Origin of the sequence: Latilactobacillus curvatus JCM 1096 = DSM 20019, from assembly GCF_004101845.1 — a bacterium.
Lineage (GTDB): Bacteria > Bacillota > Bacilli > Lactobacillales > Lactobacillaceae > Latilactobacillus > Latilactobacillus curvatus.
The window spans coordinates 1,729,316-1,786,986 of record NZ_CP026116.1 but is presented as its reverse complement, the minus strand read 5'-3'; the positions used below and the strand labels follow the sequence as shown (position 1 = coordinate 1,786,986).

Sequence of the window (57,671 nt, the reverse complement as noted above, 5' to 3'; positions counted from 1 at the left end):
GCAGGCCGTGTCAAGATATCTTCCGGTGTCCCGGTTTGAACGATTTCCCCATCCTTCATGATCATGATGTGGTCGCCGATTTTGAGCGCTTCATTTAAATCATGACTAATAAAGATAATTGTTTTGTGCATCGTTTCTTGCAAGTCGAGTAGTTGGTCTTGCATGTCAGAACGATTCAATGGATCAAGCGCAGAAAAAGCTTCGTCCATTAATAAAATCTCAGCATCATTCGCTAATGCACGCGCTAAACCAACCCGTTGTTGCATCCCACCAGATAATTGTGTCGGATACTGATCGCCATAACCATTTAAACCAACTAAATCGAGTGCTTCATTCGCTTTTTGTTCCCGTGTCGCCTTATCAATGCCTTGAATTTCAAGCCCATAGTCTGTATTTTCAAGAATCGTTCGATTTGGAAAGAGCCCAAAATTTTGGAATACCATGCTCATCTTTTTACGCCGGACTTCACGTAATGCCTTCTTATCAATCTGCATTAAATCCTCGCCATCGATTAATACACTACCTTCAGTAGGCTCAATCAACCGGTTGATCATCCGAACCAATGTTGATTTACCACTCCCAGATAGTCCCATAATGACAAAAATCTCGCCAGATTCTACTTCGAAGTTAGCCCGGTCGACACCGATTGTCGCACCTGTTTCCTTTAGAATCGCTGCTTTTGATTTTCCTTGTTTCAGTAATTCTTTGGCACGCGGCACGCGCTTACCAAATATTTTTGTTAGATTTTTGACTTGTAATTTGACAGTCATAGAATCCCCCTTTGATTTCATTTTCTGAAAACTATATCTAAAAAGTATACAGGTTTATTGTGAAAGTTGCACACCGTCCACTTTTATTCTCATTTTATTCTAATGTGATAGTTAGGTAACCAACTTTCTTTAAAAATTAAAAAATCGCTAGATGGGGCTTTATGTTAGTCTTTAAAAATCAGATTAGTTCTAAAACGGAACCAATCTGAAAATGCAACTATTTTCCTTTGTACATTAAAATTAAATGAGAATTAATCCCTTTTAAAATTCACAAGCCCTTAATTAGGCCATCAAAAAAAGCGTTGACCAAATCGGTCAACGCTTTTAAAAAATTTAGCCATGTACTACTTTTCGTTGATAGCGATGATACAAAGCAAGGGCCATAATCGTAAAGACAATCGGACCAATGACCATCCAGAAGGCATCTAAATATTGACCTTCTAACATCGGTTGAATAATCGTAAAGGCAATTCCGAAGACAAGGACTAAGTCGACCACAATCGTCACCGCCTTAACAGCAACTGGTGATTTAAAGAATTCGTAAGGCCGTTCCAAATCTTTGCGTGCCTTGAAATATGGAAAGGCAGTCACTAAAAAGAGGTATGGCAACGATGTTGAAACGTTAGACATCAAAGTCAAGACATTATAGAAGTCACCGGCAGCTTTACCACCAAATGAAATAACCGCGATTAAAATGCAGACTAATAATGCTTGCGCCCACATTGCTTTTTCAGGCATGCCATGCTTGTTAACTTCTGCAAAGCCGTTCGGCCAGAGTGCTTTAGGTGTCCCGAGTACAAATGACTTTAATGGTGAATAAATCAAGACGGCAAATGCGCCTAAGTAACTGATAAACATGATTAAACCGGTAATCCGAGCAAAGGTTGTTCCAATCGTCATCGCAACGGGTGTCGTCATCCCAAAGGCATGGCCGAATTGATAACCCAAGTTTTGCATAAGAACATAAGTAATATTGCCCATGTTAGCTTTATTCCCGCTCAAGACTTGTTGCCAGTTCGTTGAGATGCCCCACATAAAGATTGCAACCGCGTAGATTAATGTAATGAAGACTGTCGCAATCATTAACCCTTTAGGGAAAGTCTTTTCAGGCTGATCCATACTATCGGTAACACCGCCCATGGCTTCCATCCCCGCGTAAGCAAAGATTGAGAAGACAACAAATGATAACATCCCAATTGGTGTTTGATAGCTACTCATCGGACTCTTAACAAAGGTCGTCGTCCCATGAATCGGTTCTGCCAAATGAAAACCCGTTTTAAACCAAATCGCCACACTAATCACTAAGAATGCGGCGAATAAAAAGGCAACGGCCATCCCACTGAATGACGCAAACTTTTGAATCTTATCAATCCCACGACTTGATAGGAAAGTTAATAATAAAATCCAAAGAATTCCTAAGACACCGACCACTTGAGTGCCATTCATCCCTAATAAATGCCAGGTTGCTGTTTGATCTGAACCTTGGAGGAACGTTGAAAACGGCACCCACACTTTAGCAGCTGTTGACACCATCCAGACAATCCATGACGCTAACCAGATGAACGTCCCGATGAAAGCCGCCTTTTTACCAATGGATGCTTCTAACCAAGAATAGATGCCCCCGCGTGATTCTTTCAAAGAAGAACCAAATTCAGCAAACATTAATGAAGTTGGTAAGAAAAAGAAAATTGCCGCTAAGATATACCAAATAATGCTGGCATAGCCCATTAAGTAGAAAGCAATTGTGGTATTCGCAAAGCCGAAGATTGACCCAAAAATCATCAATACGAGACCTTGAACGTTAATTTTTTTTGATTTCGCCATTTCAATAAGTCCTTTATAATTGTATTAAGTAGAATAAATATACAATTCAAAGGGCATAATGTCAATTATATTTGAATAAATCAACCGTTTCCAGCCTTTTTATTCATGTATTCATAATTATATACAATTTACGCCACAAAAAAAGACGTTCACTTTTAGCGAACGTCGATTGCCTTATTTAATGTTGGCAACCTTAGCGACTTTGCCACTATTGACACTCGCGCTAATTTCCCCTTCTTGACCGTTATTGATAACAAATTGATCGGTTGCTTGACACCGTGGGCAAGTTGTTTCAATTTGAAACTTGGTAGAGCCATCTGAATTATCTTCTAGTGCTGTCTTCGTCGTGATTTCCATCGCTGGATGTTGGCACTTATAGCATTGAAAGACAATAAAACGCCGTTCTACAAATTCATCTGCTAAACTCATGTGATTCATCCTTTCAACTAGCTTATTTAAGTTCATTCTAGCAGTCTGCTATTTTTTAGGGTACCTTTTTGCTCACGTGTCGTTTTCTGAAAGCATCCCTTAGAAATGAATCAAAAGGCGAACGATTTTAAAGTTTAAAAGCATTATGGTATGTGATATACTTACAACACACCATCTAGAAGGAGAGGTTTAAAAATTTGCCAATCACACTAAAAGCAAGTTATTTTTCTGCAAATTCACCAAATTCTAGTTCATTTCACGAAGATTCACTGATAGAACTCAGTGATAATGGTCAAATCACAAACATTATTCATCAAACGGCGTCAGAATACTCTGAACGATTATCAGCTGCACGCCAACATGACCACTTAATCACACTCGCTCCCGGACACTTCTTGTTACCAGGCTTTATCGATCTACACAATCATGCGCCACAATGGCCACAAGCTGGAATTGCCCTTGATCGCCCTTTAGCTGATTGGCTCAATCATTATACCTTTCCTCTTGAAGCGCGCTACGCCGATTTAGATTTCGCCACACCTGTGTATCAAGACTTAGTGACCGAAATGCTCGCTAACGGCACAACAAACGCCCTATATTTCGGAACAATTCACGAATCTACGACTCGCAGAAATTTGTTCCCAAGCAGGGCAACGGGCTTTCATCGGAAGTGTTACGATAGATAATCCAGATCAAACACCAGACTATTATCGTGATGCTTCTCCTGAAGAAGCCATTAATAAAACACAAACTTTTGTTCAAGCAATTCAAGATACCTATCGTAATGGGTTCATTCAACCCGTCATTACCCCGCTTCATCCCTAGTTGCACAACTGAAACACTTCAGCAACTCGGTCAACTTGCACAGTCCCAACACATCACCGTTCAGACACACTGCAGCGAAAGCGACTGGGAACACGATTATGTACGCGAACGTTACGGCCATACAGACTCTGAGATGTTGCAATCATTCGGATTATTGAATCAACATTCGGTATTAGCACATGCAACACAACTGACAACTACTGACCAAAGTATCATTAAAACCGAACAAGCAGCGATTGCGCACTGCCCTATCTCAAATGCCTATTTTGGTAACGGGATTCTCCCCGCACACGAGTTACTTAATCAAGGCATTAAAATTGGGCTTGGCAGTGATATCGCCGGTAGTTATACCCCTAGCTTATATGCCAATTTGCAACAAGCCGTAACGGCCTCCCAAATTCGACAAGACGGGGTTGACGCCACCATTGCGGCTGACCAACGCGGTGTTGCGAACAGTCGGATCAGTGCTAAACAAGCTTTTTATATGGCAACCGTCGGTGGTGCAACTAGTCTTGGCATTCAAGCTGGTGCCATTGAATCGGGATTGCTTGCTGATTTCCAAATCGTTCAAGCGCCACCACGCTTTGCAAGTCTTACACCAGATGAACAACTCGAACAACTTTTATTCCGCCACACCAAACACCAAATTAAGGCCGTCTACGTTCAAGGTAAACTGGTCCACGAAAAGGAGCACAACTGGTATGAATGAACAATCTCAAAAATTAATGGTCGGTCCTGACGAGCCGATTTCGAATCAAGAAGCTGGCTTCTTAGGACTACAACACGTTTTAGCAATGGATGTCTACGTTCCCCCCGTTATCATTGCCGGTTTATTGGCGATGGGTCTTGATGCAAAAGCCGGCTTAATTCAAGCGACATTCCTTGCTGCCGGGATTGGTACGATTCTTCAAACCAAATTTTTTATGAAAATGCCTGTTTCCCAAGGTCCTTCATTTGTTCCAATTGGGGCAATCGCCGGGATTTACTTTGCTAGTGGTGCTAAAGACGGCGGGATGGCAACGGTGATTGGCGCTTCAATTGTCGGTTCAATTCTGTTAATTCTTCTCGGCGTCACCGGCCTCTTCCAAAAAATTATTAACAGCTTAGTCCCCCAAGTCGTCGGTGGCACAATCATCACCATCGTTGGTCTTTCACTGATGCCATCTGCTTTAGGTGATAACATTTTCAAAGCACAGGGCAATATCAATGAGAACTTACTCCTGGCTGTTGTGACCGTCGCCATTCTAATTCTTTGTGTTTCGCTAGGTATCTACTTCCCTAAATTACAAAAACTCTTCAAAGTTAGTTCCATCATCATCGCCTTATTAGGCGGAACTGTTTTAGCAACCATGCTTGGTAAATTTGACTGGCAAAGTGTGAACGAAGCGAGTTGGTTTAGCTTGCCAAGTTTCACCGCATTCCACTATGGTATGCACTTTTCGATGACAGCAATCATGACCTTCGTCATTATCTACGCCGTTTTAATGACCGAAACGACCGGGACTTGGTTTGCAATGAGTGCCGTTACGGATTCGCCCATCAGTAAGAAACAATGGAATCACGGGATTATCGGTGAAGGAATTAGCTGTTTAATCGCTGCACTCTTAGGCGGCTCACCAGTTACAGGGTATGCAACTAACGCCGGCATTATTTCAATCACCGGTGTTGCTAGTAAAAAAGTATTCGTTTCTGCCGGGATTTGGTTTATCATCTTCGGCTTCTTTAATAAATTAGCGGCCTTCTTATCAGCGATTCCAGCCCCAGTTATTGGTGGGATTTTCGCCATCATTTGTTCAACTATCATGCTCAACGGGTTAAATGTTATTCGCACACTACACACCCAAGAACGTGATATGTACATCATCGGAATTCCAATCATTCTATGTATCGCCATCATCATCATGCCACAATCATTGGTGAAAGCAACGCCTCAAATGATCCAATACTTACTTGAATCACCAATTTCGATTTGTGCGCTTGCCGCAATTATTCTCAACTTAATCTTACCAAGAGACAGACAAATTGCGTTTAATTAGACTGAAATAAAAAGAAGCCCCCTGATAAAAAAGTTTATCAGGGGGCTTCTTTTTTCGTAAATGTATTTCCCGATTGAGACAGCACACTTTTTTTAAACGTGCTCCAGCAGGCATATTCCTGTGCTTAACCAAACTTGTCGCATCGGCGATTGCAGACAAATCCAGTTAATACTCGAAATATAAACGCCTGCTTGCGCACTCTTTTAGACACTGACCATTCGAATCGTCATGATGTTCTTATTCATCGAGATATCTTCCACAATTTCTGCATATTGCATTTCCCGGGGAATTTCGATGCGATAGACGTTAGTGTAAATCGTATCACGTTCGTTTTGCGTTACTGAGAAGTTCACATCGCGAATTTGAATCTGATGTTGTTCAAAATAGCTCTGAATAAACTCCTTGGTTTCCAATTTATGCTTATACTTAATTTCGATTTTTTTCAACGTATTGATGTGAATAATCTTTTTCAAGAAGACAATCACGAAAATGACAAAGACCGCACTGATCACCGCAATTTGATAGTAGCCCATCCCAATTGCAAGTCCTAATCCCGCAGTAGCCCAAAGTGAGGCCGCCGTCGTCAATCCTTGAATCTTGTGGCGGGTGACAATAATCGTTCCAGCTCCTAAAAAACCAATCCCACTGACAACTTGTGCAATCAGCCGCGCTTGATCAGAACGAATAGTGGTACTAATCGCACTATGCGCTAATGCAAATTGAACGTTTTGCGCTGCGATTTCCTGCTGAATCATCGCAATCACACACGCACCAATGCAGACCAGAATGTGTGTCCGCATTCCGGCTGGGCGGTTCTTATATTCCCGATCAGATCCGATAATCCCAGCAATTAAGGTTGCCAGTAGCAGTCGAATAATGATATGCACACTCGTTACTTCAAACAATAAAATCCCTCCAAAATAATACCTTATCTCTAGTCTAGCATACCGAACAAAAAAAGCGCTCGTCAATCCATATCAATTTACGGATTAACGAGCACCTATTCATTAGCCAACTAAGCCGATTGTTTGTAGAATCAAATAGATATTTAAAAGCGTCAACACAATTGTGACAAACCATGCCGTATATTTCACCCAAGGGCGGTTAACGAATGGGCCCATGATTTTTTCATCACTCGTGAACATTGTCAATGGAATCATCGAGACTGGCAATGCAACACTCAAGAAGACTTGTGAGTAAATCAAGAGGTTTTCAACTTGTGCTTCGTTCCCATGGTAGTAAACCGTGAAAATAATAACAGGTAAGATTGATAACCCACGGGTAATCACCCGTCGTGCCCACAATGGAATCTTCATGCGAACGAAACCTTCCATGACGATTTGTCCTGAAAGTGTCCCTGTGATGGTTGAATTTTGACCAGAAGCTAATAAAGCAACGGCAAAGAGTAAACTCAACATTGGGCTAGCAATGCTCCCAACAATTTCTTTGTTTTGTAAAGCATTGAATAAGTCAACGAATCGTCCTAAATCACTGTTAGTTCCAAAGAACATTGCTGCCCCTAAAACTAAGAGTAAACAGTTAACGATAAATGCGACTGATAATTGAATGTTTGAATCAATGACTGTAAACTTGATTGCTTTCTTCTTTTCGGCGTAATCGTCACGGTCATATTGACGTGCTTGTGCGATTGACGAATGCAAGTAGAGATTATGCGGCATAACAGTTGCCCCGACAATCCCTAATGCCAAGAATAGCATCTTCTGGTTGGTAACAATCCGTGTACTTGGTACAAATCCGCGCATTACGTCGCCCATATTTGGTTGCGCTAGAATCACTTCGTATAAGAAAACGAATAAAATAACGGCCACCAAGGTTGCGACAATCGCTTCGATCTTCCGGAAACCAAGTTTCATTAATAGTAATAATAGCAAGACGTCAAATGCGGTAATTAAGACACCCCAGAGCAATGGGATGTTGAAAATCAGTTCTAACGCAATTGCGGAACCAATAATTTCGGCGATGTCGGTCGCCATAATTGCTAATTCGGTGACAATCCAGAGGAAAATCCCCATCTTTTTACCGGTTTTGGCCCGCGTCATCTGCGCTAAATCCATTCCGGTCACAATTCCTAAACGCGCTGCCATTGCTTGTAATAACATCGCAATTAAGTTTGATACTAGGATCACACTGATCAAGGTGTATGCGTATTGCGCACCACCGGCGATTGACGTGATCCAGTTCCCTGGATCCATATAACCAACGGCCACTAACGCACCAGGTCCCATAAAGGCCATCAACGTCCGCCAAAAACCAGCGTTCTTGGGAATCGCAACCGTGTTATTAATTTCTTCAAGACTCGTGCCATCAGCATAGTGTATGAATTTCTCATGCTTTTGTTGATTAAGTTCACCCTTTTGTGAATCTTCTCGCTGCTTCTTATCCATATAAGTACCTCTTTCTCTTCGATTGAGTCGTTCAACTATTAGGATTCAATGACTTTGATTTTAGGATGACCTAACTCTGATCGTCTCCAGTGTTCAAATTAATCCTTACCCATTCTATCATATCTCTTTGATGTTGTCCCTGAACAAGATTAAAAAAAAGCTGTTTCTCAGCGTTTTTTTAGGTAACCGATTACAAATAATTGCCCACCTTAAGTGCTATTAAAAATGACGTTGACTGTCTTTAACAGGTAGATTGCAAATTTAATCCGAATTTTTGGACAAATTTGTCAGCATAACCTGATACGGTGTTTGCCAGTCGAGTATTTTAAGCGGTCGCTGGTTAATTTGGAGTAACGTCGTCGTTAAATCTTGAGCACTAATGTGCTCAAAACGAGTCCCTTTAGGATAAAAATAACGTAAATTCCGATTAAAGCGTTCATTACTACCACGTTCAGCTGGAGTATAAGCATGGCAGTAATAGGTCTTAATACCATATTGTGATTCAAGTGATACTAGCCCACTAAACTCAGTGCCACGGTCCACAGTAAAGCTGTGCACCGGACCATTAAAAGTGGTTAGGAACTTAGTTAGTGCTTCATTAACAGTCGCTGTCGTCCGATCTTTTAACCGGTATGCCCAAAGGAACCGTGATTTTCGATCGATTAAAGTTAATAAAACTGCCTTACTATGCCCACGAGGACCAACGACTGTATCTAGTTCAAAATCGCCGATGCGCTTACGTTGATTAATCATCATGGGACGCTGTTCAATTGATCGCCCCAAAGATTGATTATATTTGGATCGTTGGTCAACGTTACGCCGTTGGCGTACGCCATGTTCAGGTAGATCATTCAAGGAGAAACCAATTCTCCCCTGATTTAGCCAATTATAAATAGATTTAGTAGCTAGTTTAAATTCGTGAGCAATCATTCCTGGTGACCAGCTTAGACGTAAATGGTTGAGAATTTTTTGCTTTAACTCATCGCTCAGCTTAGTTTTCCGACCACATCGTGATCGCTTGTATTCGGCATCTGTTTGTGCTAATTCAGCCTGATAAGGTTGACATCGAGATAATTCATAAGAAATTGTTGACGGTGATCGGTTCAGCCGAACGCCCATTTGGATATTGGACAGCCCTAGTTCACAAAAGGTTTCGATTTTAATTCGTTCGGAATAGGTTATACTAGACAAAAGATCAGCTCCTAAAAGATGGGTTTGTGGTAAACACCATTTTAAAGGAAGCTGATCTTTTTTGTCCGAACAGCGTTCGGATTAATTTTACAATCTACCAACAGCCAACGTCATTTAACTTTTATTTAGACGACTAAACTTAATAGTAAAACGCCAATTAACCCAACAATCGAAATCAATGTTTCCAAAACTGTCCAAGTTGCAAGGGTTTCTTTGAGACTTAAATCAAAGTATTCCTTGAACATCCAGAACCCGGCATCATTCACGTGGGAAGCCGCTAAACTGCCGGCTCCAATTGAAAGGACCATCAGTGCAGGGTTCACACCGGCTGATTGCATTAGTGGTAAGACCAAGCCTGCCGCCGTCAATGACGCAACAGTTGCTGAACCCAATGCCACCCGTAAGACAACTGCGATTAACCAACCTAATAATAGTGGTGATAAATTGGCATTTGCGAATAATTTAGTGACACTATCGCCAACCCCACCGTCGATGAGGATTTGTTTAAACGCACCACCCCCACCAATGACTAGGAGTGACATCGCGATTGATTTAACGGCTTCTTCAATCGTCTTCATAATCGCTAGGGTTTTAATCCGACGCGCCCAACCCATCGTATACATCGCAACCATCAATGAAATGGTCATTGCAATGGCTGGTGTCCCGATAAAACCGACGATTGAATCCAGCATCGTTGGATTTTTAGGTAATTTCCCGCCGTTAAAGGCCATTTGATAAATCGTGGTGACAGCCATCAAAATGACTGGGAATAATGAGGTTATGACACTAATTCCAAACCCCGGTGTTTCGTCTAATTTAAAGGTTTTCTGAGGCCCAAGTGCCGTCAGATTACCTTGGCGCGCGAACGCATCTGGTACTAAGCGTTTTGCAATCTTAGTGAATAATGGACCGGCAATAATCACTGAAGGGATCGCAATTAAGACCCCATATAACAATACGTGACCAGCATTTGCCCCTAAAGCTGAGGTAATTGCTGTTGGTGCTGGATGGGGTGGCAAGAACCCATGTGTGACAGAAAGTGCTGCAGCCATCGGAATTCCAAGGTACAAAATTGACACACTTACTTCGATTGCAATCGCGAAAACGATTGGTACTAACAAGACCATCCCAACTTCAAAGAATAAGGCAATCCCAATGATGAACGAAGCCAACATAATTGCAATTTGAAGTCTTTTTTACCGAACATATCGATTAAGGTATGCGCGATTCTAAACGCGCCACCAGCGTCGGCAACTAACCGCCCCATCATGGCACCAAAGCCAAAGACAATTGAGAGCTCACCAAGTTGACCGCCAATCCCGTTTTGAACACTGGTTGCAATGTCCGTTAATGGCATACCTAGGCCAACCCCAACGGCCATTGCCGTTATAACTAAAGCGATAAACGTATTGATCTTAAATCGAATAATAAGGGCGAGTAATAAGATAATGCCCAATAATAGGACTACTAATGCCATAATTTTCCCTATTTTCAATAATGTTTGCGCTATCATGATATTGTTAAAAGTAACTGGGCTTTCAGACCCAGTTCACTTCGTTACTCTTTAACTTGCATATGTTTGCGTTGGAAGTCAGCAATTGCGCCGTATTCCGTATTTAATTCCCGTGTTAATCGAATCCAGATTGGTAATAGTTCGCGATAAACTTCAAAGTTGGCTTCTTCTGGATGATGCACATTCGTCACACCAACCATTTCTTTGACAGCTGATAGATCATCCACTAAGCCTAAACTATACATCCCTAAGACAGCAGCACCTAAACATGAGCTTTCGAAACTTTCTGGAATCGTGACGTCTTGTTCAAAGACATCCGCCAACATTGGGCGCCATAATTCTGAACGGGAGAAGCCACCCGTTGCCTGAATACTCTTTGGTTTACCTGCCACACCTTCAATCATCAGCATCACCATGTATAAGTTATAAACGATGCCTTCAAGCGCTGCACGCACCATGTGCGCCCGTGTATGTTGCCGCGTCAAACCGAAGTATGATCCACGTGCATCTGCATCCCAGATTGGTGCCCGTTCGCCACCCAAGTAAGGATGGAATAAGAGTCCATCTGAACCAGCCGGAATTTCTGCCGCAATTTGTGTCAAAATATCGTATGTTGAAACATGCATTTGTTCAGCCTTGATTTTTTCAGGTGCAAAAAGTTGATCGCGCACCCAACGGAAGACAATTCCCCCGTTATTGACCGGTCCACCGACCACCCATTTATCCTTGGTTAAGGCGTAACAGAATAATTTACCGTTTGGATCAACCACTGGATGATCAACAACCACTCGCACGGCACCGCTTGTCCCGATAGTAACGGCGACTACGCCTGGATCAATTGCATTTACCCCAAGGTTTGATAAAACCCCATCGCTGGCGCCAAAGATAAATGGTACTTCAGCACCAATGCCGGTTAATTCACCATAGATCGGATCAATCCCTTTAACATAATCCGTTGGTTCGACTAATTCAGGTAGTTGTTGGCGTGTGACACCAGCCACTTCAAGGGCTTGTTGATCCCAATCTAAATTAAAAATGTTGAACAAGCCGGTTGCTGAAGCGATTGAATAATCCATTTGATACGTATGGAAAAGTTTTTGGAAGACATACGTTTTAATATCGATGAATTGACTAGCTTGGTTGAACAATTCAGGTTGCGCTTCTTTCAGCCAAATCAGTTTTGAAAGTGGCGCCATCGGATGGATTGGTGTGCCAGTGTGTTGATAAATGGCTTGGCCCAACCCATTTTCTTTCAATTGTTGACTTGCTTTAGCAGCTCTATTATCCGCCCAAGTAATTGCCCGAGTTAGCGGTTGATCATTTGCATCCATCAGAATCAAGCTGTGCATCGCAGCCGAGAAACTAACGCCCTGTAATTCGCCGGCTTGAACGTTGCCCTTGCGCATCACCTGTCGTAATACTTCTGACACTGCATTAAAAATTTCATCCGGATCTTCTTCTGCCATATCGGGTACGGTTTGATATAAAGGATAACCAACGTTTGCGTAAGCTTTAACATTCCCTTTTAAATCATATAAAACCGCTTTCGTACTTGTTGTTCCAATATCCGCACCAATCATATATTTCATCATAATTACCTCGTTTATGTGGTGTTTACTGACTACTTACTAGGATACCACTTATTTCTTATCAACTGCATGGCCGCCGAATTCATTTCGTAAAGCAGCGACAACTTTACCAGTGAATGTATCATCTTCAAGTGAACGATACCGCATCATCAATGATAAACCAATGACCGGTGTTGGGACTTGTAATTTCAAGGCTTCATCTAATGTCCATTTTCCTTCACCTGATGAGTGCATGATACCTTTTAAGCCTTCTAAGTTAGGGTCTTTTGCAAAAGCAGATTCCGCTAATTCCATCAACCAGCCGCGAATCACAGAACCATTACTCCAAACCTTAGCAACCGCTTCGTTATCATATTCAAACTCACCATGTGATAACACATCGAATCCTTCAGCGATAGATTGCATCATGCCGTATTCAATTCCATTATGCACCATTTTGAGATAATGACCACTACCAGCCTTCCCGGTATAGAGATAGCCATCTTTTTGAGCAATATCTTTAAAAATCGGTTCAATCTGTTTGAAGACTTCCGCGCTGTCGCCGCCGATCATGAAGTTTCCGTCTGCGTTAGCACCGCTCATCCCGCCAGAAGTTCCGACATCGAAGAAATGAATCCCTTTTGCGGCAAGCAATGCATTGTGTTGTTTAGAATCTTCGAAAAATGAATTACCACCGTCAATGACAATGTCACCGGCTGTCAATTTGGTACTTAACGTTTCGATTGTGGCTTGTGTTGGCTTACCAGCAGGTAACATGCTCCACACAATTTTAGGTTGTGGCAATTGTGCCACCACATCATCAATATCCTTTGCAGGTAATGCACCTAAGCGGGTTGCTTCTTGAACCGCTGCTTCATTTAAGTCAAAGGCGACAACCTCGTGCCCATTACGTCGTAAGTTAGCGACCAAGTTAATCCCCATTTTGCCTAAACCAATCATTGCTAATTTCATCTTTGCCAGTCCCCTTATCCACAATTTCATGTCACTTTTATTAATGTCTTTATTATATGTAAATTATTTTCTTTAATCAACCCTTTTTGAGAAAATAATTTTCTTTGTTGTTTTTTATGCTATACTATCGATAACAGGGGGGCACTTCAATGACACAAAACATCGATTCCTTACTCCGTGCGTACTACACGAATTTAAGTGAAAAATACAAACAAATCGCAGATTACATCTTAAAAACTGAACATTTCAATCAAAGTTTAACGATTCAAGAATTTGCGGCTGACTGTGGTGTTTCAACAGCCACTATTTCCCGTTTCGCCAAAATGTTGACCTTCGCAAACTTCCAGGCACTCAAAATGGCGTTACTTGCTAAACAAGCAACCCCAACAGATAATCCACTCTTCCATGAAATTAGTAATAATGATGACTATCTGACCATGGCCGATAAAATTTTCGCATCCAATACTAATGCGCTCAAAGCAACTCGTTCACTACTGACTGAAGCGCAATTACGGCAAGCCGTTGATTATATCAACCAGGCCAAGCGCTTAAGTTTATTTGGCTTGGGCGCTTCTGGAATCGTCGCTCAAGATGGCTACCACAAATTTTTACGAACTGCGATTCCAACTGTTTACAGCCAAGACTACCATCTACAATTGATGCAGGCCACCCAACTCACCGAACAAGACTGTGCGCTGATTATTTCACATAGTGGTCAAAATAAAGATGCTTTAGAAATTGCACGCATCTTAAAAGAACGTCACGTTCCACTGATTGTCATCACCAGTTTTGGCAATTCAACCCTCGCTAAATTGGGTGATGTGACACTGTTGTCCATTTCCGAAGAAACCAATTACCGCGCCGAAGCACTACACGCGTTAATTGCACAAATCAGCATCGTCGATAGTCTGTTTATGATGGTCGCCGTTAATAATGGCCCACAAACAGAACAAAGTTTCAAAGCCATTCGGACTGAAATTGATCGGACTAGACAAAAATAAAAAAGCTGAGGTTGAAGAAATACTTCAACCTCAGCTTTTTTGCTGTTCTATTTTGAACATCTAAACGTGCTTTTTGGTTGCACCAACTTCCGCTTAATAAAAAATTGGTAGTCATCCTGAATTCTGGATAACTACCAATTTTTTATTAATGCTCAGTTGCTGAACGCAACCAAACGCACTCTATTCTTAAACGTGCTTTTTTAAACAGCTTCCTGCGCTTAACCAAATTTGCCAAATCGCCGATTGCATCGGTAATTCGTCAAATCCTGTTAATGCTCAGAAGCTACCCGTTTCAAACGTACTTTATTTAATTTCTGCTAATGTCTTTTCAAGGTGGGCTAGGACACGGTCTTTACCTAACAATTCGATTGAATCAGGTAATGATGGACCATGCATTTCGCGAGTCGTTGCAATCCGAATTGGCATGTACAATTGACGGCCTTTAATCTTCGTATCTTTTTGGATGCCTTTAATGATTTGCATAATCCGTGGTGCTGTGAATAATGTTAAATCTTTCAAGCGTTCGCTGAATTCCTTCAAAACAACGGATGCTGTTTCGTTATTTAATTCTTCAAGCGCTTCGGCGTCTAATTGTTCAGGTTCTTCAAAGAAGACATCTGACATTTCAACGATTTGAGCTGTGTAGCTCATTTGATCTTGGTATAACGCAATCAAATGACGGGCCCATTCGATCATTTTGCTATCAGGATTTTCAGCGATTTTACCCGCTTTAATCAAGCTTTCTAACGAAAGATCCATGATTTTGTTTGGATCTGATTGTTTAACGTATTGGTTATTCACCCATTCGAGTTTCTTTTGATCGAAACTAGCTGGTGATTTGCTCAAACGTTTTGGATCAAATTGTTTGATGAATTCTTGGCGATTGAACAATTCGCTTTCGCCAACTGGTGACCAACCTAATAGGGCGATAAAGTTAAACATCGCTTCTGGTAAGTAACCCAATTCGCGGTATTGTTCGATAAATTGAAGCACTGATTCATCACGTTTACTTAACTTCTTACCTGTTTCAGTATTGATGATCAATGTCATGTGGCCAAAGACTGGTGGTTCCCAACCAAAGGCTTCGTAGACAGCCAATTGTTTTGGCGTGTTGGCGATATGATCGTCCCCACGCAAGACATGGGTGATTTCCATCAAGTGATCATCAACGACAACGGCAAAGTTATATGTTGGCATCCCATCGCGTTTCATGATGACAAAGTCGCCACCTAAACGATCTGATTCAAAGCTGATTTCACCTTTAACAATGTCATCAAACTTGTAAACGTGATCCTTAGGAAGACGTAAACGAACAACTGGTTGTAAGCCTTTTGCTTTAGCAGCTTCTTGGCTAGCCTTAATTTCATCATCACTCATACCTTCGTATTCGTAGATGTAACGTGGTGCTTCGCCAGCTGCTTTTTGGGCTTCCCGTTCTTCAGTTAATTCATCTTCTGTTTTGTATGATTCGTAAGCTAATCCCTTAGCCACTAACTCTTCAATTAAAGGCGTGTAAATTTCGCGACGTTCTGATTGACGATAAGGACCAAAGTCACCAGGCTTATCTGGACCTTCATCCCAATCCATACCTAGCCACTTCAAATTATCTAACTGACTGTTTTCACCGTCAGCAATGTTTCTTTTCGTGTCAGTATCTTCAATCCGAATCACGAAAGTCCCTTTGTTGTGACGTGCAAATAAATAGTTAAACAATGCTGTACGAGCATTCCCGATGTGCAAATGACCTGTTGGACTTGGCGCATACCGCACTCGGATTTTATTTTTTGCCATAAAAAAAACGCCTCTTTCTAAAATTATACTTGTCTACTAGTTTACCGTTATTATGCCTAAAAATAAAGGCTCAGAGACCACTAATCCACAAAAAAGAATCTAGGACAAAAGTATGTTTGTCCCAGACCCTTCTTCTGATAGTAGAATTCTATCATTTAAACGTGCTTTTTGAACCATCTTCCTACGCTTAACCAAATTTGCCAAATCGACGATTACATCGTCAATTCGTCAAATCCAGTTAATGCTCAGAAGATAACCAGTTCAAACGCACTCTTCCACTTAAACGTGCTTACACTAACTGCCTCCTGCGCCTTGCTACATCAGTCACATCACCGGCTTTACCGGCAATCCGCCTGATTAGGCAAATGCTTAAAAGCAAACCGTTAGTGACGCACTCTCACCGCATTAACGGAGTGGTGTCCATTGCCATTCTTCAACTTCTGGTAAATCAGTACCTTCATTGCGAATGTATTGATTGTGTTTAGCAACCATGTCATCCATTGATTGTGCGAATTGACCAGCTTGATCACCAAGTACGTCACCTGCAACTTCTTTAGATAGACTGAAACGATCCATTTGATTCAAGACACGCATGTCGAATGGTGTTGTAATATCACCATTTTCACGGTAGCCATGAACATGAAGGTTATGGTTGTGACGGTCAAAGAAGATATCACGTACTAAGCCTTCGAAACCATGGAATGCGAAGACCACTGGTTTGTCTTTTGTAAAGTACATGTCGAATTCTTCATCTGTTAAACCACGAGGGTCCACTTTAGGTGAACGAAGTTTCAATAAATCAACAACGTTAATGAAACGAATCTTCATGTCAGGATATTGTTTGTGCAAGATTGAGATTGCAGCCAAACTTTCAAGTGTTGGTTCTGTCCCAGCAGCTGCAATCACAACATCTGGTTCAGCATCTTGGTCTGTACTTGCCCAGTCAATAATCTTCAAACCATTCTTAACTAAGACTGTTGCTTCGTCAATTGAGAACCATTGTTGACGTGGGTGTTTTGAAGCAACCACTAAATTGATCTTTTCTTGGCTCTTGAAGACAGTATCCATTGTTGCTAACAACGTGTTAGCATCAGCAGGTAAGTATTCACGAATGAATTCAGGTTTCTTTTCAGCTAAGTGTGTTAAGATACCTGGATCTTGATGTGTGTAACCATTGTGATCTTGTTGGAAAACAGTTGATGTGGCAATCACGTTCAATGAAGGATACTTGTTACGCCATGCTTGTTCATCAGCCTTACGTAACCACTTGAAGTGTTGTGTTAACATTGAATCCACAACGCGCAAGAATGATTCGTAACTTGCAAAGAAACCATGACGACCAGTTAGGACATAACCTTCTAACCAACCTTCAGCTTGATGTTCTGATAATTGTGAATCAAGAACACGGCCTTCTGTTGCCATGTATTGATCGTTTGGTTCTTTGATTGATTCCATCCATTGACGGTTTGTTGCTTCAAAAATATGGTTCAAACGGTTTGACATTGTTTCATCAGGGCCGAAGATTCTGAAGTTTTTATTTTGATCGTTGTCTTTGATGATATCACGAACATATTCGCCTAAAACAATCATGTCTTGCGCAACGACTTTACCGTGTTCTGAATTATCCACAGCATAATCACGGTAATCTGGTAAGCGTAATGGTTTAGGATCAATCCCACCATTGGTGATTGGGTTAGCAGCCATCCGTTGATCGCCTTTAGGTGCAATTTCTGCGATTTCAGGTTTTAATTGACCTGCTTCTGTAAACAATTCTTCTGGACGGTATGATTTCATCCAATCTACTAATGCATCAACATGTTGCATGTCAGCACTGTCAATTGGCACTGGAATTTGGTGCGCACGGAATGAATTTTCGATTGGTACGCCATCCCATGTCTTAGGACCAGTCCAACCCTTAGGTGCGCGGAAGACGATCATTGGCCATACTGGACGAGATGAATCGCCGTTTTCACGCGCATTCTTTTGAATTGCTTGGATTTTTTCGATGGCTTCATCCATTGCAGCAGCAGTTGCTGGGTGCATCTTTTCAGGGTCGTCGCCTTCAACAAAGATTGGTTCCCAACCATTGCCTTCGAAGTATTTCGTTAATTCTTCATCACTCTTGCGTGAAAGAATTGTTGGGTTAGAAATCTTGAAACCGTTTAAGTTCAAGATTGGTAAGACAGCACCATCATTCTTAGGATTGATGAATGTGCTTGATAACCATGATGCAGCTAATGGGCCAGTTTCAGCTTCCCCATCACCCACAACAACAGCAGCAATCACGTCTGGGTTATCTAAAATCGCACCAACACCGTGTGATAATGAATAACCAAGTTCGCCACCTTCATGGATTGAACCAGGTGTTTCAGGAGCCGCATGAGAAGCAACGCCGCCTGGGAATGAGAATTGTTTGAATAATTTCTTCATCCCTTCAACATCTTGAGAAATTTCTGGATAGATTTCTGAATAGCTACCATCTAAATATGAGTTTGAGACCATCACTTGACCACCGTGACCTGGGCCTTCAACGTAGAACATGTTTAAGTTATATTTATTAATTGCGCGGTTTAAATGAGCATATAGGAAGTTTTGGCCTGAGATTGTCCCCCAGTGACCAATTGGTTTTGCCTTAACATCTTTTGCTTCCAAAGGACGTTTCAATAGTGGGTTATCTTTTAAGTATAATTGACCAACTGAGATATAATTTGCAGCCCGCCAAAATGCGTCAACTTTAGCAAGGTATTCTTTGCTTGAATAATCTGTCATTTTAATAGCACCCCTTTTTAATTTTAAAAAAGTTCCTAATAGCTTTACTTTAAGTTCCAGTCGCAGCTTTTGCAACTTTGTTGTTTCTGACTACTCTCTTATCATACTAAACTTTTTAAAAAAGTCAACCATTTTTAATATTGGGGCGTACCAATTTTTTAAATCTAAAAATAGCGGCCCTATTCGCGACCGCTAACCGTAACGAATGTATTATATTTCATGTATTGGTAGTGCAGGCGCATCGTTGAAAATTCAAACGGTGTCCCATCGTCTAAGAAGAAAATCCCTTCCATGATGCCAACTGGTTCCGTCGGTTTCAACTTTAAGTGCGCTTGATCATCATCAGTTGATGGTTCCGCGAAAATTGACAGGAAAGCGCGTGTGACTTCTTGATTTTTCTCGGTTTCCAAGTAGTTAAAGATTGAACTCGACACAATTTTTTCGGTCAATTCGGGCATTACCTTAATCGGAATGAAGCCCGTTTCAATCATGAATGGTTCATCATCAAACAACCGGAGACGCTTGATTTCGTAAACAAAATCATCTGGTTTCAGGAACAAGTCTCGTTGCAATTCCGCGCTCGGCTTGATGACTTGGAAATCTAATAATTTAATCCCCGGTGTCCGATTACCGGCTTTAAAACTGTCGGTAACCCCTAGGTTAGAGCCATTGTAATTAAAAAACGAGCCGCCCTTTAAATAAAGTGGATTAATAAAGGTTCCTGAACCCCGTTTTTTGAAAATGATCCCTTGATTAGCCATAATGTTTAACGCACGTTTGACCGAGCTACGACTCACTTGATAGTGTTCAGTCAACGTCCGTTCATCGGGTAATTTCATGCTGGGAAATGATTCTGCGTTAATCGCTTTTTTTAAGTCCGCGATAATATTCTGATAAACTAAGTCGGCCATGCTAAACTCCTTTATAAATCATTTTATCTCAAGCTTATTATACATGATTCCTAAAAGTCGTCTACAAACAGACTCGATAAATGTTCAATTATTAATGCAGGCCAATAAAAAAAGAGGTGCTGAGACAATGTTTATTGCCTCAGCACCTCGCGCGCTCCAGATCAGACTATCTTGCAAAAAATGCCTCACAGCGCCTACTTTTTATTTAATGTGCTTGAAATTGGGTATAGTATTCTGCTAGTAATTGGGCAATCCGGTTCCCAGTAATGGCATAATTTTCAGCGGGTTGGTTAGCTAATGAAATCCGCAAGTAGCCATCATCAGTCCCCATTCCTGCCCCATCCATCACAACAACGCCGTATTTAGCTGCAAGTTTATCTTCGAAATCAAGATAGCTCACATGCTTTTCGAAATAGTCGTGGAATTCATGCCCATACTTTCTTTCAGCAAAATCATAGATGTTAAATACCGCATAATATTCAGCGTTTTCTTTAGAGTGATCACATTCCATGCCCATCGATTCCCAAAAAGCGTTGTATCGCGCATCAACCATTTTCTTGGAAGCTTCGATGTATGGATCCTTTTCACCTTCGTGAATTAAGCTGGTCAAACTAAATAGTGCCATCAAAATTTGTTGTGGTGTTGATAATCCCGCGGTGTGGTACAACGCGATTTCACGACTGTCAGCCACTGTTCGATCAATGAATTTCATCGCAAGCGGATTAGGCGCCACAACTGAGTACCGTTTTTCAAAAGCTGCCTTAATTGCTGGTTCTTCAGCCGTTCGCTTAGCAATAATTTCATCAAAAACATTATCTTGGTGCACTGCTAGTAAGCCTAAACGATGCCCAGTTGCCCCATAAAGTTTTGAATACGAATAAACTAACATCGTATTTCGGGGGGCAATTGAGTAAATTGTTTGGAAATCATTCACAAAAGTCCCATAAACATCATCCGTAATGATGATAATTTCTGGGTTTGCTTCAACGACCTCTTTAATCTTAGCTAACGCGTGTTTGCTGAAAGCCCGCGAAGTGGGGTTCGTTGGATTAACCACAAAAAAGGCTTTGATTGTCGGGTCCTTCAATTCTTCAAACTTGGCGTCCATCATTTGCCAGTTGTCATCTTCAACGGAACTCACATCGAATTGCTTTAATTTATATTCACTTAATTCTGGGATTTGCAAATAAGGGGTAAAGATTGGGGTATTGATGGCAATCGTGTCGCCAGGCCGTAAGATATGGCTGATCTTCAATTCCTTGAACAAATAAACCATTGCGGCTGTTCCGCCCTCTGTTGGGAAGACATCCGTTTGATTAGCTAATTTTTCACCATTATATAGTGACACTTCAAGGTATTTATTTAGGATTTTTTCCACATTGATTAAACTTCTCGAAGGTACTGGATAGTGATTGCCAATCGCACCGTCGACAAATTCGTGAACCAAATCATCCTGATTGAGGCCCATGTGCTTTTCGGTATAATCTAAAAAGGCTAATATAAATCGATCTGTTTTATGACTGGCATCAAGGTAGGCATGCAGCCGTTGTGCAATCCCTGCTTTATCAACGTAGCCCGCCATATCTCCATCAGCCTCGTTAATTTTCTTAGCAGATTCTTCGACGCCAAATTCGACAAGCTTATTAAAAGCTAATCGCGCCCGCGTATTAATCCAGTTAGGGTCCCCACGACCAACATTAATTGGCGCATTATGCATTGTATTTTTTTCTGAATTTTCTAAGAACAAAGCGGCAACTTCAAAGTTTGACATCTCTTTTAATCGCTCAATATCTAATGAGTGCATCGTTTTTCCACCTTTTTCAATTACTTGCTACATTCATAATCGCATCTAAAAGCACTTTAACGCTAATTGACAGTCAAAATAACGGCTAGCATTGTAAATTTATTGTTTGATTTATTATATCGTTTTTGTCTCAAAAATAAAGCACTCATTCAAAAATCAAACCATAAATGCCACAGCGATTCTCCAACTTCATATTGCATCATTTACCACAAACCTGCAACCCTGCGGCGGGATTTTTTCTAATGCTGCTAAAAAAGCACATCATCGTTCAACGATGATGTGCTTTTTAAAGTTTTAAGCGACGTTATTCCTTATTTTCTTTGAAGAACTTCGCGAAATTTTTGCGGTAATTGTGCAACATCCATTTAATCAATAGCCAACGTTTGAGATTCATATCTTTGCTATATTCAAAAGTGGTGCCGTAACGTTTTTGTTTGATGAGTGCCAATGCCTTGTCTTTTTCGGCATTATTGCGGGCATATTTCTTAAAGACATCCACTGAAACGCCCAACCAAAGTGCGGGACTGTCTTCATCTTTATTCGCCCAAACAACAGGTTCATCTTGCAAGTCATTTGTCACGTAATCGCGCACCACCCATTGGGCTAAGTTATAGCCGTTCAAGGTAACAAAGAAACTACTGCGGCCCATCCGTAAATTGATGTCGAATAACTTGTAGGTGTTATCGCGTTCATCATATTTCATATCGAGGTTGGCATAACCCGTAAACTCGATATCTTCAAGGAATTTTTGGACTTGTTGATAAATTTGTGCGTTGTATTCCGGCAAAATCGCCACGTAATTCCCAATAGCTGCGGGTGCTGGATCTTCCAATAATGGATGGCCCAGACACATCATCTTCACGTGATGTTGTTGGTCAACATAGATGTTCATCACGTGCATCCGACTGTCATCCCCAGGAATGAAGTCTTGTAAAATCATGTCTGATTGGTAGCCATTTTCATATACTTTTCGCATGATGTCTTGGAATTCAGCTTCACTTTTAATCGTGAAAGCTTTTTTGCGCCCTTCAAAATGCACATCAAGCCATTCCACAGAATCCGCCGGTTTTAACGCCACTGGATATTGGAAAGGTTGTTCCACCTGATTATCTTCAACCATTTGCTTGGTAATGATGTGCGTCTTGGGATAAGGTAAGTCATATTTGTCACAGATTTCATAGAAGGTTTCCTTATAAGTCAACTTTTCTAGTAAATCGTGATCAATATATGGACAAACAAAGACATCTTCCAATTCCGCTTTATGTTGTGAAATTAAGCTCGCATAGCCATCACCACAGCCAATCAAAATGACTGGGCCATCGCTATCGCGATAGATTTCCTTTAATTTTAGCATTTCAGTAATGAATCCAGGATCTTCACTGAAGCCTGGAATCAATTCTAAATCGACGATTTTTGTAAACCGAGTTGGTGCTAATTCCTGACTTGCGTAGGCCTTAACAGGTTCATGATACATCTCATAAAACGAACGGGCCATCCCGTAAACGTTAAAATCGCTCCCCAATAAAATGGGGGTGAAGTTTTTACCGTTTGCTTGCATGCTGTCACCTTCTATATCAATATTTATCGTAGTATACCAGACTGCCGTTCAATATACGTCAGCTCAGGATGCTCTTTGTTAAAACTTAATTAGTAATTGCTACTTGTTGTATAGCCCGTCGACAATATTTTGGCCGACCACTGTCATCGGATCAATCACTTTGTCGGGATACAATGGAAATTCCGACTGTGCAACACTCAATTCGGTACAGCCCAAAATAACCGCGTCACAATCATAGTCATTTAACATTGTATCGACAATTTTTTGATACTTGTCATGGCTGAATGTCCCAGTCGCCTTAATGTCATCATAAATCAAACTCATCGTGGCATCTTGCAATGTTTGGTCGGGAACAACACTTTCAAGACCAAAAGCAGCAATTGCTTTTTGATAAATACCGGCTTGTCGGGTTCCGGTTGTGCTGAGAACACCGATTTTCTTCAAGCCGGGAATTGTTTGTTGCATGTGTTTGACCGTTTCCCGTGGCATGTGGATAATGTCGAAATCTGCGGCAGCTTGTAATTCGTCGTAGAAGTAATGGGCTGTGTTACAGGTCATTACCATGAACTTCGGCGCTAACAAATTCATTTGGCGAATATCTTTTAACATCACGGGCAACGGATTTTCTTGGCTGTTGTCGAGGATGTAGGCTGTGCGATCTGGAATTTCAGCGTGGTTGAACACGACGTAATTCAGATAATCTTGATCCTTCTTAGCCGGTGTTAATTCATCGATTAGATGTACGAAAGTTTCGGTTGCCGCCGTCCCCATGCCGCCTAAAATCGTAAACATTTCTTCCATGGCAATTCTCCTTTACTTAATTGACTTCATTTGATGCTGGTTAGTCCTTCTTTTGAGGACTCACTTCGATACCTAATTCTTCTAATTGTTCCGGTGTCACTTCACTAGGCGCATTGGTCATTGGTTCTGTGGCCCGGGAATTTTTAGGGAAGGCAATCACGTCACGAATATTGTCGCGACTAGCGAGCAACATTGCGAAACGATCCAAACCAATCGCTAAGCCGCCTGATGGTGGGAAACCGAATTTCATGGCATTTAATAAGTGGCCGAAACGTTCTTGAGCCACTTCAGGGGCAACCCCTAAAACAGATAACATTTTTTCTTGGACTTCTGGATCAAAAATACGGAGTGAACCGCCACCTAATTCATAACCATTCAAGATGATATCGTATGAAATTGCATGTGCCTTATGTGGATCAGTATCCAACAATGGAATATCTTCATCACGTGGACGCGTGAATGGATGGTGGGCTGCAATCCATTTGCCAAAGCCTTCATCATATTCAAATAATGGCCAATCAACAACCCATGTAAATGCAAATTGGCTCTTATCAATCATATCCATTTCTTTAGCGAAGTGTGTTCGTAAGTAACCTAAGCTATCACAAACCACTTGGAAGTTACCGGCAACGATTAAAATTAAATCATCATCCATTAAGTTCAAACGTTCAACAAGCGCTTCTTGGTAAGGTAATAAGCCTTTAGCAGAAGCCCCTGATAATTTATCACCAGCGTATTTCGCCCACAACAATGACTTAGCGCCGTAACGTTCAATGTATTGTTGTTGTTCGTCTAACGCTTTCCGTGAATATTTAGGGGCGGCATTATTAACGACGATTGCGCGCACATATTGGCCTGCTTCAACAGCTTCAGAGAATGGCTTGAAGTCAGAATCTTGCACGATTTCTGTAATATCTTGAATTTGCATATCAAAACGAACATCCGGTTTATCTGAACCATACTTATCCATTGCATCTTGCCATTTCAAACGTGGGAATGGTGTTTGCACATCGATGCCCTTGACGTCTTTCATAACTTTTTTCAATAAACCTTCTGTTTCGGTTTGAATTTCAACGTCTGATAAGAACGTTGTTTCAACATCGATTTGTGTAAATTCTGGTTGGCGATCCCCACGTAAATCTTCGTCTCTAAAACAACGGGCAATTTGATAGTACTTATCAAAGCCGGCTGACATCAATAATTGTTTGAAGAGTTGTGGTGATTGCGGTAATGCGTAGAAACTACCTGGATAAACCCGTGAAGGCACCAAATAATCGCGTGCGCCTTCAGGTGTTGAACTCGTCAAGTTCGGTGTTTCGATATTTAAATAACCATTGTTATCATAATAGCTGTGAACTGCACGAGTAATCGCAGCCCGTGTTTTAATGGCATTTTGCATTTCTGGTCTTCTAAGATCCAAATAACGATACTTCAATTTCAAATCTTCAGAAGCCGTATTGTTATCTGAAATTTCAAATGGGAGGGTTTCAGCTTTGTTCAAGACCACTAAGTCTTTAACAATCACTTCGATTTTCCCCGTCTTCATGTCTGGATTAATGGCCGCTTCATCACGCGCCATCACTGTTCCTTGGACTTCAACGACATATTCACTCTTTAATTTACTTGCTACTTGGAAAATATCTGCATCTGTGTCTTGATTAAACACCAATTGAACGATGCCTTCGCGATCTCTTAAATCAACGAAAATTAAGTTCCCAAAATTCCGTTGGCTTTGAACCCAACCATGTAATACGACTTCTTGGTTGAGAAATTCTTCCCCAACTAATCCACAATATGTTGTTCTTGTTCTCATATTTGCCAATCCTCTCTGAATCTACATTTTATAAAAAATAAAAAAAAGCACCCTCGTCTTTCGACAAGGGTGCTTTGCGCACGGTACCACCTTTAATTTCAGCTGTTGATAACGCTATCTGCTAGCGGGATATTCATCCAAGCCTCAAAAGCTGTCAACTGGAATCAATAAGTAACTTTCAACGGGGTTACTCTCTCTGTGATTGATCGCTAAAACCAAGTACTTTATCGATGGCTACATTTTATTATAATGTCCAAAATATATCACAAAGCCCTTTAACCGTCAAGTTTTGCAGTTGGATTGAGCTAGCTGGATTCGAACCAGCGCATGACAGGATCAAAACCTGTTGCCTTACCGCTTGGCCATAGCCCAATAATGCGGCACCAAGATTAAGTTGGCGCCGTAAATTGATTGAATTGAAACGTGCTTTCATTAACTGCTTTCTGCGTTTTGCTACGTATTGCAAACAATCAGCTGTGCTGATTATTCACAACACTAGACAAGTGTTCAAAAGCAACCCGTTAATGACACACTCTAAACGTGCTTTTGATGACAACAATTTCCGCTTAATCTAAAATTCCCAATAATCCTAAAAACCCGGATTATTGGGAATTTTGTATTAATGCTCAGTTGTTAACCGTCATCAAACGCACTCTAAACGTGCTTTGGCAGCCATCTTCTTCCGGTTAGCTACATCAGTCAAATCACCGACTTTGTCGGTAATCTGCCTGATTAGGCTAATCCTCAGAAGATAACCGACTGCCTGCGCACTCTTTAAATTACCATACAAATAGTCCGACTGTTGCTGCTGAAAGAAGTGATACTAAGATTCCTGATAGCAACATGTAGCCGACGTTTTTGGCAATCATGTCGTTCTTTTCACGGTCCACAAGGCCTTTGAAGGCGCCGATGATCATGCCGACTGTTGAGAAGTTGGCAAATGATGTCACGAAGACCGTTAAGACAGCTTGGTAATGTGGTGCGAAGCTCCCGATTGAATGTTGGACTTTACCCATGACAACGAATTCGTTGGTCACCAACTTCGTCCCCATGAATTGTGCAAATTCAAAAGCGTGGTGCACATCAAGTCCCATTAACCATGCGAATGGGAACATCACGATTCCAAGTAAATGTTCAAGGGTAATCCAAGGGTTCACTAATTGAAGCACCTTGTCGATCAAGGCAGCCAACGCAACAAAGGCGATGACGTTTGCCGTGATAATTAAAACTAATTTACCAGCATTTAAGATTGAATCACCTAAGAATGAGAAGAATGGTTCACGTTCCACTTTGCCTTCAACCATTTCGGTTGCTTCAACAGCTGCGGAACCACTCCCACCCATTTTAGCAATCGTATCTTCTTCGGGTGTGACTTTCACTGGGTTTAAAATATTGGTGACAATAATAGCGTTAATAATGTTGACCGGAATCGCCGTTAAAATAAATTGGCCCGGCATCATTTGTGTATATGCGCCGATGATGGAAGCTGTCACACAGCTCATTGACATCATCGCAAGTGTTAATGTTCGTTCTCCTTTCATTTGTTTCAATTGTAAGCTTGAAACAGCTAATGCTTCGGTATTGCCTAAAAACATCATTTCAACTGCAAAGAATGATTCAAACTTTGGTTGTCCCGTAATCTTAGCTAACCCACGGCCTAACCATTTAATCACCCAAGGCAAGACCCCGATATACGTTAAGATATCGAATAATGGGATAATCATCAAGATTGGTAATAACACGCTAGCAACGAAATCCATTTGTTTCACATTGACCCAACTTGGTAGTGCAAAAGCAATCCCAGTATAGGCAACTTGCACTAACCAGTTAAAGCCGTTTGCTGCACCTAAAACAATATCCCGCCCGATTGAAAAACTCGTTAAAAACCAAGCAAGCACTAAGTTAATCACTAACATGATTAAGACGGAGCGCCAATCGATTTCTTTCTTTTTCTTTGAGAACAGAAAGCCGACTCCAATAAAAATCAGTAATCCAACAACATTTACAAGCAAATACACGACACGCCACATCCTTCATTTGTCTTTTTCGTACCGCTTTAAATAATACCGTTCCCCCTTGTAAATGTAAACTATTGTTCACCCCCTAATTGCATAAATAATCACTTGTTAAACGCAACTAAATTAGTCCACAAAAAAAGCGGTCCCCTTTTGCAAAGGACCGCTTTTCCATTCATTTTTAATAGCCCGCATTCCACAGATTTGTAGACTGTTGCATTTGCCAAGTATTGGTCGTGTTACTGTAATCGTTGTTACCACTATAAGTTGCACTGTTCGAGTAGCCATAGTTACTTTGCGTCGTCGTTGCAGCACTCTTTCCACCATTCATGACACTTTCAGAATAAACCGTAAACTCTTGATGATTTTCTTCACCTGTAAAATACGTGTTCAAATCATTTTGTTTGGTTTCTGCGTTGTTAATCGTTGTTTTTTCTAATCCCAGTGACGTTCTCAAGACATCTGAAACGCGTTGGATTTCTTCATTGGTTGGAATCTGATACGAGCTACCATCAATATCAGCATTACGTCCAGTTAAAACATCAGACTCAATTGATTTAGCTGCCTTTCGATAATTTGCTTGAATCGCTACCATGTCATCAAAACTGAGGTTAGTGGCAACACTATCTGACAAGGAGTCTAAGATAGATTCAAAGTTGGTCAAAGATTTAAGCGAGACTGCAGAATTAATCATCGACGTGATAACTTGTTTTTGCCGTTTTTGACGGCCATAATCGCCTTCTGGATCATCGTAACGCATTCGTGAGTAGTCTAAAGCGGCTTTTCCTTTCAGATGCATCTTGCCCTTAGTAAACTCGCTCCCGTTCCATTCGAACGTAAATGGTACGTCAACATCAACGCCACCGACAGCGTCAACAATCTTCGATAAGCCCCCCATGTTAACCGTGACATAGTAATCAATTGGGACATCGAACATCTTTTCAACCGTCGACATCGCCATATCAGAACCACCAACATTATAGGCAGCATTAATCTTCTGCATGTTAAATTCATCTGCGCCTTGTAACTGCACTAGCGTATCCCGAGGAATGCTGACCAACTTGACCTGCTCTTTATCTGGGTTGACCGTCGCCACAATCATTGTATCGGAATTCCCTTTATCAACCCGGCCCTCAGCACCAGTATCCACTCCGAGTAATAAAATAGAGAATGGTTTTTTATGTTTAATCGTTTTAGCGGCTTTTTTAGTCGTATTTGGTTTATAAATTTTATTCGCTGCAGACTTCACTTGATTACTGATGCGTAATGCATACGCGCCGCCACCGAAGAGGACTAGCGTTAGAATGAGTATCAAAACTTTCATCGTGCGATGCTTTTTAACTTTTTTGTAGTTTGCTTCTCGAGATCCGAAAAATTTAGAATTCTGCATAGGTGTTTCCCTTCTATCATGTATCATACCGGCATTAATAATGTTATGTTGCTATTATAGCGGAATTATCATTTCAAACAACGCCTTTTAAGAAAAGTTACACAATTTTAATAATTCCTTCAATTGTTGAACAACACTTTCCTAAGCGCTTTTATGCTAAAATATAAGCAATTCTTAATTATGGAGGTTTCATATGTCAACTCAACAACTCCCCACCCGCAATGCTGTTCCAGAAAAGCTCACATGGGACTTAACCACGATTTTCAAAAATGATGCAGCTTTTGAAGTAGCCTTTAAGAAAGTTAAAACGCAATTACCCACACTCAAAACACTTGATCGTCCGTTTGAATCGGCTGATCAATTAGTCGCTACAATCAAACAAATCTTAGCCACTTTCCGCCAACTCGAAACAATTTACGTTTATGCTAGCATGAAAAATGATCAGGATACTGCTAACGCAACTTATCAAGGCTATCAAGCCCAAGTGGACAGCTTAGCGGCCGAAGTTTCAGCCGCCGCTGCTTTCTTAGACCCTGCGATTCTCGCAATTCCTATTGTTCAATTGACCACTTGGTTGTCAGAATCCCCTGCTTTAGCCAAATACAGCCATTTCATTCAAACCATTACCGATAGTCGAGACCATGTCTTATCTGGGCAAGAAGAAGCCTTGTTAGCTGCTGCCGGTGATATCTTCAGTGCTGCTAGTCAAACCTTCAGCGTCTTAGACAACTCGGATTTACAATTCCCAGAAGTGACTGACGAAAACGGACAAACGTTTCAGCTTTCAGACGGGGTCTACAGCCAACTTTTGCAATCAGCCAACCGATCAGTCCGCCAAGCAGCCTTCGAAGCACTTTACAAAACTTATGGTCAATTCAAAAATACATTTGCGACGACGCTTGCCACTGAAATCAAAGGTCATAATTACTTAGCTCAAGTCCATCACTACGATAGTGCACGCCAAGCAGCGCTAGCACCCAAAGCAATTCCAGAAGCCGTCTATACAACCTTGGTTGATCAAGTGAACCAACACTTACCACTTTTACATCGCTATACTGAATTACGCAAAAAGCAACTTAATTTATCTGAATTACACATGTTTGATCTCTACACACCACTTTTAGGAAAACCCGCATTAACCTACACTTATGAGCAGGCGCAAGCAACTGCCAAAGAAGCATTGTCGATCCTAGGACCCGATTACGCCAAACAAGTTGCCCATATTTTTGATGACCGCTTAATCGATGTTTGTGAAAACCAAGGGAAACGGAGTGGCGCCTATTCTGGCGGCGCTTATGACACCAATCCCTTCATTTTATTAAACTGGCAAGATGATTTAAACAACTTATACACATTGGTCCATGAAACGGGGCATAGTGTCCACAGCGCCTTCACCCGTCAGACCCAAGATTATGTTTATGGCGACTATCCAATTTTCGTGGCCGAAATTGCGTCAACAACCAATGAAAATCTCTTAACGGAATATTTATTGCAAACACAGTCTGATCCTAAGATCCAGGCCTATCTACTAAACTACTATTTGGATGGTTTTAAAGGCACTGTTTTCCGTCAAACGCAATTCGCTGAGTTCGAACATGCGATGCATGCTGCCGCTGCCAATGGTCAGCCACTAACTGCCGAGTTCATGTCACAACAATATGCGGACATTAATAGCCGCTACTACGGACCTGCCGTCGTTAACGATCCACAGATTGCCCTTGAATGGACTCGGATTCCACATTTCTACATGAACTATTATGTTTACCAATACGCAACCGGCTTTGCTGCTGCAACGACTCTCGCTAACGGTATTAGCACCAAACAGCCCGGTGCTCTCGATCACTATTTAGACTACCTAAAAGCTGGGAGCTCCGCCTACCCAATTGAAATTATGCAACAAGCCGGCGTCGATATGACGAGTGCCGACTATCTCGAACGCGCTTTTGCAGTTTTCGAAGAACGTCTGGATCAACTCGAAGCCCTACTTGCTAACCTAAATTAAGCCTCATGAAAAAACGTCCTCAATGATTGAGGACGTTTTTTTAACGGCTAATTCGTCGATGATATAACAATGCAATAAAGTAAAAGCCAAACTCAATCGTGGCGATGAAGAAGGTCACTGGCCAGTTCGTTAGATAACCAAGCCATAAACCAAGCCAAACCCCTAATAACGCTGTGGCAACCGAGATTGCCAACATCCCGGGTACGCTCTTCGCTAAATATTTAGCAATGAACGCCGGAATCGTAACTAAGATGAATACTAGTAATGACCCCACAATCTGAGCAGCAATGCTGACACTGACGGCTAATAAAATTAAGAAATAAATCGATAGTAAGTTGGTCTTTAAACCTTGTGCTTGAGCGCCAATCGGATCATATGAATCAAATACCAAGTACCGGTAAAAGATCAACAGCCCAATCATAATTGCCCCAGATAAGATGATTAATTGATAAACATCTGCTAAGCTAATGCCAATAATCGAACCAAATAAAATATTGGTAGCATAACTAGCATTTCGGTTTGAAAGGGATAAAAAGAGAATCCCAAAACCGACAAACAGACTTGAAATCGCACTAATCGACGCTTCTCGCCGTGATTCTTTGGCACTCATCTGACCAATCGTGATTGAACTGAGTAACGTGAACAATAACATCCCATTCAATGGTGCAATTCCCATGAAAACCCCAAATGAGGCTCCGGCAAATCCAATTTCAGATAGGGTATGCGCTAGAAATGACATGTTCCGCGCAACAACAAATACCCCGATTAAACCGCAGGTAATTGCGATAAAAGTACTGGCGACAAAGGCATGCCGCATAAAATCAAAAGTTAACACTCGCTTATCCTCCGCTTTAATCTAATTCCAAATTGGGATCCAACTGACTCATTGGTCCGGCTTCATATTGACCTCGTTTTAAAAATAGGTATTGATCCGTGTATTTCCGGGCCAATTCTAAATCGTGGGTCACAAAAATAACCGTCAAACCATGTTCCCGGTTCAACTCTGCAACCAAGGCCATCACTTCTTCTTTAGTTTCAATATCCAAACTCGCTGTCGATTCGTCTAAAATCAACAAGTCTGGTTTACTGATTAATGCTTGGGCTAAATACGCCTTTTGCTTTTCACCACCAGAAGCATTCCCCACGGTCGTCTTTTGCAACGCGGTTAGATGGGTCTGTTCTAAAATTTGATCAAGCGCTTGGCGTTCTTTGCGCGATTTCCACGGTAAGTGGCTATCAAGTTGATTCAAACTCACAAAACTACGAATGGACAACGGATATTCAGCTTCTAAATTTCTAAACTGTGGCACATAACCGATGTTTAGCTTTTGCTTATCCGGGTTAAAAACGAGTTGTCCTTCTGTCGGTTGTAAATTACCGATTAATAGGCGCACCAAAGTTGTTTTACCAACCCCGTTTGGACCGATTAAACTCGTCATGCTACCACGTTCGATCGTAAAACTGAGATCTTTTAGTACTTGTCGATTACTAAAGGCAAGCCCTAAATGTTGTGCATTCACTAATTCTGTCATTTTGAATCCTGAGCCTTTCTAACTGCATCAAATTGCTGTTGCATCCATGTTAAATATGTTTTTTTAGCGGGTAGTGTTTCAGTTACTTGTACAACTGGCACCCCTTCTTTATCCGCTAGTTCGTGCATTTGTTTAATAATGGGACTTTCTTCTTGCTTATTAATCACTAAAAAGGCAATCTGATGGGTTTTAATTAAATCCCGCATCGTTGTAATATCTTTTGGTGATGGATCAGTCCCATCTTCAATTGCTTTGGCAAAGTGTTGGTTAGCGACTTTGTAACCCATTTCAGCCAATGCATAGTCAAAAACGGGTTCACTAACAGCCACTTGTTTTCCTTTGGCCTGCGCCTTTAGTTGTTGGAGTTGTGCGTCTAACGAAGCTAACTTTTTAAGATACACCGCACCATTTTGCTGATACGTTGCCTTATGTTTCGGATCGCGCTTGCTAAATTCAGTCACTAATCGCTTGGTCAATGTTGGCATCGTCTTTAAATCATACCATAAATGTTCGTTAGCGCCATTAGATTGTTTCATTAATTGACTGACTGTCAACACAGTTTGGTCATCTGGTTGGGCACTCTTAACGACTTTGTTTAACCAGCTGTCGTAACCAAGCCCGTTTTGAATCACAACATCCGCTTTAGCCACGAGTTTAGCATCATTGGTTGTTGCTTCGTATGAATGTGGATCTAAACTGGGACTATTGATAATCGACGTCACGTGACCTTGATTACCTAAAACCGCTTGTGCGGCCTCACCATAAAAATCGAGTGACGATACAACTTGAATCCCACTCGCCTTTTTCGTACTCTGACCACAACCAGCCACTAATAGCATTAGCAGTAAGATTCCCGCCATGATTTCCAAACCTTTTTTACGCATCTTTTTCTCCTCTTTTCTAAATCGTAATTATTACGTTTTACTAAAAATATTTTACACGAGTCTCACTAATTGTCAACCATTTTTCTGAAAACACTTAAAAAGGGATTGGGACAAAGATTGCTTTTGCCCTAACCCCTTTTTTGAATTGTTGAACTTTAAACGTGTTCTGTAAGTCATTCTCCTCCGGTTAACCCTGAGTCGCAAACAATTACTACAATTATTCACGCTCTGTGTTAATCCTCGGAGCATCCCGACTTACGCCACACTCTTTAATTACCAGATTTGTTCCACTGCACCTGTTGCTTGGACAACAAAATAACCTGCCCGTGGTTGATCTTCGTTTGGTACGTAAATATTAATGAGATAGCCTTGTTGTCCACCGCGTGTGATTAAGCCATTATTCAAATACGATGCGGTTTGACCAAATTGTGAGCCAACTTGTTGAACCACCAACTTAATCGCTTGGTTGCCATCTACGGCAGTTGTTTGTTGTGGTGTCGTGGTAGTCGTTGTTGTTGCACTGCTGCTAGATTGGCTCGCAGATTGACTACTGCTACTTGCCGTTGTAGCAGTTGATGATGATTCAGCAACACTTGCAGTTGATGAACTTGCTTGTGGGGACTCTACTTCAGTTGAAGATGCCATCGCCGCTTTGGAGCTCGCTTTTAATTGGCTTGCACTACTTGAAAGTTCACTTTCGCGTTTTGCAACACTACTTTCACGTGCTTTGAGACTAGCCGTGGTTGAACTTTGCTTGGCATCAGCATCTTGATTTGCCGTACTACTTTGACCACAGGCCCCTAATAATAGTAGTCCTGATACCAAAACTGTACTAACTGTAACCATCTTTTTCATAATAACCCCTCCAACTCCTATTGATTCATCTTTATTCTACGAGACACACCTCAGAATAGCAATTAAATCCACATCTGATTTAAAAATCTTTAAGAAACACGCTGATTAGCTTAACTTAGCAGCCACTTGCTTGGCAATCACCATATCAGTTGGATATGGTGTATCAACCCCGCGTACTTTCTGATAAGCATCGGCCCCTTTAGCCGCTAAGACAACAATTTCGCCCGGTTTACTTTCCGTAATCGCCTGTTCAATCGCTGTTGGACGATCAATTTCGATGGTGGTTGTCACCTTATCCTGGTCAATCCCGGCCAAAATTTCAGCGGCAATGGCTGCTGGATCTTCAAATCCTGGATCATCAGTCGTCAAAATGGCCCGATCTGCATATTCATTAAGGACTTGCGCAAACCCAGCACGTCTAGAAACACCTTTATCGCCAGGACTACCGACAACAACTAGTAGGCGTGGTTGATTGTATTCCTTTTGCAAGAAACTCAAGAGCGCCTTCATGCTGGCATAATTATGCGCGTAATCAACATATACTTGACCATGTCCTGGAACGGCTAAGGTTTCCATCCGTCCTGGAATCTGCAAGTCGCGAATCCCTTGTTGAGCTGCGATTAAATCCGCCCCTGCCAAACCGGCACCAATCACTGCAGCTGTCGCGTTACTTTCATTGAAATCCCCAATTAAACGCAATTGGTAATCACCAGAAACACCAAGCTGAATGGCTCGTTCAGAAGCCGCGGTAACTTTAAACCGACTTTCTGCTAAGCCCGTTTCTAGATTTTCAAAGCGGAAATCAACCGCCACCGGAATTGTAGGTTGATAATCCGTTTCGGCAAATAAGTAAATTGATTCCGGAGCAGTCGTCGTAGTTGCTGCAGCATACACATCCGCAAAATATTGCGTTTGCGCGTTAATCACACAGTGTCGTGAGTTGACCAATAATTGTAATTTGCAGTGTAAATAATCTTCAAAATTAGGATGTTCATTTGGTCCGACGTGATCAGGCGAAATGTTTAGGAAGAAGCCAACATCGAACGTTAAGCCGTACACTCGGTTTTTCTTATACGCCTGTGACGAAACTTCCATCACTAAGTGCGTCATCCCGTTTTCAACTGCTTTGCGCATGTCGCGGAATAAATCCAAACTTTCTGGTGTCGTTAAATTCGATTTGAAGCGATCCTCTGGTTTAGGCCCTAAGACACGATCAATTGTTGAAAATAATGCTGTTTTTTGACGGGTCGCCGCTTGTAAAATCGATTGAGTAAAGTAGGCCGCAGTTGTCTTGCCTTTGGTCCCAGTGTAAGCCACGATAAATAAATCATCTTGTGGGTAATCATAAAAAGCCGCTGATAAAACCGCCATCGCTTTTTGGACGTTCGTGACGATTAAGGCGTTCATCCCGTTGCCTTCAACAATCGCTTGTTCGGCAACATATGTTACGGCCCCTAATTCTTTTGCATTTGTTAAATAGACGGGACGAAAATTCCCTTTACAGAAAAAGAGCGTGTCCTCAGTTACCTGCCGTGAATCATACGCGATTCCGGTCATATTTAAAGTCGGGTCACCATTAAGCGCCACACTTTTCAATAAATGATGCTCTTTTAGAATTAACGTACATGCATCTAATGTTAAAGCCATTTTCGTCCTCCTCAAAATCCTTGTGAATGGTTTTAATTATAGCACGATTTAATCATGCTGCGCTTGAAACGGCTTATAATCGTAGCCATAAAAAAACGCGCCACCGTTAAGTGTCGCGTTTCGATTCCAACTAAAATAGGTTCGTGAAAAATTCTTTGATCCCTTCACCGATTAAAACAAATAAATTGGCTTTGGGGTCCGCCGTTTTAGTGCGTAATTGTGATTGTGGCGCTTGTCCGATATACCGCGTAGTGACACCGTTCAATTGTGGCATCACTTGACCAATTTGCACATTCTTTTTAATAGGTGCTTCCAATTGGCGTTTTGCACCACCTTTGACTGCTTGGTAATGCCAGTCAATGTTGGCTGCTGTGGTTCCTTTTGGCACCCACATTGAAATAGCTTTGTTCGTAATCAATTGCACTGTCTTTTGGCGACCATATTTAACCGTCGCTGTCTTATAAGGTGCGAGACTCTGATTGGCTTGTGCCAATTGTTTTTGTTCCCAACCATCGAAGACATATTGCATTAACTTGTTAGTTTCAATGAACCGCCGGCCAGTATCTTCACCATTGGCATGCATCACCACTGTTAGAATCCGTTGCCCATCTTTCGTCGCAGTTCCGGTAAAACAATCGCCCGCTTTGTCCGTTGTCCCGGTTTTTAAACCATCGACCACGTAGTCTTGCGGTGCATTATTTTCGCCAGGTAACATTAAGTTCCACGTTGACATGGCCGTTTCATCACTTGTTTGGGCGCCAAATGTAAAATGCGCTTGCTTGGTTGTTTCGAGAATTTCAGGATAATCAGCCAACAACTTTTGCGCTACGAGTGCGACATCTGCCGCACTCATTTCATTTTCAGCATCAGCCGGACTGCCTGGATAAACTTCAGCGCCGAGGAATTCATTGTTCAAGCCGGACACTGAATAAAGTTGTGCGTCTTGAATGCCCCAATCCGCCACTTTTTGCCGCATTAAATCGACAAAATCCTTTTGTGAACCGGCCACTTGGTTGGCGAGCATCATAGCTGCATCATTCGCCGAAGCGACCATCATGGCTTGGAAAAGTGCCTTGACGGTATATTGTCCGTCCGCTTGTAGAGGCACATTCGTTAAATCCTTATTTTGACTCAATTGATAAATGAGGTCATCGGGCTTCACCGTTTGTTCCCACGTTAACTTACCTTGCTTAATTTGCGCTAACACGATGTAGGCTGTAATCATCTTTGTCATCGAAGCGATTGGCAACGCCTGATCCGCATTTTGTTCGTATAAGACTTGTCCAGTTGCTGGGTCGAGCGCAATTGCTGCACTCGCATCGATTTGAGGGGCGGTCGGCAAACTCACCGGCGTACTTGCCGCTGCGACTTTGGTAGTCTGGGCACTCAAAAGACCGCCCACGGGTGCAATTGCCAATAGGCCGACCATTACATATTGTACTAATTTTTTAAACACAACATTACTCCTTAACTGATTTTGCGCCAGCAGTTTGAGGATCAATCCGCCGACCTAACTTCAAAGGTAAGTGTATCACAAAACTGGTTAATTCTGGCGTCGAATCAGCATAAATATAACCGCCATGTAACGCGACAATACTTTGGGTAATTGCTAACCCAAGTCCAGTGCCACCTGTTTCTTGTGAACGCGATGCTTCAACGCGATAAAAGCGGTCAAAGAGTTGGTTCAATGAATCACTTGGAATTTGTTGACCATCATTTGACACTTTAATAATCGCCTCTTGGCCGATTTTTTCAGCCGCCAACGTAATTTGTTTGCCACCCTTGCCATATTTCAAAGCATTAGCAATTAAATTATTGAAGACTCGACCAAGCTTTTCAGTATCGGCTTCCATCATCAGTGGTGCAGGATTACAAGTTACATTAATCTGCATCCCCTTCTTATTCGCTTCTAACTCAAAACTGGCCGCTAATTGATCTAACATCTGCTCCATATCAAACGTTGTCTTGGTAATGGGGGTCGATGTTTGCCGCACCTTCGTGTATTCAAATAAATCCTCGACTAAGACCTTCATTTGTTGCGCCTTCACGAAAGCGGTATGCGTATATTTGGTTAGTTCTTCCTTGGTTTGATACTGATTATCTTCAATTAAACCAAGATATCCGATGATTGAAGTCAGCGGCGTCCGCAAATCATGACTGACATTGGTAATCAATTCGTCCTTACTCTTTTCAATCTTGCGTTCTTCTTCCATTGAACGCACAGTACTATCAACCAGCGTGTTCACACTATCGATCACGCGTTGCAAATCCCGGTTGACACGCAAATTAATCCGGTGGTCCAAATGACCATCGGCAATGTAATGCAACTCACCAATCACGTGCCACATCTGCATTTGATGGTAACGCCGAATAAGCCGCCAATAGACGACTAACACATCGGCAACCCCCATCAAGATGACAAACCAATTTTGCCAACTCCAAATATGCGATTCATTCGGACCAATTGTAATGGCGTTTTTAATCATCCATACGCCGCCGCTTAGTTGCGGATTATTCACAATCGCCTGTTGTAACAGCACCATGATTGATAAATTTAATAGTAATAACAAAATAACCGTGATGATACCCTCGGCAAAGAGTTCGCTCTTTTCCTTAGCGGTTAGTGCCACTTTTTGCAGGTTCTTTTCTCCTTGATAGTCAGCCATTAAACTTCTACCTTATACCCAACACCCCAGACGGTTTCAATCACTTTTTCACCATCGGTTGCTTCTTCAATTTTGTCGCGCAAATGACTTACATGGACCATGACCGTCTTGGCAGAGACGATACTTTCTTGTTTCCAGACCCGTTCAAAAATATCGTCCGCTGAAAAGACCCGGTTGGGGTGACTGGCAAGTAAGTATAAAATCCCAAATTCAAGTGCGGTGAGTTGGATTTGCTTGTTATTAATCGTCGTCACTTCATGTGAGTCGCGCTTAATGATAAGCGGACCAACTTCTAAGACATCCGGCACTTCGTTGGCCACTTGTTGTTGGCTCCGCCGTAACAATGACTTCACCCGCGCCATCACTTCTAATGGATTGAATGGTTTTGAAACGTAGTCATCTGCACCGGTTAGGAGGCCTTGAATCTTGTCCATATCAGTTGTCTTGGCAGACACCACAATAATGGGCACTTGTGAATCCTTACGGACCGCCTTAATGACTTCGATACCACTCATATTCGGCATCATAATATCCAAGATCATCAAATCAATATCGGGATTCGTGGCAATTTTAGTCAGGGCTTCTTTACCCGTGAAGGCTTGAATGGGTTCGTAACCTTCGTTTTTAACATAAATACTTAATAATTCAACAATTTCTTTATCATCGTCTACAATTAGAATTTTCATAATCGTTACCTCGTTTAATTTAACATCATTTTGCATGATTCGCTTTCATTGTAACAAACTATCTTCTACTTAGGGTTAAAGAATTCTTTAAATCCTCCCCATCATTTAACCACAAAAAAAGGATTTAAGTCGTGCAAAACGCTCGACTTAAACCCTGATAGAAATGATTTGAATTAACGTGCTGAATAGTTAGGTGCTTCTTTGGTAATTTGCACATCATGTGGATGTGATTCTGTCAAACCAGCATTTGAGATTTGGACAAATTGTGCATTATCTTGTAGGTCCTGTAAATTAGCAGCACCAACGTAGCCCATCCCTGAACGTAAGCCACCAAGTAATTGGTAAATTACATCGCCGAGTGCACCTTTGGCAGCCACACGACCTTCGATGCCTTCTGGGACTAACTTGTTGGCTTCATTCACACCACTTTGGAAGTAACGGTCTGATGAACCATGCGACATAGCAGCCAAGCTACCCATCCCACGGTATGTTTTGAAACGACGTCCTTGATAGATTTCAAATTCGCCAGGTGCTTCGTCAGTCCCAGCTAACATACTACCAAGCATCACAACGTTTCCACCGGCTGCAAGAGCTTTAACGATGTCCCCAGAATATTTAATCCCACCATCAGCAATGATGGTTTTGCCATATTCGCGGGCAACACTGGCAGCATCGTAGATGGCTGTTAATTGTGGTACACCGACACCAGCCACAATCCGAGTTGTACAGATTGAACCAGGGCCAATCCCCACTTTAACGACATCAACCCCAGCATCATACAAGGCTTTTGTGCCTTCTGCAGTTGCGACATTCCCAGCAATCAAGGTTGCTTCAGGGAAGCGTTCGCGAATTTCACTAATCTTACGTAACACACCAGCTGAATGACCATGCGCAGTATCGATAATGATCGCATCAGCCCCTGCTTTCAATAAGGCTGCAGCCCGTTCAAAAGTATCGCTTGTGACGCCAACAGCGGCAGCAACTAATAAGCGACCATATTGATCCTTAGCCGCATTCGGGAATTCTTGCACTTTTTCAATATCCTTAATTGTGATTAATCCGGCTAAGCGACCGTCATCACCAACTAAAGGTAACTTTTCAATTCTGTTTTGTTGGAGGATTTGTTCAGCTTCTTCTAAAGAAGTGCCGACAGGTGCGGTTACAAGTGCTTCGTGCGTCATCACGGTTCCGATTTCAGCAGAGAAATCAGAGATAAAACGTAAATCACGGTTCGTAATAATGCCGACTAATTTTAGATCATCGAGATTTGAAACGATTGGGACACCACTAATACGATATTTACGCATCAAATCTTCAGCAGCACTAACGGGTTTATCCGCTGTTAAATAAAATGGATCAATAATAACGCCATTTTCTGAACGTTTAACCTTCAAGACTTCATCTGCTTGACGTTCAATACTCATATTCTTATGAATCACGCCTAAGCCACCTTGACGCGCCATAGCGATTGCCATGGGTGCTTCCGTAACGGTATCCATGCTAGCACTCATAATTGGTGTGTTTAACTTGATATTCTTTGCAAGTTGCACCCCTAAATCGACTTCGTTGGGGAGTACATGACTCTCCGCAGGTATTAATAAAACATCATCGAACGTAAACCCTTTTTTTGTAAACTTTGATTCCCATGCAGACATAATCTTCCTCCAATTTGTGAACTAAATTAACCGCCGACCCATCGATTGTTCGTATTATCTTTAATCGATAACCAGTTTAAAATTTGATAAAATATTAGCAGATTTTTCTGCAAACGTCAATAAACTCTTATTGAAAATTCATTTTCATCAATATCGTGTACGAATGAATCACGAACATTTAAAATAAGGGTGCACACCACCCAGCTTCGTTATACAATAGAAATAACTGATTATAAAGGATGGATTGGCATGCAAGAACAACAACGGGTTCTAGATTTAACACGAAGTTATAACCTACGCGAATTAGGCGGTTACCAAACGGTTGATGGCAAGTCCGTTAAATGGCACAAATTATTACGTTCAGGTAGTTTGAACGCGCTAACCGCAACTGATATTGAGGATCTCTTAAATTACGGTGTTGCTTACGATGTCGATTTCCGTTCACGTCATGAAATCAAGGTCGCCCCCGACCCATTTGATGACAACCAACTAACCTACCATCGTCTTTCGGTATTTCCATTCACTGACCAAGCCGATACCCCTAAAAAGCCAGCCAAAAAAGGCCTAATGCGGCTTTTTAGTAAAAAAGAAGCTGCTACTCCCGAACGATCAAGTATGGATCGGATGTACCAACAATTGATCACCGACTCCCATGCTCAAGCAGCTTATCGCGATTTATTTACCGTACTATTAAATAATCACGATACAAACGGTGCAGTCCTTTACCATTGCTCAGCCGGTAAAGATCGCACCGGTGTCGCAACTTTTTTAATTCTAAGTGCTCTCGGCGTCGACTGGGAAACAATCGTTGCCGACTATGTCCTCTCAAATGAGGTCCTAGGACTCAGCTCAGCAACCCCAACCCGAATTTCAAGTAACGATAGCCAGGTCGCTTCAATGAACGCTAAGAGCATTACACAGGCTAATCTAGAACTTGTCCGCGACACGATTAATCAAGAATACGGCAACATCGAAAACTACCTATCAAAGGCAATGGCCCTCAAACCCTCGGAATTAGCACAACTAAAAGAAAACTATTTAGAATAAAGGTGTGTTTGAAAAGTCTGTCTTGTTCGTTGTTTTTCTTCCTCAATTAGTACTGGCAATATATTAAAAAGCAGTTAACACAGCAATCTTGAACCGGATTACTGTGCTAACTGCTTTTTAATATACATTTATTTACTTAAAGCCTCTACATCTAATTCTCTTGAAGTTTTTAACGCTAACGACAGAATACTTGCCAGAAAATATAAACATGAAAATACAAATAAAACAAAATCTCCACCAAAATTTTGAAAAAGAATGGTGACTAGAAACGGTCCAATAAAGTTACTTAATCCTGATCCTAAATTTAACACCGAAATTGCAGTAGACTTACGGTCTGGTACAATTTCAGGAATCAGCGCTGATAATGGTCCAAATGCTGCAATCCCTATAGCAAAAACCATAAACGCACTTAATAATAAAAGATAATTCTTAGGTGTAAAATTAATAACAAAATAAATTAACAAACATGATAAACCGGTGATGGTTCCTGAAAAATAGACCAATACTTTTCGCCATCCGATTTTATCGCTTAACATTCCAAAAAATACACCCGCAAATGCATTTACAATATAACTAATCGACCAGATAGTGCTCCATTCCACAAGTGTATATCCGTTTGCGATTAAAAATATTGGCATCATTATGGTAAAACCAAACTGCCCAATATTATTAATTGTTTTAACAACCATTCCGATAAACAATCGTGGATATTCCATCATTATATAGATTCCAGTTTTCATTTCCTTTAAAACAGTCGTATCCATCTCATTCCGTTTTTCGTTACTCAATAAAAGCGCAGTTAGTCCGCCAGCTATTGCCACGATACACCCTACAATTAGCACATAAATTGCCGAGATACTTTTTAAAAGATGAACGGACAATGCAGGTCCGATAATTGTCATTCCTAAATTAAACGCTAGCCAGAACCACGATGTTGCTCGCCCAAGTGCAGAAGATTCCGTCTGTAGTGTAACTAGTATTAAAAAAGAATAGGCAAACAATGGATAAGCAGACCCTCTTAACGCATATATGATTGTTATCATCAGCGCATTTTTAAGAGCAATACTTATCACTAATAATATAGTCGTTATAATTAATAAACATAATCCGACTAACATCACTTTTTTAGCCGTATATCGATTAACTAAAAAGCTTGTAATCCAGGAAAATAATGCAACTATCACACCATAAAACGTAAAAGCAAGCGATACCGCACTGACAGTTACTCCTTGATTATTCAAAAAAGAAGAAAACCAACTTGATTCGATCGTAGAACCAAACATAAATAAAATTAAGCCTACGTACCCAAAAACTAAATCTTTAGATACACCTATTTTTTTCACTAAATTCCCCATCATTTATCCTTTCTAAAAGGGCTGAGACAATAATACTTGTCCCAGCCCAACATTAGATTATCTAACTATTCCGCTTTCAGTTTGAAGGTCAAAACACTGTACGCTGAGATAGTATTTGTAGATTCAAGATTTTCTTCCAATGCATTAATTCTCTCATATTGATAACCGCTAAACATTTGATCCAATGGCAAAGTTACTTCTTCGTCTGTAGGATTCTCTAAACGGATAACAAAAGCATCTGGGTCATAATATGCGTTATAAATACTCGAAACATGGTACATATTATCGCCAAAGTCCAATATTTTATCCTGTTTAGTCATTTGCTTTTGATTATTCTCTAAACTTTGAATTTTATTATCGATGCGATGAACAAAATAGTTCAAATCTTGTTTTTGATAAGCAATATCTTGTTGATTGTGCCTATCTTTCCACCAGCTCAACGTTTTATCATCAACAACCTTATCTTCAACCTTTAAGAAGAAACTAAACACTATATTTTGATCTAATAATTGTGCATCTGGTGTATCCATCATGATATGCCCTTTTTTAGTAGTATCCCCGGATGCTCTTCCTGGCCGATACATTAAATTAGGTTTCCCTAGGCTGTCAGTGGTTGCTAATAATGTCACCCAGAGTTTATTCTCCCCATACTCATATTCTCTACTATCATTTGTAAATAAACTTAAACTACCTTTTTTGTAGCTTGCAGAGATAACTTTTTCAAATGGTTCCACATTAACTGGCATTTCTGCGTATGTCGCTTGCCAGTTTGACAATGATTTATTTTTTCTTTCAATAAATCCATACGGAATACTTGCTTTGACAGCATCGATTACATCTAACGTCGCTAATTGTAATCTAACTCTATGATTTAAGATTTTATTTACAAATTGAATTTCTCCCGTAATTTCATCATCAGCTGAAAGTGTTAATTTTAATTGATATTCAAATTGCTTACCTTGCTTATAATTCAATCTGTCGTCTAATGTATATGGCAACTGCACTGTTCCCGATAATATCATTTGTTGTCTATTTGAATCTGCCAGACATAAACAATCATTAAATCTCAAACTAATAGGCTCGCTATTTACTTGTGGCGAAAAATCATAGGTATCCCCAGCGTTCCCTTCATCAATCAGTTGAATGAAATCACTACTCTTTTGGTTTCCATGAATGATATTAATTCTTTGACCGTCATACTGAATGGTAATATGCTTTCCCGTTATTTCATTTTTGCTAATCGTTGCTAATGCTTGGGAATTACTGCTTTCTTTAAGGCTAAATACTCGATAACCCACCCCCGGTAGTTCGCAAGTAATCTCTAATTCCAAAATATAATATCCTGGTTCAGTAATGAATCGATTGCCCGAAGAAGTTTCCTCTAATACATCCTCTCGACTCTCTACATATTGAGACGAAATAATCCGAGAATCCATATCTTCAAATACAACGTTGGGCGTTGCCGCTAGAACAGTGACCTTCTTCTGCCCTACAAAATGATTGCTAGATGCATTCACCACGAGTACTTCATTTTGTGAAAGATTCAGAAAATCACTGAGTTGTTTCATAACGGTATTTTCAATACTATCGCAAATCTCATTTGCTTCTTTTAATCTATGCTTAATATCATTTGCAACAGTATCTGAAACACATCCTGCCAAACTATCATGTGCTTGAGACTCTAACAATTTTTTCCAAGCTAGCATTAATAGATGATTGCTTAGCTGAATACCATTTTTTTTGGCAATCACCATCAATGGTTCAATCCGATATATTAATTTATCTTCTAAATGAAAAATTTCTTTTTTTAGATCCATTCTAACTGAACCAATTGTCTTATGAACGCGTGCTAGTACCGGTTCTCGAAGCTCTCCAGAATATTTTTCTAAATCTGTTTGCTTTATATAATCAAGAAATTTCTGGTAGGTACTAATAACATAATCATATTTACCAAGTTGATTTATTTTTTCTAATTTCTTGGAAAAATCATGGATAATCGCTAATTGATCATTCCCAGATGGAATCAGAATATCACCTTTAGTGTACTGTTTTATAAAATCAACTGCCGGATCCAGACGACCATCAACATATTCAATAGATGGTTCCAATAGCATTCCAGTTCCATATCCTTGTGGTAAATTCAACGCGTAGACACTATTCTTATTTCCCAATCCGGACCATTTAAAATACGGCGATTGAACATGTTTTGTTAAATGTAATCCACGCCACATGATGACATTATCCATTCCTGCTTCATTTAAAATCACTGGTAATTGGGCGTTAAATCCAAAAGTATCCGGTAAATATCCAAGCCTCATGGGCTCACCATACTTTTTACTTTCGTAAATTCCAATCATTGCATTTCTTAAAACAGATTCCCCAGACGTAAAACCAGCATCTGATTGGGTATACCATGGTCCAATAAATAATTGATTATTAGCTACCAATTGTTTTATCAATGGTACTTTTTCTGGGTATAAAGTCACATAATCATCAAGAATCGATAATTGGCCGTCCAATACAAAACTTGCATCTTCATTTTTTTTTAGTTCATTTAGGGCATCTGTAAATAGTTGATCACTCAGGACTAAAGCATCCATCGATGTAAAATACCACTCACGATCCCAATGAGTATGATTTACAATGTGAATTTTAGTCATTAGTTTTCCCACTCTTCTTCATCAACATCATAATCGACTACTTCTGTTTCTAATTCCTTACCTGCATCTTTACTACGCAATAACACACTAGATATCGCAACAAATAATGAGCCAGTTGCTACGGAAAGAATATAGATTGGCCACTTTGTTACAGTGAACCAGCCATAAAAACCACTAATAGGGGCTTCATTAACTGCACCTAATCCAACTGCCATGGCAGACCCAAGTGCTGATCCAATAACGGTTGAAGGAATTACCTTTAATGGATTTTCAACAGCAAATGGAATTGCACCTTCACTAACACCTACTAGTCCCATGATGATTGAAGACTTCCCAGCTTCACGAAGGGCACTATTATATTTATTTTTTGCAAATACGGTTGCCAATCCTAATCCAATTGGTGGAATAATAATTGCCACTTGAGCAGCTGTGTTTGGTGCGTATACTTGGCTCGTTAAAAGTGCCATTGCAGTTGTAACGGCCGCTTTATTTACAGGACCACCTAAGTCAAATCCAACCATAGCGCCAACAATTGCTGCCATAATAATTTGATTACCACCGCTTAAACCGTTTAACCACTTCTCAAGACCAACATTAATACTTGTAAATGGTACACCAATGACGTAATTGATAATAAGTACCGTTGCAAGTGTTCCAATAACTGGTACTAAGAAAACGGGTACCACTGATGACATTGATTTGGGTAATTTCACATGGTTTTTAATCCACAAACAGATATACCCAGCAATTAAACCAGAAGCAATCGCACCTAAAAACCCTGCGTTGATATCTTTAACAAGCATCCCACCAACTAAACCAGGGGCGATTCCCAATTTATCAACAACTGAATAAGCGATAAACGCAGAGATAATTGGGAACATTAACCCTAGCGCTGTCCCCCCAAAGCCATCAATAGAATGTAACAACTGAATTATGCCATTAGCACTATCTGCATATTTTGCATCCCAAATATCAGTAATGCCATAAATCGAACCACCCACCCGAGAAATGGCCATAATTACTGCACCTGCAATAACTAACGGAATCATATAACTAATCCCTGTTAACACATGATTCTTAATATCAGATAATATCTTTTTCATTGTTCTTCCTCCTTAGATTTAGTCCTTATCTACCAAAATTAGTGCATCTTCGATCACTTTTTCTGCATTCTTAATTGGTGCAGCAACAGGTACTTTTAATATTTTTTTACCTTCAAACCGTTCCTCATTGCGGACTTTAGTATCCACAGCAAAGATCACAACTTCCCCAATTTCACAATCTTTGTGACTTAATTCGTTTTCAATTCCTGTTGCCCCTTGAGTTTCAACTTTAATTAAATAGCCCTTTTTTTGTGCTTCTTTCTTTAGTGCTTGTGCCGCCATATACGTGTGTGCAATCCCCGTTGCGCAAGCTGTTACAGCAATAATTTTTCTTTTCATCATGATTCCTCCTAATTTTTTATGAAAGTAATTCTACAACTTCGTTTGTATCCGTAACTTTTTTTAATTTTTCAACAAGATCCTCATCCATTAACTTAACCGCAATTTCAGAGAGCAACGACAAATGTGTCGCGCCTTTTTCACTGTCAGGAATCGCCAGCATAACAACAATATCAACTGGTTTATCATCTAATGACTGCCATTCCACAGATTTCGCCATCTTAGCAAAAACAATCGCTGGTCTATTTACGCAAGCACTTTTCCCATGCGGAATTGCAATACCGTTCCCAACCCCCGTTGTAGAATGCACCTCTCTTTCTAAAACAGAATCAACATACATCTTTACATCTGTAATTACCTTTTGAGCATAAAGTAGCTCTGCTAATTCTTTAATAACTGCATCTCGAGAGCTAACCTCAAGATCTAACAAAACTCGACTAGAATTAAATACTTCTAAAACTTTCATCTATATGCCTTCTTTCAAATACTTAATTACCTTCTGCTGATTTTCGCGTTGCAAAATATTGCGCTGATTTTCATCTATTATTTCAAGTAGCGAGTCAAAAATTTTCTCCAATTCTTTGGGATTCTCATCGCTTACACAAATAAAGAAAATAAATCTTACGCTCTGGTCGCCCCATTCTATTTCATGATTTAACCTTAAAAATACAATTGCAGATTTTCTTACATAGTCTAATTTGCCATGCGGTGTTGCATATTTCCCAAAAGATGTTGCCGAAAATTCTTCCCTAGCTAGCGCACTTTGAATGATTCCTTCTGTTGCAAATCCTTTTTGAACTAAGTGCCTACCAATATATTCAATAACAGCTTCTTTAGATTCCAAATCAAGGTCCAGAAACACTAATTCAGGATGAATTAACTTACTAAATTCTATATTTCGAATTATCTCTATCCTTTTATTTTCGGATAAAAACTGCTTAATCCTACGATCATCCGTCTGATTTAAAATTGGCGAAACCACGATTAGAGGGTGATCTGGCAACGTAATATTAACTGTCGAAAGTACCAGTCCTTCGGTTATTTCTGTATGCCATAATTCATTAACCGATAGAATCCTATTAATCTTTAAATCCGGAAAAACCCTTCGTAGTCTTGCAGCAAGTAATTGTGCCGTGCCTTTACCACTGCTACATACTAAGAGAACTTTTAGATCTGAATCATCAGCTAACTTGGCTTGTTCTCTTTGTGCTTGAATGTGCACTGCAATATACGCCATTTCGTCTTCAGGGACATTAATTTGGTAAAAATCTTCCAAATTTTTCTTAATAGCAATTGCTTCATCAAAAGATAATGGAAAATTTGTTTTTATGTCATTTGTATAGGGATTGGTTAGAGGCAAGTTATTTTTAATTCGTTCAACTGCTACTTTCAGATGCACAACTAGCCCTTGTAAGCGACTTTCACTCAACGAATGATTTGTTCTTAAAATAATTGCTTCTACATCGCTATCCTTAATTGTTGAATCGCTTAATGCCGTAATACCGTAGGAACTCATTTTGAGATGAAAGCCAATATATTGAATTTCTAATTTTGACAACCCAATATCAAACGTATTTTCAATGCTAGTAACTAAAGGTCTAACATCTTCAAAATCACTATAATTCTGTAATAATGGCCGATCATTTTCTTGCAATAATCCATCATTTTTTATTCGCTCAACCGCTATTAAAATGTGCAGTATCAAAGACTGGTAGCCCATATCACTCATCTTGATTTTTTCAAATTGCATATAATTCTGCACAATGTCATTAATTTTCTTTAGCATTGAAATATTAATAAATTCTTGTGCAAAATCGGGGATTCCTTCTATCGTATGAATATAATGATTATCTTGCTGAATAACTTGCCAATTTTGCCCCCAAAAATAATGAATCAAATCTAAGGCTAATCTTCTACGTTCATATTCCATGATGTTTAAAAAAGACCCTTTTCCAGGGATTTTTTCAATTGTTACGTGAAACTGATTAAATATTTCATTTACTCTTACCATATCTTTATCTAACGTTGTTTTGCTAATAAATAAAAGCTCGGATAGTTTCTGTAAAGTAAAATAACTCGTGTTTTTCAAAATTTTAAAGCATATAAATTGGACTCGTTCCAATTTTGTAGTTGGTAATTGATGGTGCCCTGATTGATTAATTAAATCTGCAATAACCTGGCGACTTCCATTTAGAGAAACACCTACCTTAGGTTTACGTATTAATTTAATCTCACTTCCTTCAAAAAAATTTTCAATAACATCTAAAGATTTTGAAATTGTTCGATATGACAAATTCATCTTCTTTGCTATTTGGGAAATAGTTAGCTGTGGATTTTCTAACAGAATATCAACGATGTCATATTCACGTCTTTCTAGCACATTCACCACTATCCTTCCTGTATTTAACAATAACAAGTAAGCGCTTTTATGTGAACACTCACTTTTACCGCATTCAATGTTGTAAAAAGTGGGCAAAGCCACTATAGCCATTTTAACGCTTAATTATTCGTAATCATTTCAACTAAATCGTAAATATCGCAAAAAAAAGCTATGACAAATGAATTCGTCATAGCTTCCATTTATTATATCCGTTATCGCTTGATGCTATCTTTATAATGCCGCTCCATTGGTCGCAATCACTTTTTGATACCATTTGAAGCTGTCTTTCTTAATCCGTTTTCCGGATCCTTGCCCCTCTTTATCTATGGCGACGTAGATGAAGCCGTATCTTTTCAATCAGATGTCCCACTTGATGCGCCTGAACCACAAATCAATAAATCATTTTTCATTGCGCTCCACCACTTTTTTTATTGAAGCATTTTAATGACTCTTAATATAATTTTCGCCGTCCGCTGCTGGCGCGACGGCCTTGCCCAAGAAAATCACCAGAATAATAATCGTAATCGCGTATGGTGCAATTTGGAACCAAACACTATTCACACCTGCTAACACTGGAATATAGCCGCCGATAATCGGCAAACTTTGTGCGAGTCCGAAGAAAATCGCTGCACCTGTCGCGCCAATTGGATGCCACTTACCAAAAATCATCGCCGCCAATGCCATGAAGCCCTGACCTGAAATCGTCGCTGCGCTGAAGTTTAACGTAATCGACTGCGCCATCACCGCGCCACCAATGCCGCCTAACAAACCAGACAACATGACCCCGATATACCGGTAACGACTCACATTGATGCCCAGTGTATCGGCTGCCGCTGGATTTTCACCGACTGACCGCAAGCGCAGCCCAAATCGCGTTTTATACAGCACATACCAACTGATAATGCCGACCAAAACCGCAGCGTAAGCCACTAACGACGTCTTCGTAAATAAAATGGGGCCAATCACTGGAATTTGGGCCAAGCCGGGGAATGTGAAGTTACCGATGCTTTGATTAATCACCGGCGTTTGCCCCTTACCGCTATACAGCACACGGGTTAAGAAGACACACAATGCAGGCGCCAATAGGTTTAACACCGTCCCACTAATAATGTGATTAGCGCGCAATGTTACGGTCGCTAAAGCATGTAATAAGGAAAACAGTGCACCAAACAGTCCACCAACCAATAAGGCAATCCACGGCGTCAATCCGCCAAAAACCGTACTAAATTGAAGGGTAAAGACGGCACTGCTGAAAGCCCCAACAATCATAATCCCTTCTAAACCAACATTAATCACACCGCTATGCTCTGAAAAAGCACCACCCAAGGCTGTAAAAATCAATGGCGCCGCGTAAACTAACGTGGTCGCACAAATCGTCATTAAAATCATTGTGATTGTCATTATTTTTCAAGCCTCTCTTTCATCAACGCGTGTTTTTTCAGTAAGCGGTGATTGAGTAATTGTTCAAATAAGAAGCGCACACCCACGAAGAAGATAATCGATGCAATCACGATATTGACGATTTCTGTCGGAGTTGTTGAGTAGACGGAAATGCTTAAGCCACCAATCTGTAAAGCAGAGAATAAAATCGCCGCAAAGATAATCCCGATTGGATGCCCATTCGCTAATAACGCGACCGCCATTCCATTAAAGCCGATATCTGGTAAGGCATTTGAAACGGAAATATTTTGATAATTCCCTAGACCATCGACAGCCCCCGCTAACCCAGCTAGTAGTCCAGATAATAGCATTGCCCACATAATCGTTTGTTTCGTATTCATCCCCGCGTAACGTGCAGCTTGTTCGTTCAATCCAACTGCCTTAATTTCAAATCCAGTCTTCGACCGTTTCAAATACCACCACATCACAATCACCAAGACTAACGCGATGAAAAAGCCCCAGTGAAACGTTGAGTGATTGGTAATCTGTTCCAAAAAAGGGGTCCGCAAGCTTGCTTTAGGGACAATGTTGGCCGATGAGTCGCTGCCTTTTGGCGCCAACCAACGTTTAATCGCAAAATTGACGAAATACAATGCGATGTAGTTCAACATGATGGTTGTGATCACTTCACTGGTCCCAAAGTATGCCCGTAAAAAACCGGCCAACCAAGACCAAAAGCCACCGAGCAGCATCCCCGCTAAAATCGCGCCAAGAATCAAGAGAATCCCCGGTAAATTTTTAAAGTGGAGTGCAAAGACAATCGCGCCAAACCAGCCCACTAATAGCTGACCCGACCCACCAATATTGAAAAAGCCGGCTTTGCTCGCAATTGAAAAGCCAAGGGCTGTCAAAATTAACGGAGTCGCATTGCGTAATGTCTCGCCAATCGAATAGATATCGCCGAATGCGCCATTAAAGAGGTTACTGTAATTTTGAATAGGCGAATATCCAAAAACCAACATCACAACTCCGCCCACTAACAGTCCCGCCGCAACGGATAGGATTGCAATGATTAATCCTGAAGATTGTTGTTTATTCATTCGTCTCGCCCTCCTACTGGTTGTTGCCCGGCCATTAATAATCCGAGCGTCTGACTCGTTGTGGTTTGTGGATCAACTTCACCAACAATTTGACCGGCGTGCATTACAAGTACTCGGTCAGCTAACTTTAAAATTTCATCTAATTCAAAACTAACAAGTAAAATCCCACAGCCTTGGTTCCGTTGTTCAATCAAGCTCTGATGAATGTATTCAATCGCACCTACATCAACACCGCGGGTCGGATTGGCAGCAATCAAGACTTTTGGTTGTTTGGCGATTTCGCGCGCAACCACCACTTTTTGCTGATTGCCACCTGAAAGTTCTCCGGCAAGCGTTTGTTCAGATTGCGTCCGAATGTCGAATCGTTTAATCAGTTTCTGCGCCGTTTGATTGATCACCCGATAATTAAGCCAGCCTAGATGACTATACGGTTGATGGTAATAATCCTTCAGCGCTAAATTTTCAGCAATCGACAGTGGCAAAATCAAACCGATATTCTGGCGATCTTCTGGAATGCACCCTAAGCCTTGTTCACTAATTTGGCGTGGTGTCCGTTTCAATAATGACTGACCTCCTAATTCAATTTTTCCAGACTGCGGTTTTAATTGTCCGGTTAAAACCTGAATTAACTCACTCTGCCCGTTGCCATCAATCCCAGCAATTCCAACAATTTCTCCCGCATGCACGGTCAATCCCAGATCATCTAGAACAGTGCGTTTAGCAACACGAGCAGCGACATGTTCCACCGATAGCATCACAGCGCCTTGATTAGCCATTTTCGGTGTGGGGGCTTGTTGCGGACGGCCAACCATCATTTCCGCTAATTTTGTCGGATCCGTTTGTGCGACTAGTACCGTATCAATCACACGTCCGGCACGAATCACGACGCACCGATCAGCAACTTGTTTAATTTCCTTTAGTTTATGCGTGATAAAAATCAACGACTTCCCTTCCGCCTTTAACTTCTCAAAAATGGCAAGCAAGGCTTGAATTTCATTCGGTGTCAAAGCTGCAGTCGGTTCATCAAAAATCAATGTCGTTGCTTCTCGGTAAAGCGCCTTGATAATCTCAACCCGCTGTTGCATCCCGACCGAAATATCAGCGATTTTTCGATCAAGGTCGAGCGCCAGTTGGTATTTATCGACTAAAGCCGTGACCTTTTGCCGCGCCGTTGCATAGTCAATCCGGCCCTGTTTAGTTGGTTCGTCACCCAGGATAATGTTTTCTAAGACCGTAAAAGCCGGAATTAACATGAAATGTTGGTGTACCATCCCAATCCCGAGGGCTTTTGCATGTCGAGGGCCATTTAAGGTCACTGCTTGTCCGTTCACCAGTAATTGCCCCGCAGTCGGCTTTAATTGTCCGGTCAAAACACCCATCAAGGTTGATTTCCCCGCACCATTTTCACCAAGCAAGGCAAGGATTTCACCCTGTTGCAAGGTTAATGAAATATCATCATTGGCGGTAAAGGCGCCGAACCGTTTTGTAATGTGCTGCATTTCTATCACAGTTTTTGCCATTTTTACGCTCCATTCATTAAGCATACAAAAAGGATGGCTGATAACTGCTGCCATCCTTTAGCATTCAATAGTCGTTATTCTGCAGCAACTTTAATGGTGCCTGATTCAATTTTTTGTTGATATTCTTTGACTGCTTGCCATGTTTCAGGGGAAGCATTGTCGTTCACTAAGGCAACGCCTTTGTCTTTCAAATCATATGTGACGGTTTTGCCACCAGGGAATTTATCATTCTTAGCTTGGTTAGCAAGATCTTCCACTGCTGTGCCAACTTGTTTAACGGCAGATGCTAATGTGACGTTGCCACCATCATATTTCCCATCGGCTTTTTGATCTTGATCAACACCAATCACCCAGACTTTTTGACCACCCTTAGAAATGTTCTTAGCAGCGGTAAAGACGCCAGCGCCAGTGCCACCAGCAGCGTGATAAATAACATCCGCGCCGTTGTTGTACATCGCGGTTGCCAATGATTGGCCGACATCGGCTTTCGTAAATGAACCAGCATATTTCACATCAACGGTGATTGCTGGGTTAACGGCTTTCACCCCTTGTTTAAAACCAGCTTCGAATGTTTTCACGACGGCACTATCAATTCCACCGACAAAGCCGACTTTATTCGTCTTAGTGGTTTTCGCAGCGGCAACCCCGGCTAGGAATGATGATTGTTCTGTTTTAAAATTGACGGACGCGACGTTTTTCCGATTCTTAACGTTTGAATCGATGATTGCAAAGTTAACATTTGGATTATTCTTTGCAGATTGGCTGACCGCGTTATCTAACTTATAGCCAATCGCAAAAATTGTTTGGTATTTTGCCTTGATTAACTTATTAATGTTCGGGAAAAAGTCCGCATCAGAACTCGATTGTGCGTAATTGTAACCATTGACCCCTTTTTTAAGATCATGACTAGCACCCCATTTTTCCAAACCTTCCCAGGCAGATTGGTTAAAAGATTTATCATCAATCCCACCACCATCAGTGACTAAAGCGGCTGTGTGCGTTGCTTTCTTTGATGCTGTCTTTTGACTCCCGCACCCGGCTAACACGCCACCTAATACAAGGACTGTCGAGAAAAGTACGACCAAACTTTTTTTCATGAAATAAGCCTCCGTCAATAAATTTGATAATTTATTATAAACACGTTATCGACATAAAATCAATACATTTATTTCATTTTATAAAATATTGTTCGTTTATATTGTATTTGTTGCTAAGAAATATAGATAATGCTAATATTAATTGATAACTAACGAACAATCAGGAGGCGAACCATGCAAACACAAGTCTATTTTAATCACGATGGCGGTGTTGATGATTTGATTTCATTAACTCTGCTCCTACAAATGCCGACAATCAAACTACTTGGCGTCGGCGTAATTGGCGCTGATTCATATGTCGAACCAGCCGTTAGCGCGAGTCGTAAAATCATTGATACGTTTTCAGATCAATCAGCGCGGTTAGCTGTGGCCGCTTCTGACTCACGCGCAGTCCATCCTTTTCCAAAAGAATGGCGAACTGACGCTTACTCAGTCGATGCACTTCCCGTGCTCAATGAACGTGGCACCGTTCAAACGCCTCTGAGTCCTGAAGCCGCACATCTCGATCTAATCACTAAACTCAATCAAGCAACCGAACCCGTCACATTGCTCTTTACCGGCCCATTAACTGACTTGGCACGCGCACTCGCCATCAATCCAAGCATCGAATATAAAATCGCTAAACTTCTTTGGATGGGCGGTTCTTTTCTTGAACAAGGCAACGTTGCTGAGCCCGATTCTGATGGTACTGCTGAATGGAATGCCTTCTGGGATCCCGAAGCAGTGAAAACTGTCTTCGATACACAAATCCCTATTGAATTAGTCGGGCTCGAAAGTACGAATAATGTTCCCTTAACGCCGGCGATTCGCCAACGTTGGGCTAGTAAACGTGCCAATGCCATGATGGACTTTATCGGCACCTGTTACGCCTTTGTTCCTCAACTGGTCCATTTCAAAACTAATTCAACTTATTATTTATGGGACGTTTTAACAACTTGTTACCTTCTTGATCCAACAATCGTTAAAACAAAAGCCATTGTATGTGATGTCATTCCAAACGGAATTGCCGGCGGGCGCACGTTCTTAACTAAAAACGGACGTCCGGCTAAACTCGTCTACGACGTTGATGCAGCTGGATTTTTTGATCTAATTGAAACCATCATAAAAGCAGACTAATGCAAAAAGGAGCACCGACTTATCAGTCAGTGCTCCTTTTTTGAACGTGCTTTCATCAACAGCTTCCTGTGCTTTGCTACACTTAGCAAAGCGGTGCTTGCAGCGCCAATTCGCTAAGTTAGGCAAATGCTCAGAAGCTACCCGTTGATGACGCACTCCTTTTTTGAACGTGCTTGCTAAACTAGGGGAACAACTTTGTAAAGGGGCTGTTTGAATGACGACTGATTTCAATCAAGAACAAGCGCATCTATCCACTGTTTATCAACAATTAACCACCACTTTGACGGCCATCAATGATGCCCAATCGCAAAACCAGAAAAACGGCAACACCATCAAAGCGCAGATCACCGGTGAAGCCAAACTCAATTTCGATTCATACGCTGATAATCTTGATACATTCGCTGCTTTAGAAAGTATCAACAAGGAAATCGATATGCTCAACCTGAAAACCGATTCGCTCGTTGCACGTCATGATGAGACCTTACGGCTGTTAGAGCAACCCTACTTTGCAAAAATCACGCTGACTTTTCCTGAGGAAATAGACGCCGAAGATTTTTACCTTGGTTCAGCTAGCTTCACAAACCAAGCCGGCGATCCTGTGATTTACGATTGGCGTTCACCTATCGCCGATGTTTATTACCAGCAAACATTCGGCCCCACCAGTTATCAAGCTAACGGTCGCGCCATTGCGGTCAATCTCGACCGACGGCGCCAGTTCCAAATTCAAGCTGATCAGCTAATCGATTTCTTTGATACGCAGATTGCCATCGAAGATCCCTTGTTATTAGCCACTTTAAAAGAAGCCAAAACAACGCAAATGAGCGCCATTACCGCGACGATTCAAAAGGAACAAAACGCGATTATTCGGCAACAAACGACTGACCATTTACTCATCGATGGGATTGCGGGCAGTGGTAAAACATCGGTCATTTTTCAACGCATCGCCTATTTCAAGACTATATCGCCCAAGTTTTACCAGACTTAGGTGAACAAACACCAGTCAACTTAACCCTACAACAACTATTGGCGCAATTGTTACCTTCTGATCTAGCCGCACTCCCCATCGCTGATCAACCAGCTACTTTGACCATCACACAATTAACGTTGCAGGCGAGCGATTTCCAATCTTTAAGCCCTGGTTTACCGCTGACGATTGATGCCGCAACAAGCTACCAATTCTTCTTAAAAACACCGGTGGATACCCCGCTTGATAAACGAATACAAGCAACTCAGCAACAACTCACAAGTTGTCTACAGGAAA

The 57,671-nt window shown here is 41.1% G+C and carries 45 protein-coding genes, 1 tRNA gene and 2 pseudogenes (2 of these 48 running past the window's edge); 9 read left to right on the top strand and 39 right to left on the bottom strand.

Annotated elements, in window-relative coordinates:
* From LCU_RS09215 to LCU_RS09205, 3 genes are all read right to left on the bottom strand, one after another.
* Window positions 1-770, bottom strand: the 5' portion of a protein-coding gene (locus tag LCU_RS09215) for a quaternary amine ABC transporter ATP-binding protein (protein ID WP_054644675.1). The gene continues 430 nt to the left of window position 1, outside the view; only the first 770 of its 1,200 coding nucleotides appear in the window; the start codon lies at window positions 768-770; its stop codon lies beyond the left edge, outside the window.
* A 333-nt stretch (window positions 771-1,103) separates the two neighbouring features.
* On the bottom strand, window positions 1,104-2,594 hold the full coding sequence (gene yjeM / locus LCU_RS09210) for a glutamate/gamma-aminobutyrate family transporter YjeM (protein ID WP_056966690.1): 1,491 nt from the start codon (window positions 2,592-2,594) through the stop codon (window positions 1,104-1,106).
* Window positions 2,595-2,768: 174 nt separating this feature from the next.
* Complete coding sequence (locus LCU_RS09205; protein WP_039098333.1) at window positions 2,769-3,023, bottom strand: hypothetical protein; 255 nt, start codon at window positions 3,021-3,023, stop codon at window positions 2,769-2,771.
* Between the two features lie 197 nt (window positions 3,024-3,220).
* Here LCU_RS09205 and LCU_RS10120 point away from each other — a divergent pair, with 197 nt between their 5' ends.
* From LCU_RS10120 to LCU_RS09195, 3 genes are all read left to right on the top strand, one after another.
* Window positions 3,221-3,709, top strand: coding sequence for an amidohydrolase family protein (locus LCU_RS10120; protein WP_235805418.1), 489 nt, complete (start codon window positions 3,221-3,223; stop codon window positions 3,707-3,709).
* 98 nt (window positions 3,710-3,807) lie between these two features.
* Window positions 3,808-4,557, top strand: coding sequence for an amidohydrolase family protein (locus LCU_RS10115; RefSeq protein WP_235805417.1), 750 nt, complete (start codon window positions 3,808-3,810; stop codon window positions 4,555-4,557).
* Window positions 4,550-5,884, top strand: a complete 1,335-nt coding sequence (locus LCU_RS09195; RefSeq protein ID WP_039098330.1) for a uracil-xanthine permease family protein — start codon at window positions 4,550-4,552, stop codon at window positions 5,882-5,884. The genes LCU_RS10115 and LCU_RS09195 overlap by 8 nt, the downstream gene beginning before the upstream one ends.
* A gap of 203 nt (window positions 5,885-6,087) precedes the next feature.
* On the opposite strand, the gene LCU_RS09190 is transcribed toward LCU_RS09195, so the two are convergent.
* From LCU_RS09190 to gnd, 6 genes and pseudogenes are all read right to left on the bottom strand, one after another.
* Window positions 6,088-6,789, bottom strand: a complete 702-nt coding sequence (locus tag LCU_RS09190; RefSeq protein ID WP_004265015.1) for an MgtC/SapB family protein — start codon at window positions 6,787-6,789, stop codon at window positions 6,088-6,090.
* A gap of 102 nt (window positions 6,790-6,891) precedes the next feature.
* Entirely contained in the window at window positions 6,892-8,289 is a 1,398-nt protein-coding gene (locus LCU_RS09185) for an Nramp family divalent metal transporter (protein WP_064776890.1), read from the bottom strand.
* 261 nt (window positions 8,290-8,550) lie between these two features.
* Complete coding sequence (locus LCU_RS09180; protein ID WP_003592463.1) at window positions 8,551-9,480, bottom strand: IS30-like element ISLpl1 family transposase; 930 nt, start codon at window positions 9,478-9,480, stop codon at window positions 8,551-8,553.
* Between the two features lie 125 nt (window positions 9,481-9,605).
* Window positions 9,606-10,957 (bottom strand): annotated as a pseudogene (locus LCU_RS09170) (gluconate:H+ symporter).
* A gap of 80 nt (window positions 10,958-11,037) precedes the next feature.
* Window positions 11,038-12,582: a gluconokinase gene (gene gntK, locus LCU_RS09165; RefSeq protein ID WP_056967001.1), complete on the bottom strand. Its 1,545-nt coding sequence runs from the start codon at window positions 12,580-12,582 to the stop codon at window positions 11,038-11,040.
* 51 nt (window positions 12,583-12,633) lie between these two features.
* Window positions 12,634-13,533: a phosphogluconate dehydrogenase (NAD(+)-dependent, decarboxylating) gene (gnd, locus tag LCU_RS09160; RefSeq protein WP_039098326.1), complete on the bottom strand. Its 900-nt coding sequence runs from the start codon at window positions 13,531-13,533 to the stop codon at window positions 12,634-12,636.
* A gap of 149 nt (window positions 13,534-13,682) precedes the next feature.
* Here gnd and LCU_RS09155 point away from each other — a divergent pair, with 149 nt between their 5' ends.
* Complete coding sequence (locus LCU_RS09155) at window positions 13,683-14,534, top strand: MurR/RpiR family transcriptional regulator (RefSeq protein WP_004265031.1); 852 nt, start codon at window positions 13,683-13,685, stop codon at window positions 14,532-14,534.
* Between the two features lie 303 nt (window positions 14,535-14,837).
* Here LCU_RS09155 and gltX read toward each other — a convergent pair whose 3' ends face one another.
* The 10 genes from gltX to LCU_RS09105 all read right to left on the bottom strand — a co-directional run bounded on the left by gltX (window position 14,838) and on the right by LCU_RS09105 (window position 29,386).
* A complete protein-coding gene (gene gltX / locus LCU_RS09150) occupies window positions 14,838-16,325 on the bottom strand; it encodes a glutamate--tRNA ligase (RefSeq protein WP_056967160.1) in 1,488 nt (495 codons plus the stop codon).
* Between the two features lie 405 nt (window positions 16,326-16,730).
* Window positions 16,731-19,094, bottom strand: a complete 2,364-nt coding sequence (locus LCU_RS09145; RefSeq protein WP_056966740.1) for a phosphoketolase family protein — start codon at window positions 19,092-19,094, stop codon at window positions 16,731-16,733.
* 179 nt (window positions 19,095-19,273) lie between these two features.
* Window positions 19,274-20,005: a GntR family transcriptional regulator gene (locus tag LCU_RS09140; RefSeq protein WP_056966738.1), complete on the bottom strand. Its 732-nt coding sequence runs from the start codon at window positions 20,003-20,005 to the stop codon at window positions 19,274-19,276.
* Between the two features lie 205 nt (window positions 20,006-20,210).
* A complete protein-coding gene (locus LCU_RS09135; protein ID WP_004265081.1) occupies window positions 20,211-21,809 on the bottom strand; it encodes a bifunctional aspartate transaminase/aspartate 4-decarboxylase in 1,599 nt (532 codons plus the stop codon).
* 304 nt (window positions 21,810-22,113) lie between these two features.
* Window positions 22,114-23,367 carry a carboxylate--amine ligase gene (locus tag LCU_RS09130; protein ID WP_039098321.1) on the bottom strand — a complete coding sequence of 418 codons (1,254 nt, stop codon included), beginning with the start codon at window positions 23,365-23,367 and terminating at the stop codon, window positions 22,114-22,116.
* A 99-nt stretch (window positions 23,368-23,466) separates the two neighbouring features.
* Entirely contained in the window at window positions 23,467-24,168 is a 702-nt protein-coding gene (locus LCU_RS09125) for an amino acid racemase (RefSeq protein WP_039098320.1), read from the bottom strand.
* A gap of 40 nt (window positions 24,169-24,208) precedes the next feature.
* Window positions 24,209-25,981, bottom strand: a complete 1,773-nt coding sequence (aspS, locus tag LCU_RS09120; RefSeq protein ID WP_039098319.1) for an aspartate--tRNA ligase — start codon at window positions 25,979-25,981, stop codon at window positions 24,209-24,211.
* A 300-nt stretch (window positions 25,982-26,281) separates the two neighbouring features.
* Window positions 26,282-26,353: transfer RNA gene (locus LCU_RS09115), tRNA-Gln, on the bottom strand.
* A gap of 407 nt (window positions 26,354-26,760) precedes the next feature.
* Window positions 26,761-27,999 (bottom strand): NupC/NupG family nucleoside CNT transporter, encoded by a 1,239-nt coding sequence (locus LCU_RS09110; protein WP_081038316.1) that lies wholly within the window; start codon window positions 27,997-27,999, stop codon window positions 26,761-26,763.
* A 178-nt stretch (window positions 28,000-28,177) separates the two neighbouring features.
* A complete protein-coding gene (locus LCU_RS09105) occupies window positions 28,178-29,386 on the bottom strand; it encodes an LCP family protein (RefSeq protein ID WP_056966310.1) in 1,209 nt (402 codons plus the stop codon).
* Between the two features lie 193 nt (window positions 29,387-29,579).
* On the opposite strand from LCU_RS09105, the gene pepF reads away from it, so the two are divergent.
* Window positions 29,580-31,388 carry an oligoendopeptidase F gene (gene pepF, locus LCU_RS09100; RefSeq protein ID WP_054644248.1) on the top strand — a complete coding sequence of 603 codons (1,809 nt, stop codon included), beginning with the start codon at window positions 29,580-29,582 and terminating at the stop codon, window positions 31,386-31,388.
* Window positions 31,389-31,428: 40 nt separating this feature from the next.
* On the opposite strand, the gene LCU_RS09095 is transcribed toward pepF, so the two are convergent.
* From LCU_RS09095 to guaB, 9 genes are all read right to left on the bottom strand, one after another.
* On the bottom strand, window positions 31,429-32,205 hold the full coding sequence (locus LCU_RS09095; protein ID WP_054644252.1) for a metal ABC transporter permease: 777 nt from the start codon (window positions 32,203-32,205) through the stop codon (window positions 31,429-31,431).
* Between the two features lie 34 nt (window positions 32,206-32,239).
* Window positions 32,240-32,920 (bottom strand): metal ABC transporter ATP-binding protein, encoded by a 681-nt coding sequence (locus LCU_RS09090; RefSeq protein ID WP_004265149.1) that lies wholly within the window; start codon window positions 32,918-32,920, stop codon window positions 32,240-32,242.
* Window positions 32,917-33,804, bottom strand: coding sequence for a metal ABC transporter solute-binding protein, Zn/Mn family (locus tag LCU_RS09085; protein WP_039098315.1), 888 nt, complete (start codon window positions 33,802-33,804; stop codon window positions 32,917-32,919). The genes LCU_RS09090 and LCU_RS09085 overlap by 4 nt, the downstream gene beginning before the upstream one ends.
* A gap of 273 nt (window positions 33,805-34,077) precedes the next feature.
* Window positions 34,078-34,659 (bottom strand): hypothetical protein, encoded by a 582-nt coding sequence (locus LCU_RS09080; RefSeq protein ID WP_054644247.1) that lies wholly within the window; start codon window positions 34,657-34,659, stop codon window positions 34,078-34,080.
* Between the two features lie 105 nt (window positions 34,660-34,764).
* On the bottom strand, window positions 34,765-36,306 hold the full coding sequence (locus LCU_RS09075) for a UDP-N-acetylmuramoyl-L-alanyl-D-glutamate--2,6-diaminopimelate ligase (protein WP_004265146.1): 1,542 nt from the start codon (window positions 36,304-36,306) through the stop codon (window positions 34,765-34,767).
* A 130-nt stretch (window positions 36,307-36,436) separates the two neighbouring features.
* Window positions 36,437-37,762 carry a serine hydrolase gene (locus LCU_RS09070; protein WP_128486154.1) on the bottom strand — a complete coding sequence of 442 codons (1,326 nt, stop codon included), beginning with the start codon at window positions 37,760-37,762 and terminating at the stop codon, window positions 36,437-36,439.
* A gap of 4 nt (window positions 37,763-37,766) precedes the next feature.
* Complete coding sequence (locus tag LCU_RS09065) at window positions 37,767-38,972, bottom strand: sensor histidine kinase (RefSeq protein ID WP_035185917.1); 1,206 nt, start codon at window positions 38,970-38,972, stop codon at window positions 37,767-37,769.
* Window positions 38,972-39,658: a response regulator transcription factor CroR gene (croR, locus tag LCU_RS09060; protein WP_004265073.1), complete on the bottom strand. Its 687-nt coding sequence runs from the start codon at window positions 39,656-39,658 to the stop codon at window positions 38,972-38,974. The genes LCU_RS09065 and croR overlap by 1 nt, the downstream gene beginning before the upstream one ends.
* A gap of 173 nt (window positions 39,659-39,831) precedes the next feature.
* Entirely contained in the window at window positions 39,832-41,313 is a 1,482-nt protein-coding gene (gene guaB, locus LCU_RS09055; RefSeq protein WP_004265151.1) for an IMP dehydrogenase, read from the bottom strand.
* Window positions 41,314-41,562: 249 nt separating this feature from the next.
* Here guaB and LCU_RS09050 point away from each other — a divergent pair, with 249 nt between their 5' ends.
* Entirely contained in the window at window positions 41,563-42,360 is a 798-nt protein-coding gene (locus LCU_RS09050) for a tyrosine-protein phosphatase (RefSeq protein WP_056966274.1), read from the top strand.
* Between the two features lie 128 nt (window positions 42,361-42,488).
* Here LCU_RS09050 and LCU_RS09045 read toward each other — a convergent pair whose 3' ends face one another.
* From LCU_RS09045 to LCU_RS08995, 11 genes and pseudogenes are all read right to left on the bottom strand, one after another.
* Window positions 42,489-43,718, bottom strand: coding sequence for an MFS transporter (locus tag LCU_RS09045; protein ID WP_056966276.1), 1,230 nt, complete (start codon window positions 43,716-43,718; stop codon window positions 42,489-42,491).
* 62 nt (window positions 43,719-43,780) lie between these two features.
* Window positions 43,781-46,375, bottom strand: a complete 2,595-nt coding sequence (locus LCU_RS09040; protein WP_056966278.1) for a glycoside hydrolase family 38 N-terminal domain-containing protein — start codon at window positions 46,373-46,375, stop codon at window positions 43,781-43,783.
* On the bottom strand, window positions 46,375-47,478 hold the full coding sequence (locus LCU_RS09035; protein ID WP_056966280.1) for a PTS fructose transporter subunit IIC: 1,104 nt from the start codon (window positions 47,476-47,478) through the stop codon (window positions 46,375-46,377). The genes LCU_RS09040 and LCU_RS09035 overlap by 1 nt, the downstream gene beginning before the upstream one ends.
* 18 nt (window positions 47,479-47,496) lie before the next feature.
* Window positions 47,497-47,817, bottom strand: coding sequence for a PTS fructose transporter subunit IIB (locus LCU_RS09030; RefSeq protein ID WP_056966282.1), 321 nt, complete (start codon window positions 47,815-47,817; stop codon window positions 47,497-47,499).
* Window positions 47,818-47,836: 19 nt separating this feature from the next.
* On the bottom strand, window positions 47,837-48,283 hold the full coding sequence (locus tag LCU_RS09025) for a PTS sugar transporter subunit IIA (RefSeq protein ID WP_056966284.1): 447 nt from the start codon (window positions 48,281-48,283) through the stop codon (window positions 47,837-47,839).
* Complete coding sequence (locus tag LCU_RS09020) at window positions 48,284-50,203, bottom strand: BglG family transcription antiterminator (RefSeq protein WP_235805401.1); 1,920 nt, start codon at window positions 50,201-50,203, stop codon at window positions 48,284-48,286.
* 225 nt (window positions 50,204-50,428) lie between these two features.
* Window positions 50,429-50,551: pseudogene (locus tag LCU_RS09015) on the bottom strand (family 1 glycosylhydrolase); the annotation flags it as partial.
* A gap of 87 nt (window positions 50,552-50,638) precedes the next feature.
* Window positions 50,639-51,598: an ABC transporter permease gene (locus LCU_RS09010; RefSeq protein WP_054644246.1), complete on the bottom strand. Its 960-nt coding sequence runs from the start codon at window positions 51,596-51,598 to the stop codon at window positions 50,639-50,641.
* Window positions 51,598-52,677: an ABC transporter permease gene (locus tag LCU_RS09005; protein ID WP_076787474.1), complete on the bottom strand. Its 1,080-nt coding sequence runs from the start codon at window positions 52,675-52,677 to the stop codon at window positions 51,598-51,600. The genes LCU_RS09010 and LCU_RS09005 overlap by 1 nt, the downstream gene beginning before the upstream one ends.
* Window positions 52,674-54,197: an ABC transporter ATP-binding protein gene (locus LCU_RS09000; RefSeq protein WP_054644245.1), complete on the bottom strand. Its 1,524-nt coding sequence runs from the start codon at window positions 54,195-54,197 to the stop codon at window positions 52,674-52,676. The genes LCU_RS09005 and LCU_RS09000 overlap by 4 nt, the downstream gene beginning before the upstream one ends.
* Before the next feature lie 74 nt (window positions 54,198-54,271).
* The gene (locus LCU_RS08995; RefSeq protein ID WP_056966960.1) at window positions 54,272-55,294 is read right to left on the bottom strand and encodes a BMP family lipoprotein; all 1,023 of its coding nucleotides are present in this window, start codon (window positions 55,292-55,294) and stop codon (window positions 54,272-54,274) included.
* 174 nt (window positions 55,295-55,468) lie between these two features.
* On the opposite strand from LCU_RS08995, the gene LCU_RS08990 reads away from it, so the two are divergent.
* From LCU_RS08990 to LCU_RS08980, 3 genes are all read left to right on the top strand, one after another.
* On the top strand, window positions 55,469-56,410 hold the full coding sequence (locus LCU_RS08990; protein ID WP_056966958.1) for a nucleoside hydrolase: 942 nt from the start codon (window positions 55,469-55,471) through the stop codon (window positions 56,408-56,410).
* A gap of 214 nt (window positions 56,411-56,624) precedes the next feature.
* Window positions 56,625-57,395, top strand: coding sequence for a helicase domain-containing protein (locus LCU_RS08985; RefSeq protein ID WP_054644243.1), 771 nt, complete (start codon window positions 56,625-56,627; stop codon window positions 57,393-57,395).
* A gap of 47 nt (window positions 57,396-57,442) precedes the next feature.
* Window positions 57,443-57,671 carry the beginning of a UvrD-helicase domain-containing protein gene (locus LCU_RS08980; RefSeq protein ID WP_162255697.1) on the top strand. 443 nt of this gene lie beyond the right edge of the window, so only the first 229 of its 672 coding nucleotides appear in the window; it begins with the start codon at window positions 57,443-57,445; its stop codon lies beyond the right edge, outside the window.

Coding starts and splice junctions, on each gene's coding strand:
- yjeM (WP_056966690.1), bottom strand. CDS start 2,594: ATGGCGAAATCAAAAAAAATTAACGTTCAAGGTCTCGTATTGATGATT.
- LCU_RS09205 (WP_039098333.1), bottom strand. CDS start 3,023: ATGAGTTTAGCAGATGAATTTGTAGAACGGCGTTTTATTGTCTTTCAA.
- LCU_RS10115 (WP_235805417.1), top strand. CDS start 3,808: ATGGGTTCATTCAACCCGTCATTACCCCGCTTCATCCCTAGTTGCACA.
- LCU_RS09195 (WP_039098330.1), top strand. CDS start 4,550: ATGAATGAACAATCTCAAAAATTAATGGTCGGTCCTGACGAGCCGATT.
- LCU_RS09185 (WP_064776890.1), bottom strand. CDS start 8,289: ATGGATAAGAAGCAGCGAGAAGATTCACAAAAGGGTGAACTTAATCAA.
- gntK (WP_056967001.1), bottom strand. CDS start 12,582: ATGAAATATATGATTGGTGCGGATATTGGAACAACAAGTACGAAAGCG.
- gnd (WP_039098326.1), bottom strand. CDS start 13,533: ATGAAATTAGCAATGATTGGTTTAGGCAAAATGGGGATTAACTTGGTC.
- LCU_RS09155 (WP_004265031.1), top strand. CDS start 13,683: ATGACACAAAACATCGATTCCTTACTCCGTGCGTACTACACGAATTTA.
- gltX (WP_056967160.1), bottom strand. CDS start 16,325: ATGGCAAAAAATAAAATCCGAGTGCGGTATGCGCCAAGTCCAACAGGT.
- LCU_RS09145 (WP_056966740.1), bottom strand. CDS start 19,094: ATGACAGATTATTCAAGCAAAGAATACCTTGCTAAAGTTGACGCATTT.
- LCU_RS09140 (WP_056966738.1), bottom strand. CDS start 20,005: ATGGCCGACTTAGTTTATCAGAATATTATCGCGGACTTAAAAAAAGCG.
- LCU_RS09135 (WP_004265081.1), bottom strand. CDS start 21,809: ATGCACTCATTAGATATTGAGCGATTAAAAGAGATGTCAAACTTTGAA.
- LCU_RS09130 (WP_039098321.1), bottom strand. CDS start 23,367: ATGCAAGCAAACGGTAAAAACTTCACCCCCATTTTATTGGGGAGCGAT.
- LCU_RS09125 (WP_039098320.1), bottom strand. CDS start 24,168: ATGGAAGAAATGTTTACGATTTTAGGCGGCATGGGGACGGCGGCAACC.
- aspS (WP_039098319.1), bottom strand. CDS start 25,981: ATGAGAACAAGAACAACATATTGTGGATTAGTTGGGGAAGAATTTCTC.
- LCU_RS09105 (WP_056966310.1), bottom strand. CDS start 29,386: ATGCAGAATTCTAAATTTTTCGGATCTCGAGAAGCAAACTACAAAAAA.
- pepF (WP_054644248.1), top strand. CDS start 29,580: ATGTCAACTCAACAACTCCCCACCCGCAATGCTGTTCCAGAAAAGCTC.
- LCU_RS09095 (WP_054644252.1), bottom strand. CDS start 32,205: ATGCGGCATGCCTTTGTCGCCAGTACTTTTATCGCAATTACCTGCGGT.
- LCU_RS09090 (WP_004265149.1), bottom strand. CDS start 32,920: ATGACAGAATTAGTGAATGCACAACATTTAGGGCTTGCCTTTAGTAAT.
- LCU_RS09085 (WP_039098315.1), bottom strand. CDS start 33,804: ATGCGTAAAAAAGGTTTGGAAATCATGGCGGGAATCTTACTGCTAATG.
- LCU_RS09080 (WP_054644247.1), bottom strand. CDS start 34,659: ATGAAAAAGATGGTTACAGTTAGTACAGTTTTGGTATCAGGACTACTA.
- LCU_RS09075 (WP_004265146.1), bottom strand. CDS start 36,306: ATGGCTTTAACATTAGATGCATGTACGTTAATTCTAAAAGAGCATCAT.
- LCU_RS09065 (WP_035185917.1), bottom strand. CDS start 38,972: ATGGCTGACTATCAAGGAGAAAAGAACCTGCAAAAAGTGGCACTAACC.
- croR (WP_004265073.1), bottom strand. CDS start 39,658: ATGAAAATTCTAATTGTAGACGATGATAAAGAAATTGTTGAATTATTA.
- guaB (WP_004265151.1), bottom strand. CDS start 41,313: ATGTCTGCATGGGAATCAAAGTTTACAAAAAAAGGGTTTACGTTCGAT.
- LCU_RS09050 (WP_056966274.1), top strand. CDS start 41,563: ATGCAAGAACAACAACGGGTTCTAGATTTAACACGAAGTTATAACCTA.
- LCU_RS09045 (WP_056966276.1), bottom strand. CDS start 43,718: ATGATGGGGAATTTAGTGAAAAAAATAGGTGTATCTAAAGATTTAGTT.
- LCU_RS09040 (WP_056966278.1), bottom strand. CDS start 46,375: ATGACTAAAATTCACATTGTAAATCATACTCATTGGGATCGTGAGTGG.
- LCU_RS09035 (WP_056966280.1), bottom strand. CDS start 47,478: ATGAAAAAGATATTATCTGATATTAAGAATCATGTGTTAACAGGGATT.
- LCU_RS09030 (WP_056966282.1), bottom strand. CDS start 47,817: ATGAAAAGAAAAATTATTGCTGTAACAGCTTGCGCAACGGGGATTGCA.
- LCU_RS09025 (WP_056966284.1), bottom strand. CDS start 48,283: ATGAAAGTTTTAGAAGTATTTAATTCTAGTCGAGTTTTGTTAGATCTT.
- LCU_RS09010 (WP_054644246.1), bottom strand. CDS start 51,598: ATGACAATCACAATGATTTTAATGACGATTTGTGCGACCACGTTAGTT.
- LCU_RS09005 (WP_076787474.1), bottom strand. CDS start 52,677: ATGAATAAACAACAATCTTCAGGATTAATCATTGCAATCCTATCCGTT.
- LCU_RS09000 (WP_054644245.1), bottom strand. CDS start 54,197: ATGGCAAAAACTGTGATAGAAATGCAGCACATTACAAAACGGTTCGGC.
- LCU_RS08995 (WP_056966960.1), bottom strand. CDS start 55,294: ATGAAAAAAAGTTTGGTCGTACTTTTCTCGACAGTCCTTGTATTAGGT.
- LCU_RS08990 (WP_056966958.1), top strand. CDS start 55,469: ATGCAAACACAAGTCTATTTTAATCACGATGGCGGTGTTGATGATTTG.
- LCU_RS08985 (WP_054644243.1), top strand. CDS start 56,625: ATGACGACTGATTTCAATCAAGAACAAGCGCATCTATCCACTGTTTAT.